The following is a 57,671-nucleotide window of genomic DNA, read 5'->3' on the forward strand; positions in this document are numbered from 1 at the left end:
GGAAGGAAAGCCCATCGGAAGCTACGCCAGCGGCCTTATGAGAATTTGGTTAAATTTTACAACCTATTTGATATAGAAAAGTATGCACGCTTGAAAACCCTTGCGAAAGCTCAATAAAGAAATCTATCGGTAAGCCCCCGACAAAAACGGGGCAGGCTGTGTGAGGGAAATATTCATGCACGGCGGTGCACTGAGCCTGTTGAAGTGTTTGATGAAGGGGGTGCTGATTGTTTTATTATATTCGCCATATGAATATAATAAAACAATCAGGTTCTACTCTACTAAGTATTTAAAATTATTGATATGTATTTAAACAAAGAGAGTAGTTTCGCAAAAAGCAATTATAATCGTTGGTTTGCTCCAATTGCTGCCTTGAGTATTCATTTATGTATCGGTCAAATTTATGCTTTTAGTGTTTTTAATAAACCACTCACCAAAATTATTGGAATCACAGAACAACTTCCAGAAGATTGGAAACTTTCTGAATTGGGTTGGATTTTTACCCTTGCTATTTTCTTCTTAGGAGCCTCTACGGCTGTTTTAGGGAAATGGGTAGAAAGGGTTGGCCCCAGACAAACGATGTTCTTTGCAGCGATTTTTTTTAGTAGCGGCTTTTTACTTTCTTCTTTAGGTATTTATTTACATGAACTTTGGATGCTTTATTTAGGTTCTGGCGTATTAGGTGGTATCGGTTTGGGATTAGGATATATCTCACCCGTAAGCACCTTGATCAAATGGTTTCCAGATCGACCTGGTATGGCTATCGGAATGGCTATTATGGGCTTTGGTGGTGGAGCTATGATTGCCTCTCCTTTAAGTGTGTATTTAATAGAGTTTTATGCAACCGAAACCTCAACGGGAGTATCGGAAACCTTTTTAACTATGGGTTTACTTTATTTGGTAATAATGCTGTTTGGTTCTTTTATTGTAAGAATACCACGTGAAAGCTGGAAGCCTAAAGGATACGACCCTACTACCACCAAGAAAAATAAATTAATTACCACACAGAATGTTTTGGTAGATAAAGCTGTTAAAACACCACAATTTTGGTTGCTTTTTATGGTATTGGGATTAAATGTAAGCGCAGGGATAGGTGTTTTAAGTCAAGCCAGTGTGATGATACAAGAAATGTTTAGCACAGAAAACATGGGAGCTACTGAAGCAGTAACTGTGACAGACGCTGCTGTTTTTGTTGGATTACTTAGTTTGTTTAATATGATAGGTCGATTTGTGTGGTCAACATTAAGCGATTATTTAGGACGTAAAACCACCTATTCCATCTTCTTTACCTTAGGGATCTTCCTTTATATATTTATTCCATTTACGGTTGAAATAGGGAGTGTGTTATTATTTACGATAGCCTTTTCTATTATTATTAGTATGTATGGTGGAGGTTTTGCTACGATACCGGCTTATTTAAGAGATATGTTTGGCCCTAAACAAATTGGAGCGATCCATGGTAAATTGTTATTATCTTGGAGTATGGCAGCCATCATAGGGCCTGTAACCATAAATTACTTAAGAGAATATCAAATGGAAGTTTTAAACATGCCAAATGCCGATGTATATAACTTAACCATGTACTTGATGGCTGGTTTATTATTTATAGGACTTTTATGTAATTTATTTATTAAACCTGTTGACTCTAAATACCATACCGATTAAAAACAACTCAAAACAAAGAACTGAGGTAAAAAACTACTCTTTTCTACTTTAATTTGAAGCACTAGTAGTCTAGGCTCATGCATTCATATAACTGATTCTTTGAGCTTTTTTATTCTTCTACTCAAGTTTCGCACCCATTATTCACAGGGTTTAATTGGAAAAAAATAGCATGAAAACCAAGGGAAACCCCTGGTTTTACTGTATCTTTAAGTAACTAAACACAAAGTACAAAACATGCTACAACACGAATATATTGCAAAAGTTCAAGAAATAAAAGGGAAGTTTAATAAGGTTTGGTTTAATTCAGACTATTTACGGGCACATCTAAATATTTTAGGCTTCAATAGAATAAAAAAACAATTCAGTTGGTGCAAAAAGGCGGGTTTTTCATTTGAGGATTTGATCGCTACACTCTTGATTTTGCCCCTTATTGGAATTAATTCTATTTATGGACTTACAACTGACAAAGATCCAGAACTTAATAAATGTGGAAAAGATTCATACTATCGAATCTTGGCAAATCAAAAAATTAATTGGAGAGCTTTTTTGGCCCAGTTTGTAAAGCAATATCTATTGAAAGATGAACTCTTCACCCCCTCAGCAGACCCTACAAGATGCTTGATCTTTGATGATACTGATCTTTCAAAAACAGGAAAGACTATTGAAGGAGTCTCAAAGATCTACAACCATGTGTCAAAGACCTACTATTTAGGTTTCAAGCTACTTGTGGCTGGGTATTGGAATGGAAGTGTTTTTATCCCCATTGATTTTAGTCTGCACCGTGAGAGCAAAACATCAAGATTAAAATATGGTCTAACCGCAAAGCAGCGTAAGGCCCAAAAGAAGACACCAAGATGTAGTAAAACAGTTGCGGCAAAGAGGTATAGGGAACTCAATAAAAAGAAAACAGACCTAGTAGTGCAAATGTTTTCCAGGGTTGTAAAGCGTAAAATTCCTGTAGACTATATTTTAATAGATACCTGGTTTACAAGTGTGGGATTACTTAAAAAGTTACGAAGTATTTGCAGTTCGACCCATATTATTGGGATGTATAAATACAATAGTAAAATTGAAGTCAGATCAAAGGTCAAAACTTTAGCACAACTTAAAAAACAGAAAGCAAAGCCCAAGCGCTGTCGTAAATTCAATTACTACTACCATCATTACATAGCTGAAATTGATGGGCTCAAGGTTGCTCTCTTTATTTCAAAGCGTGGGAAGAACGGCAAATGGCACACCTTAATAACCACTGATACATCACTCAAATTTGTAAAAGCAATTGAAGTATATAGTATTCGATGGTCAATTGAAGTCTTTTTTAAAGAAGCCAAGCAGCTCTTTGGTCTTGGAAAGTGTCAGTCTACCAATTTTGATGTCCAGATTGCACAAATAACAATTGCAATGACCCAATATCTGCTTACAAGTATTCGGTACAGAATGGAGGCTTATGAAACCATAGGCGGATTATTTAAAGATTTAAAACAGGATTATATTGAAAATAAGCTGAATATCAGAATATTGGCAGTTGTCAACTTAATTTTAACCAATTTGGAAAAACTAGTAGAATCAATTGATATTGAACTTATTACATCCAAAATAATAGAGGATATTGAGAGTTATGGGTTTCTAACAAATACCCATAGCTTTAATCATCAGGGTGTTAAGTGAAATTGATTAGGTGCGAAACTTGAGTTAAATAACAGATTAATCACAAAATTTAAATATCATAACCCAATTGAAACTCTAAAGAATAAAGGTTTCGCACTTATGGGTTTAACTAAAAAAGTATTAATATATTTACTAAAAAAACATGAAAAAAAGTTATGCACTTTTCTTTCTATTAATGTCGTTTATGGTTTTTGCCCAGTGTCCAACAGGGAACGTTAATTTATATGCGCAAGCAGACATTGATTCTTTTATAACTAATTATCCAAGTTGTACCGAAATTAGTGGATCCCTCACGATTGCTGATTACAATAATCTAATACTGAATTTAGATGGATTGAATAACATTACTTCGGTAGTAGGTAATCTTACAATAAGTCAGCTCCCCGAATCAATGGATTTAAGTGGTTTAAATAATCTTAGTTCTGTTGGTGGTAATTTCAATTTTCAGTACAATTTTAGTTCTGACCTCAGTGGTTTTTCTAATATAGAAAGTATTAATGGGGATATTAATTTTACAAGTAATAGCGTAACAACTTTAGGTGGGTTTACAAATTTAACTTCTGTTGGTGGAATTTATTTTAAACAAAATAACAGTGAGAACATTATCGGGTTTGAAAATCTATTATCTATTGGAGGCGAATTTTTGGTAGAAAGAAATGATCCTTTGTTAAGTATAAGTGGATTTAATAGTCTTTTATCAATAGATTCGAACTTTATATTAAATGATAACGAGGATTTAATTTCATTGAGTGGTTTCAACAGTTTAGAAAACATAGGTGAGGCCATTAGAATAATTGATAATCCTCTTTTAAGTTCATTTCCGGAATTTGACCAATTAACTTTTGTGGGATCGGATTTAATACTTGATAACACAGGACTAAATGAAATTGATAATTTTAATTCAGTTGAGAATTTTCAAGGTGATATTATTATTTTATCTAATCCTAGTTTAACATCAATTGATGGAATAAGTTTTGCTAGTCAACTGAATGGTGAATTACGAATAGTAAATAATGATTCATTGTTCAGTATATCTGGTTTTGATCAACTAAATTTTATTGGTTCTAAACTTTTTATTGGAGGGAATGATAATTTAAATGAAATTACAGGTTTAAGTTCGTTAGAATTAGTTGGGTCAGATGTTTATATAGGTTCAAATTCTATTAATAACTTTGAAGGTTTTAATAGTCTACAAGAAGTTCAAGGAGGTTTTCTAATGAGTTCGAACATAGGAACGGACGTTTTGGCAGGGTTTACTCAGCTCAACCAAATAAATGGTTATTTGTCTATTTCAAATTCTAATTTCAGCGATTTAACAGGTTTTGAAAATCTATTGGAGATAGGTGCAGAATTGTCTATAACATCAAATCAAACACAAACCTTATCAGGATTTAATAAATTAGAAAGTGTTGTAGGATCAGTATCGATCTATAACAATGAAAATATCACACACATAAGTGAATTTAACAGTTTAATTTCAATAGGAGAGTCTCTAGATATTCGAAATAATTTGCGATTAACAGAAATTAATGGATTAAATAATCTAGTATCAATAGGTAATGATCTAGATATTAGGTCAAATAATAACTTAGTATATGTTAGTGGTTTTCAAGGACTAGTGAGTGTAGATAAAAGTATGAATTTTTATAATAATAACGATCTATTCGAATTAAGTGGCTTTAACAGTTTGACTACCATAAACCAAACTGGAATGATTTTTTGGGACAATCCAAGACTGGAAATCATAAGTGGTTTTAATAATTTAATTGATCTTGGATCTTCTATTATTTTTGGTAATAGCAGAGGTTTAAACAATATTTCTGGGTTTAACAATTTAGAATCAGTAAGATCAATAACGTTTAATTCAACAGACCTAACAGATTTTTTGGAATTAAGTAGTTTACAAACAGTTGATAGTCGAGTATCTATCAATTACAATGAAAGCCTTGTTAATTTGAATGGTCTTGAAAATATTACTTCTTCAATAGATGATTTAGTAATTAGGGGTAATCCAATATTAAATGATATTAGTGCTGTTTCTAATATTGAATCTATTGGTGACGGTTTGATTATTTCGCGTAATGATCTTTTAAGTGATTGTAATATTGATTCTGTTTGTTTTCATTTGCAAAATAATGGTAACTCCATAATTCAAGATAATATTAACTTCGAATCAATAGTTCTTTATTTATAGTTAAATATTTCGTATATTTATAGATGGAAAAAATAGACTTAAGGAGTGTTTCTGATCAGGAAAGAGGTATAATTCGAAGGGATGCTGTAAAAATGATAAAACGTGGAGATAAAAAAAAAGACATAGCTCTGTTTTACGGTGTTCATGTAAATACTGTTAGAGATTGGTGGAAGCTTTACAATAAAGAAGGTCATAAATCTTTGTCATATCAAAAACGAGGAGTCAAATCAGAAGATCGAAAACTACTCAATAAAGATCAAGAAGCTGCAATCCAAAAAATGATTATTGATGTAATGCCCGATCAACTAAAGTTAGATTATGCTTTGTGGACTACAAGGGCAGTAAGGGATTTGATAGCAAGAGAGTTTAGTATTACAATCGGAAGAAGAGCTGTCGGTAATTATCTCAACGCTTGGGGATTCACGCCTCAAAAGCCAAAAAAGAGAGCTTATGAACAATGTTCCAAAAAAGTTCAAAAATGGTTAGACGAAGAATATCCAGCAATAAAAGAGAAGGCAAAACAAGAGAAGGCAACTATTCATTGGGGGGATGAAACGGGTGTAAAAAACAATAATCATCATGGACGTTCCTATGCTCCAAAAGGAAAAACTCCTGTTAAAAAACATATGTCGAAGCGGTTTTCAATCAACATGATTTCTACAGTTACAAATCAGGGTTTAATTCAGTTTATGATATATAAAGAAAATATGAACTCAGATGTATTTATTCAATTTTTAGAACAGCTCATCAAATCGCAAGAAACCAAAGTATTCTTAATCCTTGATAATTTACGAGTCCATCATAGTAAAGTTGTAAAGAAATGGGCGGAAGAAAATGGCGAAACCATAGAACTATTTTACCTGCCATCATACTCACCTGAGCGAAACCCAGATGAATATCTGAATTGCGATTTAAAGTATGGACTCTCGGATAAACCGGCACCAAAAACACAAGAAAAAATGAAAGAAAATTTAGAGAATCATATGAAAATGCTTCAAAATGATAGCGAAAGGGTAGCAAAATATTTTAAACATGAGAGCATCAAATATGCTGCATAAAATTAAAGATCTTTAAGTGCGAGGTTAATAACTCTGGATGTTATAGTATTGACCAAGTTTTGAATAACTGTGAAAGCTTGTCTATCAATAATGAAGAGGTTGAATTATTTACTGTTTATCCAAATCCAACAAAAGAAATTATTAATATTAATAGTGAATATTCACAACGCTATACTATAATAGTATATGACATCTTTGGAAAAGTTTTAATACAAGAAGAAAAAACGACTAACAAGACAAAACTTGATTTATCAAATTTAATCAACGGAGTTTATTTAGTTTCTTTTCAGGATGGTTTAAAGCGTTATTCAGTCAAAATTATAAAACAGTAATACCAAATATTGTTTTTTAATATTATAAAACTAAGGTTGAAACCTGAGATTAAACAGATCCTCTCAAAGGTCTTTTTTTTATAAACTGAGAATGGTTCACTGTGACTTTATATGTGGTTTGTCGATTGGATTAAATACCTAAATTAAGAGAAAATAGGCATAATACCAATTTGGCATTCAAATGTCGTATAAAATAAGTTTTTTTTTCACTTACTAAACGTATCCACCCCACCAACCACATATTGACCACCTGACTTTCTCTCGATAGCTTTGCTCTAAAATAATATTTATTATGAGCAAACACGAAGAAATGTACAAATTGGTAACGGAATATCAAAGTAGTGGCCTTTCGTCAAAAGCCTTTAGCAAAGAAAGAGGGATCAGCCCTTCTACTTTTAGTTACTGGATACGCAAAAAGAAAGAGGAAGATCACCCGGGCGGTTTTGTGGAAGTAGACACTGGATTGAAATCTTCAGCCAGTGCCATGGAATTTATTTACCCCAATGGGGTCAAGCTTCAAATGAGTTCACCGGATCTGGCATTAATTGCAAGGTTAGTAAAACTTTACTAATGTTCTCGCTAGGTTCTTCCCATTGTTATCACTTTTACCTCAAGCCCTGTGATATGCGTAAATCCTTCCATGGCCTAAGCGGACTGGTAAGAAATGAACTGAATAGGGAGCCCACAAGTGGCGATGTGTTCGTTTTTCTTAACCGGAATCGCACCCATCTGAAGCTCCTTCATTGGGAACGGGGCGGCTTTGTTTTATACTATAAACGCCTGGAGCGGGGAAGCTTCACTCCACCTGCAATAAGGGAAGGCCAGACTAGTTTCAGCTGGCCGCAACTGGTGCTGATGATCGAGGGTATTACGGTTAAAAAAAGTGTTCAGAAACTGCGCTATTCACACTAGGAAATAATCGTATTTTATCAGTAAAAACAGGGGTTAACGCTAGGTTCAAAGTATCGGTTTTTGTATATTTATCCTATGCAAAATGCCCTGGAAAACCTTACTAAAGACCAACTTTTGAGCCTACTTCAGAAGAAGGGAAAGGATGTTGAAAAGGCACACTATAAGATCTTGGATTTGGAGTTTCAACTGGCTCAGTACAAACGGATTGTTCACGGACAGAAAAGAGAACGCTTCGAGGGTGATAAGGATCAAATGAGCCTTCCCTTTGAGATGGAGCCAGAAATAGCACAAAGGCAGGAAGAAGAAGTAAAGGAAAAGCTTACCTATGAGCGCCGAAAAAGGAAATCTGCTCATAAAGGTCGAGTACCGCTTCCGCAGCATCTTCCCGTGGAAGAAATCAAGATCTACCCTGAGGGCGATTTAAGCGATATGGTCTGTATTGGAGAAGAAATCACCGAGGAATTAGAATATGAGCCTTCCAAATATTACATCAAACGCTACATCCGCTATAAATACGCTCCTCGGAATAAAGAAGGAGTTGTAATAGGAGCGCTTCCAGAGCGAGTTATTGAAAAAGGAATACCGGGAGCCGGGCTTTTAGCTTCCATTCTGGTCGATAAGTATGAAGACCATCTCCCTCTTTACCGCCAGCTTCAGCGTTTTAAAAGAGCTGATATTCCTATTGCCTCTTCCACTTTGGAAGGCTGGACCAGGCAAAGCCTTAAAATATTGGATATTCTTTATCAGCATTTGCTGGAAGATATTCGGTCAAAGGGGTATCTCCAGGCCGATGAGTCCCCCATCAAAGTCATCGATAAGAAAAAGAAAGGCACCACCCATCAGGGATACTACTGGGTGTACCATTGTCCTATAGATAAAACGGTGCTTTTTGATTATCAGTCGGGGCGCAGCGCCCAGGCTGCAGCGCATGTATTATCAGGATTTAAGGGCTACCTGCAAAGTGATGGGTATTCTGTTTATGATAAAATTGGAAAACGCGAAGGGGTTACTCACCTTAATTGCTGGGCTCATGCCCGAAGGGAATTTGATAAAGCCCGGGACAATGATAAACTAAAGGCAGAGATAGCGCTTACTTTTATCCAGAAGCTCTACAAAGTCGAGGCTAAGGCACGGGAGAATAATTTAAATCCAAAAGAGCGAAAAAAGCTTCGGCTGGACGAGTCCTTGGGGATCATTGATGAATTTGGAAAATGGATGGTAAACCAGCTAAAGGATCACCATATCCTGCCAAAAAGCACAATAGGTAAAGCTATGAGTTACAGCCTGAACCGGTGGGACCAGCTCAGTGCCTATTTATATGATGGGGTTCTCGAGATAGATAATAATCTCACTGAAAATGCTATAAGAAAATTAGCTTTGGGACGTAAGAACTATCTCTTTGCAGGCTCTCACGATGCGGCACAACGAGGGGCAATTATGTATTCCTTCTTTGCAATCTGTAAAAAACACGAGGTGAACCCTTATCAGTGGTTAAAGTACACTTTGGAAAATATTATGTCCATCAACCACAAGAATATTAAAGATTTGTATCCCCAGAATTACAAAAAACTACAGAATACATAAGAGAAGTTTTTTACCCGGAATTACCTGATAAACATAATCAGTTTGACTTGCTATATGTAGTTGGTGGGATGGATACTACTAATCGTCATAAAATAGAACCATAACTATTGCTATGCTTATATTTTTTTCCTCAATTAAGTAAAAAATAATTCAAATTTTTAATGCAACATTTAAAAACTAAATTGGTATAACTAAGTTCCAGAAACTTTCAAAAAGAAAATCGGACACAGCTTTAATTATTGCTGAGAAAAATTGTAAAAAACGAGTGTTGCGATGCTATTAAGTTTTTAGAAATTAAAGTAAACTAAGTTTTGCTTTTAAGATTGGCTCGCAACAAAAGTGTATTAAAGGCTTTGTATAATATAATTTCCAAGTAGGATTTATTAGTTGAATTCAAGGGACATTTAAAATCACTTTTACAAAACTATTTAGGAATATTCTTATTTTCCCTCTCTATACTTTGAACTGTTCTTCCAACTGATATTGAGAGTGCAGTATTTAATGATTGGTTTTTTTACGTCTAAAAGCTATCGACTTTGTAAGAAACGTCTTCTAAATTTTTCTCAATTTTTTCTATCTCCTTTGGAATGAGACCTCTAAGTATCAAAATCAATCCAAATATAATTAATAGAAAACTAATTCCCTTTTTAAATAACGTGATTCGCCTAGGAGTTAGCTTATTATTCAGTTTTTTAGCTAGCAGTATTTTTAAGACATCAACGAGTAAATACGTCACAATTATGCTTGTAAAGAAAATAACTAGTCTTGATGCTTCCATTTCTAAAGAGGGACCGAATATGATAAGTAGTCCTAGCCAAAATCCTAAAACCCCTATATTGATAAAATTGAGCAGAAACCCTTTAGCGACAATTCCAAGATAGTCTTTACGCTTCAGCTTTTGGACTTCAAAATCGGCATCGGTATAGGTGGCATTTTTAGCTTTTATGTAAGCAATAAGACCGTAAATAGTTAATACACCTCCTCCAAATATAAACAGGCCAGGGTCATCCTTAATGCTGCGAAGTAATTGATTTGTGCTAAAATAAGCTATAAATATAAAAACAATATCTGCAAGTATAACGCCTATATCAAAGGTGAAAGCGGCTTTAAAGCCCCTTATGGCAGCGGTCTCTAAAAGAATAAAAAAAGCAGGACCAACCATGAAGGCTAAAAAAACCCCCAAAGGGATTCCTGAAAGTATATCTTGCAACATTTAGTTAGGTCTATAAAGTTATTTCAAAGTTAGTAAATTGCTACTAACTTGGTTTTTTTATATCCTTTAGATTCAGTTGTAGCGTGATGTTTCCATCCCACTCATTCTCTTCTATAGTATATACAATATCAAATTTTTCATCTTTTTTCATCAGATTTTTTTTATCTCCCAATCCAAACCCTATCGCTGTAAAAACAGTTTCGCTTTGAGTTAAGTTGGTTTTTAGATGTAAGCCGTCTTCTCCCAAGGTCTTTACAAAACCTGTTGTTGATACATTTCTAGAGACAAAAGTAGGTGTCATATTTCTTGGTCCAAAAGGGGCAAACTGTTTGAGGATTCTTATAAGTTTAGGGGTGATATCTTTAAAAGTGATTTCAGAATCATATAAAATTTCTGGAATTAGAAGCTCAGGATCTATAGTTGATTTAACGACATCCTCAAATTTCCTTTTAAAATTTTCAAAATGTTTTTCTTCCAAAGTTAGGCCAGCAGCATACTTATGTCCGCCAAACTGCTCAATAAATTCAGATGAGCTTTCTAAAGCATCATAAACATCGAAACCTTTTACAGATCTAGCGGAGGCCGCTAGCTTTTCTCCACTTTTTGTGAATACTAATGTAGGCCTGTAATAAGTTTCAGTGAGCCTTGAAGCGACGATACCAATCACTCCTTTGTGCCAATGAGGTTGATAAACGACTGTGGTACTTCTTCCTTCTTCCTTTTGCTCCTTAATCATATCGAGAGCCTCTTTGGTAATTGACTTGTCTGTCTCTTTACGGCTAGAGTTGTATAACTCAATGTCTTTAGCCAAGACTTTCACTTTTTCGTAATTGGTTTCACACAGGAGTTCGGTGGCTAAAAGACCGTGCTTCATCCTTCCTGCAGCATTTATGCGAGGACCAATCATAAAAACAACATCAGTAATAGTCAGTTCTCTTTTCTTTGTGTTTTCTAAAATAGCCTTAAAAGCAGGTCGTCTTCTTGAGTTAATGAGTTTTAATCCAAAATGAGCGAGGACTCTATTCTCTCCAGTTATGGGGACAATATCAGAACCTATTGCCGTAGCCACAAGATCCAAATAAGTATAGATTTGTTGTTGTGGTCTATCGAGCTTCGCTTGTAGAGCTTGGACGAGTTTAAAGCCTACTCCACAACCGCATAATTCATCGAAAGGATAGTGACAATCAGTTTGTTTTGGATCCAATACAGCTATAGCATCTGGAATACTTGCTCCTGGTCTATGGTGGTCACAGATAATAAAATTTACGCCTATCGATTTCGCATAATCAATTTTATCAATAGCCTTTATACCGCAGTCTAAGGCAATGATTAGGTCGATTCCTTGTGCTTTGGCATAATCGATTCCTTGATATGAAATACCATAACCCTCATCGTATCTATCTGGAATATAGCTAACGACATCAAACCCTAACTTTTTGAGATAAGTAGTCATTAAAGCGACGCTAGTAGTCCCATCCACATCGTAGTCACCAAATACCATAACAGGTTTATTGCTTTCTAAGGTTTCTAGAATATGTGAAGTTGCTTTCTCCATGCCTTTCATTAGAAAGGGATCATGGAGATCGTCCAAGCTAGGTCTAAAAAAGGTTTTGGCTTTTTCAAAAGTTTCGACGCCTCTTTTAATGAGAAGTTCTGCTATAGGCAAACTTACACCAATAGCTTTCTGAAGGTGTTCGGCTTTTTGAATATCAGCTTCTTGAGTTACAGTCCAACGCATGATAGATTTCGATTAAACAAGTTTTTCTTTAAATGGGATTTCTGGATCTAAGATCTCCAAAATTAAAGATTTTAATTGAATTTTAAAATCTGGAAGAAGTGATTTCAAGGTTAAATTTGTTTTGGTTTGAGAACACGTCATAAATCCGGATTTTAAATTCCTTAACGAAATGATCCCTGCCATCCCGTTTTCTCCCAAGTCTTCTTCTTTCAGTAAAGAATAAAACAAGACTTGAAAGGCTTTAGAATATTTATAGTCCTCTATAAAATCAGTCCAATTTTCAGCAATTTTCAGATCTTTACTCTCAACTCTCCCCGTTTTATAATCGATAATTCTTAGTTGGTTGTTGCATAAATCTATTCTATCTACGGCCCCCTTCAATTTAATCGAAAAATCGATATCGTCAATGGTAATTGATTTTTCAGCTATATTCTCTAGTTCTAAAATTATTACTTGATTTGACTTTACAATCTCTTTTTCTTGAATTAAAAAACGTTTGATTTGTTGTTTAGCAATTTTAAAATCAATTAGATTTTTGCCATTTTGGAGAGCTTCTTTAGGAAACTTCTTTTCAAATAAAGTCTTGATAACGTTTGGGTATTCTTTAAGCATCGAGTCAATATCACTAGAGTCTAGGAGCTTACCCTTATAATTGCTATATAAAAAATCCAGACAATCATGAATAACAGTCCCATGCGTCCTGAAAGAAATGTCTTCTTCGATATGGTCTACTTCTTTAATGTCTAAAACATACCTGCGATAAAAGTCAATGGGATTTCTGATGTAAGCCGCAAGGGCAGAAGGAGAAATGCCATATTGAAAAAGTGACTCCAATTTTTCTATCATTTGAGGTGTTTTACGAACCTCTTTCAAAATGGTTTTCTTTTGCTGTGTGTTAGAAACTGCAGTATGGTTTTTCACCGAATGTTGAGGGGCTTTAAAAATCTCCAATTGGGTCAGAAATCGACTTTTTTCTGCTTTTTCAATTCCTGAGGTAGCATTATTATAAATAAAGTGACACTGACTAGAGCGTTGTATAAGCCTAAAGAAGTGGTATGCATAAATAGCATCTTTTTCTTTGTAAGTAGGGAGCTTGTAAGCCTTTTTTAGGTCAAACGGAATAAAGCTGTTTTGAGATTTTCCAGAAGGTAAAACACCTTCATTTAAAGAGGTAATAATAACGTTTTTGAAATCTAATACTCGACTTTCCAGCATTCCCATTATTTGCAGTCCTTCGTATGGCGACCCCTCAAAATCTAGGGTTTCAGAAGATAATATGTCTATATAAATGAGATGAAATACCTTGAAGTCTTTGATTAATTCTGAAGACTCCATCAAATTCTTTAATTTTGTAAATAGTTTTTTAAACCCAAACAGATATTCCAGTTGAAGGACATCAGAGGAGAAATTTGGTTTCAAAATCTCAATGATTTTTAGGCAATTTGCAAGAAATTCATCAACAGAGCAATCTTTTATAAAGATACTTAGCTTGAAAATCAGTATCAAATCAGAATCAAAAGACTGACAAGACTTTAAAAAGTCCTCTTTAGATTGAAAAATAATGTTGTTTTTATGTATTCGGGTCTCAATAGATTGGAGCTCCTTTTGATATGCTTTTCTAAGGACAGGATGTCCACTTAGCTCCAACAGCGTTTTAAAATGCAATCGATCTTCATTTTGGGACCTTATTTTGAATAAGACTTCAAAAAAGGATACCATATTGGTCTGGTGTAATGGCAAACCCATGGTGACGTTCACTTTTTTTATATTGTCTGGGAGTGAATTGAGGATAGGTTGTAACAATGTTTCATCTCCTAAAATCAAAGCGGTTTCATTAAGCTCACCCTCACTCATTTTGGACAGAAGGTCACCTACAAGTTTTGCTTGTCCTATTTTTTTAGGAACTCCATAGATATTTATTTCTTTTTTATTTAGGTAGGAATTAGTTGAGGGCACCAAGCTTTCACGAGAATAGTAGGGCCACGTTTTTGAATAGTGTCTTAGAAACATGCCAGCAATGTGGTTATCATAAAGATAATTATCAATATCCCAAAAAACCTTCCCCCTATTTTGGTCAATAATAGTTTGAAAAATGACTTCTTCGCAGGTATTTAGAGCGTTGAAGCCTAATAAATAAAAGTTCCTTGAAGAGTTTTTGGAATAAGCTTCGATGTTTTTGACCGCTTCAAGATAGGCCATACCTTGATAGGCCTTATTTTTTGATTTTAGGTTAGCCTTTAATTCATGGTAATACTTAGGTAATCTCTCCCAAAATTCAATATAATTTTCGACCAATTCTGTTTTCACATCAGACTTTGACCAATGTTCAATATCTTTTATAGCTTTAATATTACCAAAAAACTGATTCGCATCTATTTGATAGCGGTCTATTTCATTAAAATCTTGGATGATAGATTGCCCCCAATTGTAAACGTGATCTATGGGTTCTTGATGTTTTGGGTCTGTATGGTCTTTATAGATGTTATAAAATTCAAATAAAGTTTCTAAATTGTTAATCAGTTTTACTTCAGAAACATCTTCGATGAATTCTTCAATACTTTGAATTGGTGGAACAATAAAGCTTTCGCCTTGATTTCTCTGTAACAATTCTTTTGAAAAGGCCTGTGCAGCCCTTCGGCTGGGTAGGACAAACCGGCAATGATCTAAGTTGACATTCTGTAATTGAGAAACCACGTGAGCTATAAAACTTTCCATAGGTTAAAAATAAAAAAACACCCCATATTGGGGTGTTTTAAAAATTATATTTTAAAATAAATTACTTCTTCAAGTTAATTTCAACTCTTCTGTTTTCTGCTCTACCCGCTTTAGTATCATTACTCTCAACAGGTTTTTGTTCTCCAAAACCTGCAGATGATAATCTAAATTCATCTACACCATTTTTAACAAGGTAAGATTTCACAGAAAGAGCCCTAGCTTCAGAAAGGCTTTCGTTGTTTTTAGCACTACCTACACTATCAGTATGTCCTTCCACTGTAAATTTAGCATTAGGATATTCGTCAAGAATTGCTATAATAGCAGTTAAGGCTTCCTCAGAATTTTTTGAAATTGTTGTTTTACCAGTTTCAAAATTGATGGTTTTAGCATACTCATTCAATTCTTTTTGAATTTCTTCAGTAACTTCTGGACAACCATTATTTGCTTCAGTACCAGCAACATCTGGACACATATCATCTTTGTCTAATACACCGTCTCCGTCTGCATCAGGATAAGGACATCCGTTGTTTGCCTTTGGTCCAGCTTCATTTGGACAGTCATCATTTTTATTGGCTATTCCATCGTTATCTGCATCTGGACATCCATTTAAAGCTTCAGTACCAGCTTCGTTTGGACAATCATCATTTGGATCTGCAATACCGTCACTATCAGAATCTGCACAACCGTCAAATTCTTCTAATCCAGCAGTATCAGGACATTTATCGTCCTTATCAGTAATACCATCACCATCAGAATCTGGACAGCCGTTAAATTCAGCTAAACCTGGTACATCTGGGCACATGTCGTTTTTATCATAAACACCGTCTCCATCAGAATCAGTTCCACCAAATGCAATAGTTAAACCAGCAGAATGCTGGAAATAATCGAAATTATCATCTTCAAAAGCAGTTTTGAAAGATGATTTCACAGTGAATGCTATATTATCTGTAAACCAAAAATTGATACCTAAATCAGAATCAAACGTTGAGGCTCCACTACCCTCTACCCAATAATATCCAGCACCAACTCCTAAAAAAGGATCAATAAAAGAAGTGTTTAGAATGTTTTTAAAATTATATTGAACACCAGCACCTATATTATAAAAACTTAAGTCATCGGCAGGGAGATCACCTAATCGATCAATTTGATTAAGGGATCCACTTAATCTGGCTGAGAATCCATCACCAACATATCTTTGAATCTCGAGGTAAGATACCGATGGTAAGAAATTCCAATTATCGCTAGCATTAAAATATTCACTAAACAGGCTTCCACTTGACATTTCGCTTGGTATAAAGCCATTATCAGCAGCATAAAAATCCACTGCATTAGTTCCGATAACAACAGCCCAGGGGTTATTTTCATCTTGTGCTTGTGTACTAAACACGCCTAAAGAAAGTGCAAGTACCAAAAAAAGTTTGTTCAATTTTTTCATTTTTTTTTTAGTTTTAGTTTATTATAAAATATAACAATAATTAACAAATGTAAAATTAAAATTTCTAAAAGCATTAACTTTCAATAACTTTTAAATGCTTACCTACTCTTATAAAGGCCTCGATAGCTTTATTAAGTTGTTTTTGATTATGTGCAGCAGATAACTGGACACGTATTCTAGCTTTTCCTTTAGGGACAACTGGATAGAAAAATCCAATGACATAGATACCTTCCTCTAGTAGCATAGCAGCCATTTCTTGGGCTAATTTAGCATCATAAAGCATAACAGGAACGATAGCAGATTCTCCATCAATAATGTCAAATCCTGCATCTTTCATGTGGGTTTTGAAATAAGATGTGTTTTCTGTAAGTTTTTTTCTTAAAGTGTTGTCATTTTTGAGAATATCAAAAACTTTTATAGAAGCTCCTACTATTGATGGTGCCAAAGAATTTGAAAATAAATAAGGACGTGATCTCTGTCTCAATAGATCAATAACTTCTTTTTTGCCAGTCGTATAACCACCCATAGCACCCCCTAAAGCCTTGCCTAAGGTTCCTGTTATAATATCGACACGACCCAAAACACCTTTTTCTTCTAAGGTTCCAATTCCCTTATCGCCTATAAAACCAGTAGCATGGCATTCGTCGATCATAACCAATGATTCATATTTATCTGCTAAATCACAAATTTTATCTAATGGAGCAACTAAGCCATCCATAGAAAAAACACCGTCGGTTGCGATTAATATATGTCTAGCACCATCATTTTTGGCTTTTTGTAATTGTAGCTCTAGATCTTCCATATCTCCATTTTGATATCGATATCTAGCAGCCTTACATAACCTTACTCCATCAATGACTGAAGCATGATTCAGCGAATCGGAAATGATTGCATCTTCTTTGGTGAGTAAGGGCTCAAAAACACCTCCGTTTGCATCGAAACAGGCAGCGTAGAGGATGGTGTCCTCGGTTCCATAAAATCCAGCGATTTCATGTTCCAAAGTTTTGTGTATGTCTTGAGTTCCACAAATAAACCTTACACTAGACATTCCAAAACCATGGGTGTCTAATGTGTCTTTTGCCGCTTTAACCACGTCTGGGTGAGAAGATAAGCCTAAGTAGTTATTTGAACAAAAATTCAAAACGCTTTCACCAGAATCTAAAGTGATTTCTGCTCCTTGTGGAGAAGTGATAATACGTTCTTTTTTATAAAGTCCATCATCTTTTATATTTTGTATTTCTTCTGTAAGTTGATGTTTTAGTTTATTTGAATACATATATTTTCATTTTATTGCAAATTTAAACAAACTTTACTTCAATGGATTCATTTAGATAAACGAGCAGTTTATTCTTAACATTATATTTTAAAGCTATCAAAGATTCAGCATACGTATTGATCTGATTAATATGTTGATTTGATGTTTTTCCAGTTTTATAATCGATCAGAACAGCATTTCCACCCTTAATGTTCACCCTATCTGGTCTTAAAAGTTGATTTTTAAAAAAAACATCTTTCTCATTCCATATTTCATAGTCGTTGGAGAAGTAATCCTTAAGTTCTTTATGTGTGACTATATTATTAAGTAAATTTCTATAAATACCTAGTTTCTCCTCTTCAAAAAATCCATTGGTATAATGCCATTCTAATGATGCATTAATATCGCTTGGAATATGTATTCTGGATAAAAGGGAATGGATTAAATTTCCTTTTTGAAGGGCGTCTGTAAGATCTTCATTCCATAGTTTTCCAGCAGTTGTTACTAGATTTAAACTTAAACTTGGGGAAGGAGAATGAAATTTAAAGCTGATGTTCTCTACTTCAGAAACTTGCCCTTTTTTAGGCAGAGTACTTTTACCCCATTCATATTCAATCAAGACCTTAATGGTTTTACCTTCAGATTCTAGGTAACTCATAAGTAAGCCTGAGTAAGTATTAGGTTTTATCTTTCCACTCTTATCTCTATCATCTTCCGAAAGGATAAACAACTCTGACGCAGCTCGGGTCAAAGCCACATAAAGAATATTTATGTTTTCCATTTCTAATCCGTTTACTAAGTTAAGATAGCTTTCTGTATAATCAGGGTTATCTATATCTCTTCCAGGCTTAGTGATAAGAGCGAAGGGGATTTGGAATTTTTCTGGTAGTTTTACCCAAAGATGACTTGTCCCCGTATAATCGATCTGTTGTTTAGCATAAGGGAAAATTACAACTGGAAATTGAAGTCCTTTACTTTTATGAATGGTCATGATTTGTACAGCATTTTCACTTTCTGTGCTCACGATGCTTTTATTGTTACCTTGATTTGACCAATAGTCTAGAAAAGCATTTAGATTTCCATTTTGCTTTTGCGTGAATTCAAAAACTTCATCAAGAAAAAACTGGAGATATGCACTTGCAAATTTTTCAATTTGAAACCTGTGGATAAGGTATTCTACAGCATCATAAAAAGGTAGGGTATGGAAGTGTTTGGAGTTAAAGGTGAAGCCGAGCTGTTTTAAACTTTCCCAGAAGACATCTTCTCCTTTATGGAGTGTGTTTCTTAAAATAGTAAAATGCTCCTCTTCTGAAAATGATAACCTTGTCAAGATTTTCTCTAGAACCTCTGCTTTAGACAGCTCGTCTTTATCGTCATTTAAAACATGTAGAAGAGCTAAAACAAACTGAACTTGATCGTCTGATTTAATCAGTAAAGTTTCAGAAGAAATTATTGGAATATTCTGCTGATTTAAATATTCTGCAATCGCAATACCTTCAGATTTTTGTCGAATTAAAATACAAATGTCACCTAGTGGAAAACCTTGTTCTTTCTTTTGAAGTATTATTTTTAGAATTTCTTCTGGATATACTTCAGCTCTTTCTTCATTGCTTGAGGCTTCTAAAAATCTAAGATTAACATATCCTTCTTCCGTTTTATGCATCTTTTGCTTTAAGTGTTCTCCGCTAAACAAAGTCTTTAGCTTTTCATCATTAAGCTGATGGCCAACAAATTCAAAAAAATCATTATTGAAAGAAACAATAGCCTTACTACTCCTAAAGTTACTGCTTAAGGTTTCCACACTTTGTTTTGTGGAGAATGGGGAATCACCCTGAGAAAGATCTATAAATTGATGAGCATCTCCACCTCGCCAAGCGTAGATGGATTGCTTGGCATCCCCAACAAGGGTTAAGGTGCCAGGTTTTTCGTCATCAAATAAAGCAGAAAGAGCATTTGCTGTTAACGGAATCAAATTATTCCACTGCAGCCTTGAGGTATCTTGAAACTCATCTATAAAAAAATGCTGAAATTTCTCTCCTAAGCGTTCAAAAATAAAAGGGGCGGGTTGCTTCTTTATTTCCTCACTTATCTTTTTGTTAAAATCTGAAATCAACATGATGTTTTGCTCCTTTTTGAGGAGTTCCATTTCCCCCTTTACTGCACCTAGTAAAGATAATTGGGTGATGTTTCGGTGTACTTTCTCGTATAGTTTCTTATTGGAATAAAGAGATTTAACCGCTTCAAATTTCTCTACGATAATGCTTTTCATAGAAAACACTCTACTTTTTACTTCATCGTTAAGCTTTTTGGTGACATAGGTCTCTTCATCTTCTAGTGTGTTTTGCCATTGTGCAGAAAAAGTAAGCGTAACGTTATCTTCGGAAAGCTTTTTAAAAAATTTCGGAATATAACCCCCTTTGAAATCTTTTGCCTCTAGTCCATTATCCTGCATTCCATTTAGAAAAGCGTTTCCAATAGAAAGCAGATGTTCATCGATCGACAAAACTTCTTTTTTAAGCTTAGTTTTAAGCTGTTTAAAGTCCTTCAGATTGTAATCTTTTAAAATAGCAATATAGGCTTCGTCCTTTTCACTTAGGAGAAGACTTGAAGCATTGATGATATCTAAAGTTATATTTCCGCTTTTATCATCTTCCACTTTTTCTGCAGCAAAATCAATGAGAACATCGGTTAGCTCTTCCTCTTTCCCTGCTTTTTCAACAACTCGTTCTACAGCCAGTTCCAAGACTTGCTTGGTATCCATTTCTATATCAAAATTCATAGATAGGCCCAAGTCTTTCGCGAAAGTTCTTATAATTCTATGCGTAAAAGCATCTATAGTAGAAACTTCAAAAGCGGCATAATTATTTAGAATTGCCTCAAGGACTCTTTTAGATTTCTTCTGAATTTGCTCTTTGGTTAAGCCCGTGCTTTTATGAATTAATAGGAGCATAGGATCATCTTCCAAAGAGGTCTTACCTTCAGAAAAACTCACGAGATACTCCAAAATTCTAGATTTCATTTCCCCAACGGCTTTATTGGTGAAAGTGATGGCCAAAATATTTTGAAAGCTACTATTTTGAGGAGAAGAAAGAAGCAAGTTTAGGTAGCGCTCTGCTAATTTAAAGGTTTTACCAGATCCTGCAGAAGCATTATAAATCCTAAAATTGGACGTTGTCAACATCATTTAAATTTTAAGGGAAAGGTATTAAATTTGATTTAAATGTCTTTTAAAAATCTAAAACCCTTTTTAATATTTCATTGAGAGTTTAATTTTTCTGAGGCTTGATCCGAGATTCTTAATTTAGGGTGTATAATCTGTTTTAAGTAAATAATAACACCAAAAAAAGTAAAAACAAAGTCTTAATACTTACTTTTGGTTGCAATATATTAACAAAAAAATAAGATTATGGCTTTTGAATTACAAAAATTAGATTACGCTCATGACGCACTTGAGCCACATATTGATGCAAAAACGATGGAAATTCATCATGGTAAGCACCATGCTGGATACACCCAAAAATTAAATACTGCTTTAGAAGGTTCAGATTTGGAAGGCAGAACTATTGAAAACATACTTATAAATTTAGACCTATCCAATAATGCAGTGAGAAATAATGCAGGAGGTTTTTATAATCACAGTTTGTTTTGGAAAGTAATGTCTCCAAAAGGTGGTGGAAAACCATCTGGAGAATTAGCAAAAGCTATCGATGAATCTTTTGGATCTTTCGATTCTTTTAAAGATGCTTTCTCTACAGCTGCTGCAGGACAATTTGGTTCTGGATGGGCTTGGTTAACTGTCCATAGCGGTGGTAAGGTAGAGGTTTGCTCTACAGCAAATCAAGACAACCCATTGATGCCTAATGTAGGCCAAGGGGGAACACCTATTTTAGGATTGGATGTTTGGGAACATGCTTACTATTTAAACTATCAAAATAGAAGACCAGACTACATTAATGCATTTTTTAATGTTATCAACTGGGAAGAAGTTTCAAAACGCTATTCAGAAAATAAATAAGTCTTATAATTATTTATTAAAAAAGCTGCTTACATCTGTAAGCAGCTTTTTGGTTTTAATAGCCTAGTCTAAATAAGGTTTTAATGTTTGAAAGACCTCATTAGGAGTGATGTCGTGCATAACCTTCTTATAAGCGTTTACTTTTTTATTCCCATAAACTGAAGTTGGTAACAAAGGATATTTTTTTAAATCGGGTAATAATTGTTGATCTTCGGTTTGTCCATAGGGGGCAAACCCTGTATAAGGATGAGTTGCCCCCCACAAAGTGATAACATCTACTCCAAACATAGCTGCCAAATGTCCATTTCCACTATCCATAGACAGCATAACTTCTAAATTTGAAATGAGCTGTAATTCTTCAGGAAAACTAAACTTCCCTGCGATAGAATAACATTTCTTAAAATCTTTAGCAAGAGACTCCAAGCGTTTTCTTTCTTTTGACCCACCACCAAATAATAAAACTTGCACCCCTTTTTCATTCAATTTTGTAATGACCTGCTTCATAAGCTTTAAAGGGTATTGTTTTGGAGAATGTGCTGCAAACGGCGCTATACCAATCCATTTCTGAGAGGTGTCTAGTTCCTTAGAGGAAGACATAGCTTTAGAGAGAACGAGTCTTTGCTTCTTTATTTGAAAAGTTTTATCTAAAGGCAAATTCAGGTTCTTGAATACCTCTGCATAACGCCTGTGTGTAGATTTCAGAGGTCTGAAAATTTTATTATTTGCGCGTGTTAAAGCTTTTTTCTCTGCTCGACCTTTGTATATCCTGTAATAGTCATGCCCCTTAACTTTTAAAAACCCACATAAAATGCGAGACCTTAAAACATTGTGCAAATCTGCAATAGAATCAAATTCTAAACGATGAAGGCTTTTCGCCAATACCCAAAGTCCAGAAATTCCTTTATGTTTAGTTTTTACTTCTGCTTTTACTACTTGCACCCTATCTAAATGCTCGAAAATAGAGGCGAAAAATGGTTTTGTAAGAACAGTGATTTTTAATTTTGGATACGTTTCTAGGAGCTGTTTTAAGACTGGTACAGTCATAGCTACATCTCCCATAGCAGATAAGCGTATAACTAGGATGTGTCTTGGGTGTTTCATGTTAGCGCTTACTTCTCAAGACAGGATTCATTTCATCGTCATTGTACATCTTCATTTGCTTGTAGACCTTCATATACTTATCGCCTACTTTTATGTCCTCCAAAAGTTGATCTATAGAAAGCGACAGATTTTTTCTCTGCTCCAATAAAACATCAAGTTTCGCTTTACATGCCATTTGATGTTTCACAGAAGCATCAGTTCTGTTAGCCTCTTCATTCATATGGTAAATCTTTAAGGCTAAAATAGAAAGCCTGTCAATTCCCCAGGCTGGACTTTCAGTATTGATTTTGGCATCGGGTTTAGGTACTAGATCATCAAATAAATCCAAAAAATAACTGTCCACATATTCTACGGTGTCTGTTCTATCTTGGTTGGAAGCATCAATTTTTCTTTTAAGAATTAAAGCCTTTTCAGGAGAAATATTAGGGTCTCTTATTAAATCTTCATAATGCCATTGGACTGTGTCTATCCAGCATTTTCTATATAGCAAGTGTTCTATAAGAGAGTCTTTTCTGTCGAATGGGTTAGCGAATTCTTGATGGACTTCATCTTTAACGTGATAAGTTTCAATAACCTGATTGAATATTCTATTTGCTTTTTCTGAAAACATAAGATGAATTTTTATTAATTCAGGCTAATATACCAAGTGTTTTTAAAACAAGCTTACTTAAACGTTTTAGACTCCATTAAATTATGGAAGAAAAAACTATACCGCCAAGCATAAGAGCGTAAAAAACTTCTTTGATCCACTTTTTGGTAGAGTTTAGTTGGAAGTAATTCCCTATTAAAATAGATAAAGGAAAAATAAGATAAATAATATCCACAGAAATTGAAGTCTCGTTAAGTATAAGTACTGCAAGAGATACAACCAAGAAAACTAATACGAGGCTTATACTTTCCCTTACATGGAGTTTTGAACGATTGTAAATCTTCGGAAATTGAATAATAATCCATAACAAGAACAACAGAGACAAGCTTAATAAAAAACTGTATTTAAAATTGGTGAAAGGGTTTTCTATACTACTAAAACGAGGTAGATAAATGGAGTAGTTTAAGAAGCTATTTTCTATTATTAAAATAAAAGAGGTATACATAACAAAAGCTACAATAATACCGAACAAAGGTATGATGAAGTGTCTATAATTTTGTGAAGCATACATGATGACTCCTAAATAGATGAAAATTAAAAATAAGAGATGAAAAGGGTCAAAGAGAATTGAAATCATCAATAAAAATCCAGAGTCAAAAATCTTCTGCTTTACATCTTTATTTGTTTTTAAACTTAAAATTTTTCTCATCGAGAGGAGTAAAAATAAATAGCTTAAAATAAACTCAGAAGATCTCAACAATTCAGGGAAGGCAATGCTTAAAAAGACAAAGATCGACACTGCATAGGTGTTTGATTTATGAATCTTATTGCGTTTTACCATAAAATTGAGCAGGAAAATGATGAACAAAAAAACGGCTAATAAGCCTATTTTATTAACGATGAAGCTCGTGCTCACTTCTACAGATTTCGATAGAAAATTTTCAATAAAAAAAGCCACAGTAAACAAGATGCTAATGATAGTAAAAGCAATGGGTTTTGAATGACTAAAAAACCTTGTTAGCATAGTCTAATTTGTTACTTTTGTAAAGTAAATATAATATACCACAGACATGAAGGATTTTTTTGAAAGTATTGCAAGTTTATTTCAAGATGTGTTGTTTTTACCTTACGACGCTCTTAGAGAATTACAGGAAGATTCTTGGTGGGCCGCTAATGGATTGAACTTTTTCTTCATATTCATCGTTTTTGTTGCTTTTCTTTATTGGATGAAGCAACTAAAAAATGCTGATGATAATCATAAAGAAGACAAAAGCGTTAAGGCTCATTCATTTTTAGGAAAGGATGCGGAATTAGACTAAGTCTTGTCCCAGATCTCTTCTAAAATATTTTTTATCGAAGTTGATGTTTTCTACATTTTTATAGGCTGTTTGTAAAGCGTCATGAAAATTATCATCAAAAGCAGTAACTGCCAATACACGACCACCGTTAGTTATAACTTGGTCGTTTTTGTTTTTGGTACCAGCATGACAAATAAATAGATCGTCTGTATTTTTAATATTTTCTAGACCAGTTATAACTTTCCCTTTCTCATAGGACTCTGGGTACCCTCCGGACACCAACATCACTGTTGAAGCATATTTAGGATCTATTTCTAACTCTATTTCAGAAATAGACCCTTCGCAGGTTTTTGAAAGTAGGTCAAGTAAGTCGTTTTTAATTCTTGGGATGACAACTTCGGTCTCTGGATCACCTAATCTTACATTGTATTCTACAACAAAGGGTTTATCTCCAACTTTCATTAATCCTATAAATAAGAAGCCTATATAGTTTATATTTTCCTTATATAAGCCATCTATACTAGGTTTCACGACTTCTTCATCCACTTTTTTCATAAAAGCTTCATCAGCAAATGGGACAGGAGAAATGGCACCCATACCACCCGTGTTTAGTCCAGTGTCTCCTTCTCCTATGCGTTTATAATCTTTAGCATTGGGAAGTGTGAGGTAATGTTTACCATCTGTTAATACAAAAACACTCAGTTCTATTCCTTTTAAAAATTCTTCTATGACTACCTTTTCCGAAGCTTTACCAAACTTATTGTTGGTCAACATGTTTTCAAGTTCATCTTGAGCCTCTTTAAGGCTATTTAATATAAGGACTCCTTTTCCTCCAGCAAGTCCATCTGCTTTTAGCACATAAGGAGGTTGCATGGTTGTTAAAAATACTTTACCAGCTTCCAAACTGTCTTTATCAAAACTTTGGTAGGCCGCCGTGGGTACATTATGGGCTTTCATAAACTCCTTTGCGCGTTTTTTACTTCCCTCAAGTAAAGCTCCATATTTAGAAGGGCCAACAATTTTCAAATTGGAAAACTCACTTCTATCGTCAAAATAATCTTTAATCCCTTCAACTAAGGGAGCTTCAGGGCCAACAATCAACATATCGATTTGGTGCTTTTTCACGGCTAGAGCTATCTCCTGAAAATTGAGAATATCCAATTCGAGATTTATAGAACATTGTGCGGTTCCAGCATTACCAGGAGCAACATATAAACTTTTACAAGAAGGACTTTGTGCTATTTTATAAGCTAAGGTGTGTTCGCGGCCACCGCTACCAAGGATTAAAACATTCATGAGTTTATAAACTAAAATTATGCTCCAAAAGTAAATGTTTGTAAATTGCTTGACTAATTAAAAGCATCGAAATTTCTGTGAATAGATTCAAAAAATTATTAAGTTTAAAAGGCCTTCTCATCCAGAAAGCTGAAAAGGAACAGGAGTCAATTTTAAATAGTTATCTAGACTATATCCATAGTAAACGCATGGAAACTTTCAATTATCACTTGGAACATATTATAACCGACCCTTTTTCTATAAAAAAATATCAAGTCAGTTTTTGGGATTGAATTTATGTGATGATTAAAGCTGATTTACAGAAACTTTTATCAGACCGACTAGGTAAAACCTAAAGAACTATTCATTATAATTATAAATACGACACAGTGAAGCTTACTTACGGCAATTCTCAGTTTATTATGCATTCCAGTGGAAGCTTGTATTGGCCTTCCAAGAAAGTCCTTCTTATTGCAGATGTTCATTTTGGAAAGATCGACCATTTTCGCAAAAATGGAAGTGCCCTACCAAATGAAGTCAGCTTAGAAAATTTTAAAAAATTAGATCGGGTGATTGAGGAATTTCAACCGAAAGGCGTCATTTTTTTAGGAGATTTATTCCATTCTACTCAGAACAGAGATTGGGATAGATTTACTGCTTGGGTAAAGGAGCAAAGCGTAAAGATGACATTGATAGTGGGTAACCACGATATTATCCCTTTATACTATTTTGAAGATTTAGGTATTAAGGTTGCTTTGTCTTTAAACATAGACACCTTATTTCTGTCTCATCATCCAGAGGAAAAGCTAGGGTTTTGGAATATATGTGGACATATACATCCTGGTTACAGATTAAGAGGTGAAGGAAAGCAACAGCTAAAATTATCTTGTTTTTATAAAAAAGAATACCAATTGATTTTACCAGCTTTCGGGGCTTTTACAGGTCATTTTTTGATTGAGCCAGAAGAAAATGAAGATGTTTTTGTCCTTGCAGAAAATGAGGTGTTATCGCTTAGATAACTTTAGAGTTCACCATGCCATTCTTTATAAAACTGATCTAGATAGCTAACCATATAATTATGCCGCTTTTCAGCAATTGATTTTGCGGAATTGGTATTCATCTTGTCTTTAAGCAATAATAATTTCTCATAAAAATGATTGATGGTTGGTGAATTAGACTTCTTATAGTCTTCCTTGCTTTGCTGGGGATGAGCAGGAACGCTGGGATCGTAAATGGGATTGTTTTTGAATCCACCAAAATTAAAAGTTCTTGCAATGCCTATTGCTCCAAGAGCATCCAATCGATCTGCATCCTGGACAATTTCAAGTTCCTTAGAATGGAAGTCACTATGCGAATGTCCTCCTTTATAAGAGACATTTTCTATAATCTTAATAACATGCTCTAGATCTTTTTGCTCTATAGGTTGAGTCTCTAAGAAAGCCCGAGCCTTTTGGGGTCCTATTTCTTCATTTCCTCCATGAAATTTTGAATCTGCAATGTCATGGAGTAAGCTGGCGACTTCTACAATAAATGAGTTCGTAGTTTCAGATTTTAAAATGTGTTTGGCATTGGTATAAACTCGTAAAATATGAAACCAATCATGACCACCTTCAGCCTCTTTAAGACTGTCTTGGACAAAGTTTTTGGTATTGGAAATAACGAGTACTTCTGACATAAATTGAGATCTAATTTTTTTGGACTTGACCGGATATTTGTTCTTCTAAAAGTTCAATTAACTCTGGAATTTTAAAATTCTTGGCCTCATGAGGTTTTAGGACTTCAAGTTTTAAAAAGACACCAACACCTAAAGGGAACATACCGTGATGCTGAAGTTTCCATGAGTTGTTTACACAAACAGGAACGACTACAGCTTCTGGACAAGTCTCTAATAAAGCGATAAGACCTTTGCTTGCAAACTTTTTGATTTGCCCTGTTTTGCTTCGGGTACCTTCAGGAAATATGACAGCGGATCGCTTGGTTTCTGATATATATATTCCTAGTTTTTTGATTTCTCCTAAAGCTTGCGTAGCATTTTTTCTATCTATTAGGACAGAACCTCCATGTCTTAAATTATAAGAAATAGAGGGAACACCTTTAGCCAATTCTTTTTTACTGATGAACTTGGGATGTAGTTTCCTCATGTACCAAATAAGTGGAGGAAGATCAAACATGCTTTGGTGATTACAAACAATAATATGTGGACGGTCTGTTTCAAAAGTAAAGCTATTAGTATACTGAAAGCGCGTACCCACAATATTTAAACAACGCAAAAGGAAAAAGTTTAAAATATCTACACTTTTTTTGTGGGCTTGATAACCAAAGGCATTAAACGCAATCCATTGGTAAGCGTGAAAAACTAAAAGTGTTAAACCGAAAAATAAATAGAATATAACTGAAAGACTATATGAGAAGACTTTTTTCATCAATTGAATGCTGTAATGAATAGAGTTTAAAATTACGATTTACCTATAAATATCTGGCTAAACTAGATTTAAAATTCAGCTATAAAAAAAGCCATTTTCAATGAAAATGGCTTTTTAAAAATTTGATTGTTCTTAACAATGCTTGTTATAAGCATCCATAAGGTTATCTGCAATCAATTCTGCAGGTCTACCTTCGATATGATGTCTTTCTAGCATGTGAACGAGCTCTCCGTTTTTGAAAAGTGCCATAGATGGTGAACTTGGAGGGAACGGTACCATTTTAGATCTTGCTTCATCTGTAGCTTCTTTATCTACTCCAGCGAAAACAGTAACAAGATGATCTGGGAATTTAGAATTTTTTAAAGATTTTATAGCTCCAGGTCTAGCATTTGCCGCTGCACATCCGCAAACTGAATTGACCACAACCAAGGTTGTTCCTTCTTTGGCTATAGCTATATCAACATCAGCTTTGCTTCTTAATTCATTAAAACCTACAGAGATAAGTTCCTGCTCCATTGGTTTCACTAATTCTGGTGGATACATATGATTAATTTTTTAATTTATATTCATTATAAACACAAATGTATAAAAAAGTCTTCTATCTCTCTTGGTCTTAACATAATGATTTCAATTCTATTAGTGACCGTTTAATCTATCTTAAAAACACTAACTTTTTAGAGATAAATTCAATGATGATTTTATATTTGTATTCTAAATTCTATAGTTTGAAGTGGATAGGTGCCATTCTTGGCTTTTTTTACATGCGTTTTGGAGGTGCTATCTTGGGCTTCATCATCGGTTCTATTTTAGATAGAATTTTTTCTAGCTCTTCAACAGGCAGAGGAGGGGCCTTTGGAAAAGTATTTCAAGATCAAAAGGGAGAAGTCTCCTCTGGAGATTTTGAACTTAATTTGCTCTCTTTGGCCTCTTTAGTCATAAGAGCAGATGGTAAAGTTACTCAAAAGGAAATGGATTATGTAAGGTTGTATTTTGTTCAATCTTATGGAAAGGAAAGAGCCAATGCAACCTTCAGAACTTTTAATGATGTCATTAAAGACAGGGAGATTTCCGTCCCTAGAATTTGTGAATACCTTAGACCAAGAGTTCGTTATGAGGTTAGGCTTCAAATTCTTCACTTTCTTTTTAATATCTCCAATGCAGATGGACATGTCTCTGAGTCCGAACTACAAGTACTGCTTTCTATCTCTCAAAATCTTCGGGTAGCTAATTCAGATTTTGAAAGCATAAAAGCCATGTTCTTCAAATCTGCGGACAATGCTTATAAAATATTGGAAATTGAAAAATCTGCTTCAGATTCTGAGCTTAAGAAAGCTTATAGAACTATGGCTAAGAAATACCATCCAGATAAGTTACAACACATGGACCAAGCCTATCAAAAGGGTGCTCAAGAAAAATTCAATAAGGTTCAAGAAGCTTACGAACAAATTCAGAAAGAAAGAGGCTTATAGTTTTAAAAGAGTTGTTGTAAAATTTCCAGAGATTTAGGCTTTCTAAACCCTTGCAACTGTAATTCATAATAGAGCATCATAAAGTCTAGAAAACTCTTTCTTCTCTCTTGGTTTAGTTTTAAATTTTCAGCTTCTCCATAGTTTTCGAGTTTCATCAATTCTTTTAATAAAACTGAATTTGTATTATTGAAAGAGTACATATTATATTCTTTAAGCTGAAAAACACCATTTAACATATCAAAATAGGGAAAGGCTTCACTGCTTTGATCTGGAGAAAATCCTAAAAAACTAGTTAGTTTCACTATAAAATGTAGGTGGAAATTTTTAATTGAATCTACTTGATCTAGATAGATAAGACTCTCCTTTAGAAACTGGAATAGGCTTTCATTTTTTTCCTCTTCTTGGATACTGCTTTTTAAAACTTCAGCCAGAAACATCACAACGGTAGATTTGAAGATATCAGTATGTAAAGTTTGTAAAGGATAATCTACTTTTACTTCTTTTAAATATTGTAAATTTTTGTTTTCTTTATAGGTAGCTTCAATTTCTAAGAGAGTCAATGGCTGAAACAAAGAGACTCTCATCCTTCCTTTTTTCGATTTCCGAATCCCTTTCAGCATAAAGGAAACTACTCCTTTTTCAAGCGTAAAACATTTTACAATTAAATCTGCCTCCCCAAATTTTACATTTGAAATGACAATGGCTTTTGTTTTAAGTTGCATTTTTAGGCTATCGTATAATCATTATTTTCCCAACCTTCGTTTTAATTTGATCTTCACCTGTCACTACAATAAAGTATACGCCCGATGCGACTTTATGCTTTCCAAAAGCTCTAGTATCCCATTGAAGAGATCCACCATCAACAAACTCTTCAAACACTAGATTACCACTAACATCTGTAATTTTAACATTAGCTCCATTAGTGAGTCCGTCTATAGTGACAAGTCCAGTGTAGTTTGGTCTTACAGGATTAGGATATGCTCTTAAGTTTTCTAGAGTTTCATTTCCTGAGGTAACTCGGCTAGAATAAGATAATAACCCACTCGGAGTACCAAAGAAAACTTCACCTGTAGCTTGATTAATCTCTACCGTTCTAATGCTATTGGTAGGAAGCGGAGAATTTTCAACATTAAAAATATTTAAAATGTCTTGACCGTTTGCAGAAACTTGAAAGACTCCTGAATCTGCCGTAGAAATCCATTTGTTGTTAGCGCCATCTGTAGTAATATCTGTAATAAACTGCTCAAAAAGTAACTCTTGTGGTAGACCATCTACATCTTCTATGATAATTGGGGAGACGCTTACATTTTGACTTTCGTTAAAAATAGCAGTCGGATTCGACATCACCCTTAGACCTGCTTGAGTACCAATCCATAAACGAGAATTTTCGTCTATTTCTAAAGCTGTAATATTAGGATTGGCATTGAAGGTGTCAGGAAATTCCACACCTTGTATATTACTAGAAATTAAAGCCGAGGTTCCTGTACTTGCGCTGTAAGCGACTACTCCATCTCCAAGGGTTCCTATAAAAATATTGTTATTGTTATCGATGACCATTTTTGAAGATGAGGTCTCTGTTGGATTTAAGTAACCGTTCGACATGTCGATATTTACAAATTCCCCATTAGCATTTAAGCGTTTCAGTTGGTTTTCTGCAATTGAATTGGTGAAGTACAAATTACCTTGGGTGTCAAATACACTAGCGCCTATCCTATTGTCGTTGAGGTTGCTAGGAACTCCTTCAATAATACTGTTGGAAGAATCATATTGTTGGACGAGTTCATTATTTTCAATCTCTAAAAGCCCATCGAAGTAACTGCTTACAAAAACACGATTGGGATTTGACGGGTCAATTGAGACATTAGAAAGCTCTCTTGCATTATTTAAATCCTCCACATCAATATTTATCCATTCCCCATCTTTAAGGTGGCTAAGGCCTCTAGAATTTAAAGGGAAAGGGTTTAAAAACTGATCAAATTCCCCAAATGTGATCCAAAGATCATTAGACGTTGATTCCAGACTGAAAATTCTATTTAATAAAGGTCCAGCTGGACTCAATTCTGAAAATGTAGCTGTAGTGGAGTTCTGAAGATTTAGAAGACCTAGACTACTATGTCCCAAAAAATAGTGTCCATTACTAGATACCGATGTGTTTATGGAAAACTCTGTATTTTGAAGTTGGTCTATAAAAGCTTCTATATTAAGTTCAGAATTAAAAGCTAATACTTGATTAGCAGCGGTGATAACAAGTTGGCCTCCACTTACGTTGAAGCCAATAACGTTTGAACCTGCATCCCCAAAAACAGAAGTATTTCCATTTTCTAATGTAGAAATTGTGTTGTTATTTCTCAGTCCAAAAATAGTATTAGAAAAATTTAAAATACCTTTCCAATTCCCTGTATATTCAGTTTTCCAAGCCTCAAAATCTATCAAATTGGGATTTGTAATATCCGCAGATTTAATGCCCTCTAGACTTGTGGCTGCGTAGATTTTCTCCTCTAAAATGGTAATCTGATTGATTTGAATTTGGCTTCCATTCTCTCCTATAAAAAAAGAGTCTTCAAATTCTAGATTTTGAAGACTGTATTCAGCAATCCCAAAATCGGTAGAAATATATAACTTGCCTTCAAATTCAAAAAAATGGTTGATGCGTTTATTGTTTGGCGATATTGAAATTTTATCTCTAATATCAACCACCGAAAATATGTTTTGGTTGTTATCCATCACAATTTGAATAAGACCATCCTCGTAACCAATACAGGTTAAGCCATAGTTTTTTGAATGGTAAATTTTAGAGATTTTATTACCCGATAAGCCTTCTATTGAGGTCACTGTTTGGATGCTTTGAGTAGGAATGTCGTAAATGAAATAGGCGTTCTCTGCAGCAGCATAAACCTTGTTATCGCTTTCATCTAAATCTGTAATATTGTAATAAGAGAAGTAACCTTTCCACCGATCGGAAAAGTCTTGGCTTAAAACAATAGAGGGAAAAATAAGAAAGATTAAAACAAAATTCTTCATTGGTATAAAGTCTGGGGCTTTAAAACTTATAAAAAGGTGAATTTATTGTAAAAAAATCAGTTCTGAATAAAAAAGCCAGTTGAAGTTATCTCGAACTGGCTTAATAGTATAAAAAATTTTAGATTATACAGCTCCTTGTGCAATCATAGCATCAGCTACTTTTACAAAACCAGCGATATTTGCACCTTTTACATAGTTAATTTGAGCACCGTCGCTTTCGCCATATTTTACGCAAGCCTCATGAATATCACTCATGATTTGCTTGAGCTTAGCATCTACTTCTTCCGCACTCCAATTGTAACGCATTGAATTTTGAGACATTTCCAAACCAGAAACGGAAACACCTCCAGCGTTGGATGCTTTACCTGGAGCAAAAATGACACCTTCCTTATGGAAATGCTCTACAGCTTCGGGCGTACATGGCATATTCGCCCCTTCAGTAACTGCTTTTATTTTTTTGTTAACAAGCTTGAAAGCATCGTCTTCATTCAATTCATTTTGGGTTGCACATGGTAAGGCGACATCAATTTCAGCAGCGACATCCCATGGTTTTTTACCTTCAAAAAATTGAACATGATCAAACTCATCAGCCATTTCATCAATGCGACCACGTCTCTCATTCTTGAGATCTTGGAGGTAATCAAATTCCTTGGAGTGGAAACCATTTTCACTATAAACATAGCCAGTTGAGTCTGATAATGTCACAACAATAGCACCTAATTGAATGGCCTTTTGAAAAGCATACTGAGCTACATTACCTGAACCAGAAATAGCTATTTTTTTACCTTTTAAATCATCATTTTTACGATTTAGCATTTCTTGGGTAAAGTAAACAACACCATAGCCAGTGGCTTCTGGACGTATAAGAGATCCTCCAAAAGAGGGGCCTTTACCAGTTAAAATGCCAGTAAATTCATTTTGAATGCGTTTGTACTGGCCAAAAAGATAGCCAATTTCTCTGCCTCCAACACCCATATCTCCTGCAGGCACATCTGTATTGTTACCGATATGTCTGTATAATTCTGTCATAAAGCTTTGGCAGAAACGCATAACTTCATTGTCTGATTTTCCTTTAGGGTCAAAATCAGATCCACCTTTACCGCCTCCCATAGGTAGAGTAGTAAGGCTGTTTTTAAAGACTTGTTCAAAAGCTAGAAACTTTAAAATACTTAAATTTACAGAAGGGTGAAATCTAAGCCCTCCTTTATAAGGTCCTATTGCAGAGTTCATTTGGACTCTAAAGCCTCTATTAACTTGAATGTCTCCTTGGTCATCTATCCAAGTTACTCTAAACATAATTACCCGTTCCGGCTCGACCATTCGCTCTAGAAGCTTATGGTTTTTATATTTAGGATTATTTTCCATAAAAGGAATAATAGTTTCTGCAACTTCGTGGACTGCTTGTAAAAATTCAGGCTGGTTTGAATTCCTTTGAGATACAGTATTTAAAAATTCTTTGAGTTCTTTATTCATTTTGTTATTCTTATTATAAAGATGATTTTTTAATGGTTTCGCAAAGATATAATTTCGATTTTAGAGATAACATAAAAATCGATTAATATTTGTTTGATTTCTAAGAGCTTACATCTCTTGTTTTAAACTTTTTTATCATCTTGGTTTTGTTTTTCTATAACTGTTTGTAATAGACCTTTATAAATCAATATCAAACTTTATCCTATCACTGTCTTTTCATTATTTCCAATCTCAGGAACCTCCAAATTTCATACTCAAGTCTATCATGAAGTTGTCATTATGGTTGGCCTGGTTTCTTTCAGTGCTCACTATAGTTTAATGCCAAATTAAACTTATAATGTCGCAATAAATCGTTTCTTTTTGCCTTGAGTTTTATCAAAAATAATTTCCGTAACTAATGCTATGCTAATTATTTTAACCTCAATCAATCAAAAAACCTGTGCTACGTCATTAAAAATTTAATTTGGTATTAGTTATTTAGCAAAACTATGTATGACGATATCTACACCAAAATCTAAGGGCTCTGTAAGTAGGCGGTTGCAAAAGTACATTATGTTTTTTAGCGAAGGCTTTAATATCTGTAACATTCATTATAGGGTTTGTAGGGATTTCTGCCCAAATCAATTTAGTATTGTTTGTTTTATAATAGTCAATAGTTTCCATCCTTTGTATCTCTATTAAGTGATATGTTTTGCCTAAATTTTCATATTAATATTGAACAATCTACAAGTTCTACTAGATAAGTCATTGGTAGAAATGATATCATCACTAGGTTTTTAAAGTTTTTATAATAGCTGCTATAGCTGAAAGTCTTTGAGCAAAAGACCAACCTTTGCTTAGCGTTTTCATTAGAGGAGATATATTTTTCTAAGACAGAATAGATTGAATTCTCACTTCTAGAATATTCGAAACTCTCTTGGCTTCAAGGTATCCTTTGACTACAGGTAAACGTTTGATAAATTGGAATCATAACAGATACATAAGTTGGATCGATACCCTGTTGACTTCCATGTGTAGGTTTGGTATTAAATTTTACATGAAAATAGTTCACGATAAATGTAAAGGTCGTTGTCTTAAATTGCCACTGCGGATTTTAGTTTTCCTATTCTTAACAAACATCAGTGATTTAGGTTTTAAAATCTTTATTTTGCAATTACTTTAAAGATATAAAATGAAAGATAAATTCTATAATTATATACAAAACCTTCAGGATACAATCACTTCCAAGCTTGAGTCTGTGGACGGCACTGCAACTTTTTTTGAAGATATCTGGGAACGGAAAGAAGGAGGAGGAGGGCGGACACGTGTGATTGAAAATGGCTCTGTTTTTGAAAAAGGAGGGGTGAATATTTCTGCAGTTCACGGAGACTTACCAGAAGCTATGCAAAATTACTTTAATGTTCAGGATTGTGATTTTTTTGCCTGTGGAATTAGTATAGTTCTTCATCCAAAAAACCCAATGGTCCCTACAGTTCATGCCAACTTCAGATATTTTGAGATGTATAATAAGCACGGAAAAGTTGTGGATCAGTGGTTTGGAGGAGGGCAAGATTTAACACCTTACTATCTTTTTGAAGAGGATGTCATACATTTTCATAGAGTTTCAAAATTGGCCTGCGATCCTTTTGGTGCAGATCTTTATCCGGATTATAAAGACAATTGTGATCGGTATTTTTGGAATGCTCATAGAAATGAAGCTCGAGGTGTAGGAGGCTTGTTTTTTGATTATTTAAAACCAACGTCAAAGCGAAGCCTAGAGGAGATTTATAATTTTATCACAGCTTGTGGTGATCGCTTTTTGGAGGCATATGTCCCAATAGTCGAAGCTAGAAAAACACTAGATTACACAAAAGAGCAAAGAAATTGGCAAGAGATAAGAAGAGGCCGTTATGTAGAGTTTAATCTTGTGCACGATAAAGGCACTTTGTTTGGTCTTAAAACAAATGGTAGAATCGAAAGCATTTTGATGAGTCTTCCACCACATGTCCAGTGGCAATACAATCACCACCCAGCATCTGGTTCTGAAGAGGAAATTTTACTTAAAGTTTTACAGAGTCCAAAAAGTTGGATATAAAAAAAAAGGCTGCTTTTAGAAAAGCAGCCTTTTTTGGTTTAAATTAGTCTTCATCTTCATCGACAAGATCCTCAAGGACAAAATCTTCCATAAATTTTGTGGTATAATTCCCTTCAATATAATCTGGATGATTCATTAATTGAGCATGAAAAGGGATAGTCGTTTTCACACCTTCTACCACAAATTCACTTAATGCACGCCTCATTTTACTAATAGCTTCTGGTCTGGTTTGAGCAGTTGCTATGAGTTTAGCAATCATAGAATCGTAGTTTGGTGGTATAACATATCCGCTATATACATGAGTATCTACTCTTATACCGTGACCTCCAGGTAAATGAAGAGTTTCAATTTTCCCAGGGGAAGGTCTGAAATCATTAAAGGGATCTTCCGCATTTATTCTACACTCTATAGAATGTAATTTGGGGTAATAATTTTTACCTGAAATAGGAACTCCAGAAGCGACTAGAATTTGCTCTCTTACTAGGTCATGATCTACCACTTCATCTGTAATAGGGTGCTCTACTTGAATACGCGTATTCATTTCCATAAAATAGAAATTTCTATGCTTATCCACTAGGAACTCTATAGTTCCAGCACCTTCATACTTGATATATTCAGCAGCTTTTACAGCAGCAGTACCCATTTTTTCACGGAGCTCATCTGTCATAAATGGAGAAGGGACTTCTTCCGTTAATTTTTGATGCCTTCTCTGTATAGAGCAATCACGTTCAGACAAATGGCAAGCTCTTCCTGTTTGGTCACCTACTATTTGTATTTCGATATGGCGTGGCTCTTCGATAAGCTTTTCCATATACATATCGTCATTTCCGAATCCTGCTTTTGCTTCTTGCCTTGCAGACTCCCAAGCACCTTCAAGCTTATCTTCAGTCTTTACAGCACGCATACCTTTACCTCCGCCACCAGCTGTAGCTTTTAGCATAACTGGATAGCCAATTTTTTTTGCAGTCTTTTTGCAGTCTTCAAAATCTTTAAGAATGCCTTCAGATCCAGGAACACAGGGGACACCAGCAGCTTTCATGGTAGATTTAGCGCTAGCTTTATCTCCCATTTTATCGATCATATCTGGCGTAGCACCGATAAACTTTATATCGTGTTCTTCGCAAATTCTTGAAAAGGCAGCATTCTCAGACAGAAATCCATAACCTGGATGGATAGCATCTGCATTTGTGATTTCTGCTGCAGAAATGATGTTTGGGATTTTTAGATAAGACTCGCTACTTTGTGGCGGCCCTATACACACAGCCTCATCTGCAAATCTTACATGAAGACTTTCTTTGTCTGCAGTGGAATAAACTGCCACCGTCTTAATACCCATTTCTTTACAAGTACGGATGATACGTAAAGCGATCTCTCCACGATTGGCTATGAGAATCTTTTTGAACATGAACGTTTGTTTTAGTTAAAGATAAAATCCAAAGCGTAAAATATTTACGATGGATCTACTAAGAAAAGAGGCTGATCGAACTCTACAGGAGAAGAGTCATCAACAAGCACTTTTACAATCTTACCAGACACTTCGCTTTCAATTTCATTGAAAAGTTTCATAGCTTCTATTGTACATAGAACATCTCCTTCTTTTATTTCACTGCCTACTTCTACAAATACTTTTTTGTCGACAGAAGGCTTTCTGTAAAACGTTCCTATGATTGGTGATTTGATGGTTATGTATTTATCATCATCATTGGCTTTTGCAGGTGCTGCTTCTTCAGTAGAGGGCGCAGGAGACTGTGGGTTGTAAGCAGGTGCTTGCGGTTGCATTTGTTGCTGAGGCATACCCATCGGCATCTGTTGGACATAAGTTTTTCCATCATCCTCGCTTCCGGTTTTGATGGTGATTTTAATATCGTCCATTTCGAGTTTGACTTCACTTGCTCCAGACTTTGCAACAAATTTAATTAAGTTTTGAATTTCCTTTAAATCCATAGTTCTAAGTTTTTTAGGGTTACGAATTATATGCCCACTTCAGGTAGATAGAGCCCCATGAAAAGCCTCCACCAAATGCAGCAAATATAATATTATCTCCCTTTTTAAGTTGTTTTTCGTAATCGCTTAATAATAATGGTAATGTTGCGGAAGTAGTATTTCCGTAACGTTGTATATTCATCAGTACTTTTTGAGAATCTAAATCCATTCGTTTGTATATAGCATCAATAATCCTTTTATTAGCTTGATGTGGTACTAGCCAATCTACATCTTCTGCACTAAGATTATTCTTCAACATAATTTCTTTACTTACATCGGCCATTTTCGATACTGCAAACTTAAACACAGTTTTACCATCTTGAAACACAAAATGTTGTTTATTTTTAACGGTATCTTCAGATGAAGGGAGTAGAGAGCCTCCAGCGTCTATTTTTAAAAATGGACGACCATCACCATCAGTTTTTAATATCTCATCTTGAAGACCTAAACCTTCTTCATTGGCAGAAAACAAAACAGCACCACCACCATCTCCGAAGATGATACTCGTACTCCTGTCTGTATAATCTATGATGGAAGACATCTTATCTGCGCCTACTAGAAGAATGTGTTTATATTTTTTTGATTCAATATAGGAAGAAGCTACTGACATACCATACAGAAAACCTGAACAAGCCGATTGCAAGTCGAAGGAAAATGCATTAACGGCGCCAATTTCAGTCGCCAAAAACGCAGCTGAAGAGGCTATTTGCATATCTGGTGTAGCCGTTGCAAAAATAACGAGATCTATTTCTTCAGGTCGAGTTGTTGCCTTACTTAACAAATCTTCACAAGCCTTTATGCCTAAAAAAGAGGACCCTTGATGCGGCGGTTTCAATATTCGCCTTTCCTTAATGCCAGTTCTGGAAGTAATCCAGTCATCGTTTGTTTCAATTATACTCTCCAATATCTTATTGGTAAGAACATAGTCTGGAACATATCCGCCTACGGCAGTGATGGCAGCTTTTACATCACCCATAAATATAAATTTCTTTTTTATTGTGAAATAATTGAATCAAAATAGCAAGTATAATTATGCAAATTAAGTTGTTTTTTAGTTGCCAACAAAAAATCCTTCACAACATTTAATTAACAATTTATGAAGGACAATTTTGAAAGACTACTAAAAGTAAAAATATATATTTTTTATAAAAATTTCAGGCCTTTCATCATGATGAAAAGCCTGAAATAGAATACCTTAGTTTACAGATCAAATTTTATACCTTGAGCTAAAGGCAGGTCTTTTGTGTAGTTGATGGTATTGGTTTGCCTTCTCATATATACTTTCCAAGCATCAGAGCCAGATTCTCTTCCGCCCCCTGTTTCTTTCTCTCCTCCAAAAGCGCCTCCAATTTCTGCTCCAGAGGTGCCAATATTTACATTTGCGATACCACAATCAGAGCCTTCAACGGATAAGAACATTTCAGCTTCTCGGAGACTATTCGTCATAATTGCAGAAGATAATCCTTGCACAACTCCGTTCTGAAGTTCTAATGCATTATCAACTTCTCCAGAGTATTTCATGATGTAAAGCACAGGAGCAAAAGTTTCATGTTGAACAATATCAAAATGATTTTCAGCTTCCGCAATAGCGGGTTTTACATAACAACCACTTTCGTAACCTTCACCTTCCAAAACTCCACCTTCTACCAGTATTTTTCCTCCTTCTCTTTTGACTTCTTCTAAGGCATGAAGATAATTTTTGACGGCATCCTTGTCTATTAAGGGTCCAACGTGATTATTTTCATCCAAAGGATTACCAATTCGGATTTGCTTATAAGCATCAACAATGGCATTTTTTACTTTATCATAAATCGATTCGTGAATAATGATACGTCGAGTTGAGGTACATCTTTGTCCGCAAGTTCCTACAGCTCCAAAAACAGCACCGATCACAGTATTCTTAATATCCGCATCTGGAGTAACAATAATAGCATTATTTCCTCCAAGCTCTAGTAAAGACTTCCCTAAGCGCTTAGCGACCTCTTGTGCAACAATTTTACCCATTTTAATGGATCCTGTGGCAGAAACTAGTGAGGTGCGTTTGTCTTGGGTCATATATTCCCCGACTTTATGATCTCCTGTAATAAGTGAAGAAATACCCTCTGGGACTCCATTAGCTTCAAATACTCTTGCTGCTATTTTTTGGCAAGCTACAGAAGTTAAAGGTGTTTTTTCTGACCCTTTCCAAATACAGGCATCTCCGCAAACCCAAGCCAAAGCTGTGTTCCAAGACCAAACAGCTACAGGAAAGTTGAAGGCAGAAATAATACCAACAACTCCAAGAGGATGCCACTGTTCATACATTCTATGTCCAGGGCGTTCACTATGCATAGTAAAGCCATGTAATTGTCTAGAAAGTCCAACAGCAAAGTCACAGATGTCGATCATTTCTTGAACTTCTCCTAGACCTTCTTGATAGGATTTACCCATTTCGTAAGATACCAGTTTGCCTAATGGAGCTTTCAATCTTCTAAATTCGTCATTTAATTGGCGAACGACCTCACCTCTTGCTGGTGCTGGCCAAGTCCTCCATTCTTTAAAACTTTTGTGAGCGTTACTTGCCACCTTTTCATAATCTTGTTGCGAAGTAGCTTGCACTTTTCCAATGGAAGCTCCGTCGACAGGAGAGAACGATTCTATCATTTCTCCACTGGCGAAAAAATCTTTTCCTATAGAGGTTCCTTTATTTTCCTTTTGGATGTCGAGTTGCTTTAAAGCTTCATCGATGCCAAATTCTTTTGAAATATGACTCATAACTATTTTGATATTTTTAAGATTTGTCGCAAATTTAGTAAATTTAATTTAGCTTTATAGTCTAGACTGTAAATCGCTCATCTACAGGCATTACTTCTCCACAATTATTGCAGGTTCTTAGCGAGGGATTGGAATAAAAATCTTTGAAGTGTCTCAGAAAATCCTTTTCAATATCTTCCAGAGGAAAATAAACATTGTGCAATTTGTGGTTACACTGGTCGCAATACCATAATAAGCCATCCTTTACATCCAAGTTTATTCTTTTGCGCTCTATCACCAAACCTATAGAGCCTTTGTGTCTTACAGGAGAATGTGGAACTTTAGCGGGATGTAAATACATATCGCCAGGCCCTAAAGTCATGGTTTTCTTTTCCCCATCTTCTTGAATATGAACTTCAATATGTCCTTCCAACTGATAAAACAATTCTTCGGTTTTATTATAATGGTAATCCTTGCGGGCATTTGGTCCACCAACGATCATAACAATATAATCTCCAGAGTCTTTGTAAAGGTTTTTATTACCAACGGGTGGCTTTAATAAGTCTCGATTGTCTTTTATCCATTTCGTTAAATTAAAGGGTTTGCTTATGCTCATCTTAATTTTTATTTTAAAAGTAATAAAACCAAATCTTCTAAGGATGTGGCTTAAGTTTAGATTAGTATTATTTACTCCAACTTGCTTTTCCTCCTTTTGCAGAGTCTACATTTATTTTATAGTTACGGCCGCCCGAAATGATCCATCTTACTTTTACAGTTTCCATTCCTGGAATATTTGGAACTTTTATAGTTTCAGGGGAATGGACTTGCTCTTTAACTTTATTAAAATCGTCGTCTTCTACAATCATTCCCGCTACGACATCAGCATTGGTGATACTAACCAGGTCTGGTCTTTCAATTTTGAATTTCAAATCTTGACCACTATGCGTAGGCATTAATCTTTCATTATATAAAGTAGCGGTCACTTCTTTAAGACCATTACCTAGATTATTTTCTTCAACATTTGTAATACTCAGCTTTGGGGTTTGATAGGCATGATAAATAGTGAACGCCATATTTCTATGGGCATCTTGTTCTAGAAGGAAACCTGGATGAGCCCTGCTAAAATTCTTTTTAAAACCACCTACTTCTATGGCGCCATATTGAGGGTGACTGTATTCTTTCCAATCTATAAAGGCATCTCCAAAGGTAAGATACTTGTCTACTTTTAACTCTTCTTCTTGGTTGGCTCTTCCTTCATTTTTATGGAAATAAAGATAAGAAACCATGAGTTCATTCGTGTAAGTGTAAATTCCTCTGCCGCCATAAAACCAATCCAATTCACCACCAAACACGGAATATAAATCTTTATAAACGGTCAGATATCGATAGCCTGGAATCATTTCCTCTCCTTTTTTTGCTATCGCATCATAGATTCTTACATCTTCTTTATTGTAAGTATCAACATCTTCTTCAGCTCCTGGACCTCTCAAAATCATACCCCCGTAATTATGGTAACTCTGAGCTCCTGCAATATTGGGGTGTTTCATCACAAAATCTGCAACAGCTCTACTTTCTGGTAAACTAAAAGGGTACTTATAAGCGCCGCGTTGTACATGATCTGGTTGCCATTTCCATCCCCAATCTCTATTAGGGTCATAATAACCTATCCCATCTTCATTAACCTCACCATCGCCATCTTTATCTATTCCTTCAAAACCAAGCATCTCATACTCTCCTTGTTCTTCTGCAGCAACTCTTATTAATCTTCTTTGATCTTGAGGGTCTTTAATAAATCGACCTGTAGGCGATTTCCGAATCATATAGGTAATATGATTATCTCCGTTGAGATCATCAAAACCATCCTCTCCAGCCTCACCATCGCCATCGTTGTCTAAAACAAGCATTCCAGACCTTGGAGAGTGAGGGGTGTTAGGTTCTTTCATATAATTGTCTCTAGCATCAGGATTGATGGTGGGGACGATATAAAAGGTTTTATCTTTTAATAATTGATTTATAAATTCTAAATCACCAAACATTTCAGTGAGATACCAAGCGGTATATAGTGAAAATTCTGTTCCCTGTATTTCATTAGAATGGATGTTTCCATCTATGTACATAGCAGGCTTTTCATCTGGATTTCCAGTATTGAAATCAGAAATAGTTAACATATAAATAGACCTGTCTTCATAGGATTTACCGATGCTTTCTAATCGGGCCAATTTTGGATAAGCCTCAGCGATCTTTTCCATAATATCTACAACCCCATCGTAGGTATTGTAACGGTTCCAGCTAACTTCTACTTTAGGCTCATGAGGGGTGCCAATAGCTCTAAAAAACTTTTCCTGTGCCTTACTCACAGAGCCCACTGTCATTGCTATAATGAGACATAATACGGAGGTGTAATCAATCGTTTTCATAGCTTACAAGTTTAGGTTCAATTCGGTAAAGCCAGTGTGAGGAGCTCCAGCCTTTATAGTCACTTTTCCATTGGCTTTCACAATCCAAGACAAGGATATACTTTCTAATGATTTCATTTTTTTTACTAATTCAATTTTATTTCCAGCAAGGATATCGTCTTTGGGGGTGTCAATTTCGATCCTGATTTTTTTGATCCACCTCGATCGTTCTCCAAGATCGGAGTGTGTAGGAAGGTTTGCATTGTTTAGCAAATCTACAGTAACTCGTTTAAGCCCTCCTTTTAGGTTTTCAACCTTAAGGTTATGGAATTCTAGTTGAGGTTGTTGCTTTGCTAATTTCAAAATGAAATCAGTGTGTTCAATGGCTATACTGTCCACCTTATTAAAAGTAGGATTATCCATAACAAAAGGCCTTACACCGCCAACTTCAACCGTTTGATTTTTGAAATCTGGAAGATCAATTTTTTCCCAGTTTACAAACACGTTATCTACATTCTCTTGTTCTGCCCATTTTAAAAAATTAGAAACCTTTGTTTCTTTAATTTTTGTTTCTGAAGTTGCTGTGGAATCTTTTTTTGCTTCTGGAACCCACCATCCAGGCGTACTAAAGCTTAATCTCCCAAAATGGAAATAGGCCCACTGAAATAAATCACCATCAGTTCCCCTATTTTCTTGCAGATAAGGCTTTTGCGAAATAGTTGAGTTGTAAAGTTCTGAAACCATTTTGTTGATAGCAACATCTCCTTCTAGAGGTGAAGACACTAGTCTGTTTTTAGCTTCTTTGGCATTATACTTAATAGGTGATGACAGATTATTAGCTGGACCAAAAGTTATAAACGCATAAATATTCCATTGTTTAAAAAGATAATCGAGCAGGGCTCTACTTTCTTTTTGAGAAACAGCAAAATCGCCTGCAAGCGGCTCAAAAGCAGGAAAGTTATAAGTCAAACTTTTATTGAAAGCTACGCCTTCTTCTAGGTCTTCATTGAATTTTCCGTCCTTATCATTATCGATTCCTTCTGAATACAATAGATAACGTTTTGTGGATTGAGAACTTGTATCCACTCGTATCATGACTCTAGAATCATGAGGGTGGGAGGTGTATTTTCCTAAAGGACTCTCGACACGCATTTGAGTAATAACGCCATCTTTATTAAGATCTTCGTAAGGGTCCTCATTTGAGGTTCCATCCCGATCGTGATCCAAACTTGCCGTATTACCTCTTCTCTCGTACTTGAGTTGGTTATGGTATTGCGAATAGGCTTCTGGTGATAGGTTAGGAAATATATAAAAAGTAGTTTTTTCTAGGGCCGAAGACTCATCTTTTACGAGACGTTCAGCAAATTGAAGTGCCAATTCCACACTAAGAAGATGATAACCTTCAACTCCCCCAAGAACAGCAAAGGCAGGTTTGTTGTCAAGATTTCCTGTTCCTATTTTAAGAACATAGATATCATGTCCTCCCTCAGTTTTGGTGATCGATGAAAGGTTTACTTTGGAATCTTTATCCAAAGCTTCCAGCCTTTTGGTGTATTGTTCCGTATCTGGATAATCATTTTGGGAAAAAGCCAAACTTTGAATCGTCAACACTATTAGAACTGTAATGATTTTCTTCATTATATAAAATTTTCATAAAAATAATTTTATTTTTCCCTTATAAAGTAAAATTTTGAATTTAATTTCAACCCCTGTAACAATCTATAAGTCTTTAAGACCTATAGTGTAAACTTCTTCTTATGAGTATAAAGCAGTTCCTAAGTTTAGAATGGAAGCAATTTCGACGATCTTCTTTTTTTGAAAAAGGATTAGTTATAAAAATTTTGATGTTACTCGCGGCTTTATATTTTGCCGGCATAGCAATTTTTGCTGGTGTACTAATCTTCTTTATTTTAAAAAAAACGTTACCAGAAGAGGATCCTTTCAAAATCATCAACAACTTTTTAATCTACTGGGTTATTGGAGACTTGGTGTTGAGGTATTTTCTTCAACAATTACCAGTGCTGAATATCAAACCCATGTTGATTTTACCCATACAAAGGAATGTAGTGATCCGCTTTTTATTATTAAAAACCTCCTTTTCGTTTTTTAATATTCTACCTCTCCTTTTTTTTATTCCCTTAGCCATTGTGCTCATCGTTCAAGGTTACTCTCCATTCATGGTTGTGCTTTGGTTCTTGAGCATTATCTCTATAAGCTTCAGTATAAATTTTCTAAACTTTATTCTAAATAAAAACAATCCTATTTTTTATGGAGTTCTTGTTTTTCTGGCTTTAATTTCAGGAATGCAATACTTTGGAATTTTCGATATAACACAGTATTTGGGTGTTGTGTTTTATTCTTTTTATAGTTTGGGGTACACACTTATTATCCCAGTATTCTTGGTGATTCTTCTATTTAAGACTAATTACAGAATGCTCAAAAAGAATTTTTATGTGGATGGCGCAGTTCAGGCTAAAAAGCAAAGTTTTAGTAACTACAACTTAGAATTTTTAAATAAATTTGGAAAGTTGTCCATCTTTTTGAAAAACGATATAAAGATGATTACTAGAAATGCAAGGCCGAAACAAGTCTTACTCATGTCCTTTTTCTTCTTGTTTTATGGATTGATTTTTTATACCCAAGACACGTATAGAGATCTCCCCATTGTTTTGGCTTTTGCCTCTATTTTTGTGACGGGAGGATTCCTCATTTCTTTTGGCCAATTGGTCCCTTCTTGGGACAGTGAATACTATAAATTGATGATGAGCCAAAATATTCCCTATAAAAAATACTTGGAGTCCAAGTGGTATCTGATGGCGCTTGCCTGTGCAGCTTCATTTGTCTTGAGCACGCCTTATATTTATTTTGGTTGGGATATTTTTGCTATGATCGCTGCGGGGGCTTCTTTTAATATTGGCCTTAATTCTTTTATCACCCTTTATGGAGGAGCGTTGAACAGAGTGCCAATCGAGCTCAACCAAAAAGCCAAAGCCTTTAGTAATACGCAAGGCTTTAATCCCACACAGCTTCTTATTAGCTTGCCTAAGCTTCTTGGCCCTATGCTTATTTTCTATATCCCCTATAAACTTATCAACTTCAATGCTGGCATTATTGCTTTAGCACTAAGTGGAGTTTTAGGCTTAGTTTTCAAATCTTACTTTCTTAACCTTATTGAAAAGGTATACCAAAAGACCAAATACAAGACTATTTCAGCTTATTCAGAAAAAAAATAAAATTTATATATGGAAACAATTATCCACGTTCAAGACTTATCCAAAAGTTATAATGCAGACAAAATATTAGACATAGAGTCCTTAGAGATTCCCAAAGGTCAAAGTTTTGGTTTGGTAGGAAACAACGGTGCTGGAAAAACAACCTTCTTTAGTTTGTTTTTGGACCTAATCCCGCCGACTACTGGTCAGATAGAAAGTAAAGGTATCATCGTGAACCAAAGCGAAGAGTGGAAGCCTTTTACCTCCTCATTTATAGATGAGAGTTTTTTGATAGGCTATCTTACCGCTGAAGAATATTTTTACTTTATTGGAGATTTAAGGAATACCTCTAAAGCAGAGGTGGACGAACTTTTAAGTGAATTTGAAGATTTTTTCCATGGTGAAATACTAAACCAAAAGAAATATTTACGAGACCTTTCTAAGGGAAACCAGAAGAAAGCCGGAATAGTAGCGGCGCTTATAGGTCAACCAGAGATTGTGATTTTGGATGAGCCTTTTGCTAATTTAGACCCCACAACACAGATTAGGCTTAAAAGGATTATCAAAGACCTCTCTGCTCAAAATCAAGTTACAGTACTTATTTCTAGTCACGACTTGACTCATATTACCGACGTTTGTGAACGTATAGTTGTTCTGGATAAGGGGCAAGTCGTAAATGACATCAAAACCAGTGAGGCAACTTTGAAGGAGCTTGAGCTTTATTTTGAGAGATAATCTCTTTATTTTCAATTTCTGAGATAATATGCATTTATATTTATCAAAATATACGATTTTCATGCAAATCAAGTTATTAATGTCATAGAATTGTATATGCGATTAAAACTACCTTTATATCTTTTAGTAGGAATATTTATTCTTGCTTCATGTTCAAGAAAGAAAGACAAATTCTTAAATAAGAATTTCCATGCCGTCACGACTTACTACAATATAGTCTACAACGGTAATCTGGCCTTGACACAAGGTCAGATGGAAGTTGAAGCGGCCTATATCGAAGACTATTGGATGGTGTTGCCAGTGGAACGTATGACCATAAAGCAAGATCCTAAAGAGAAAAATAGTACCTCAGAAAATTCTTCTTTTGAAAATGCTGAAGAAAAAGCGACTAAATCTATTCAAAAGCATTCCATGTATATGGGAGGTAAAGAATATAACCCACAAACAGATGAGGCTTTCTTGCTTTTGGGTAAAGCGCGGTATTACGACCAGCGTTTTGTCCCTGCTAAAGATGCTTTTAGTTTTATTTTGAATCACTATCCAGAAAGTTCTACCATCAACGAAGCCAAAATTTGGGTAGAAAAGGTAAACTTAAGATTAGAGTATTTTGAAATGGCTATTGATAATCTTACCGAATTGATTAATACCACTCAACTTACGCCTTTAGAAAGCTACGAAGCAACCTCTACACTAGCCCAAGCTTATATTGCTGATAACAAACAACGTCAAGCACTATCTCCTTTAAAAATTGCTATACAGAATGCTCCAGATGACGAAAAGAGGGCGAGGCTACTTTATATTAGAGGTCAATTATTTACCTCGTTTGGTCAAAAAGACAGTGCTAGAGTAAGTTTTGATGAAGTTATAGCTTTAAATAGAAATTCACCTAGGAGTTATATGATTCACTCTGAGTTAGAAAAGCTTAAGCTGAAAGATTTTAAAAATGCCTTATGGTATGAGACCGAATTAGCGTTTCAAGAGTTAGCAGAAGTCAGAGAAAATAGACCTTTTTTAGACTTTATTTATTATGATACGGCGATGTTTAATTTAGCAAAGGACTCGATCAGTTTTGCAATTGAACGCTTCAATAAATCTTTAAAAGAACAGCCTAAAGATAAGTATCTAAAAAGTCAAAATTATGTCAATTTGGGAGAGATTTATTTTGATAAATCTTCTTACGAAACTTCTGGGAAATATTACGATAGCACCTTAACCAATCTCGTAAAGGGTAGCCGAGAACACAGGCAAGTGAAACGAAAGAGAGAAAACTTAGAAGACGTTATTACTTTTGAAAGAATTGCAACCGAAACCGATAGTGTCCTCAACTTAGTAAAAGCATCCGAGGAAGAACGCGTCAAGATTTTCAAAACCTATATTGAAAAACTTAAAGAAGAAGAAGAAAGTGTATTTGCCAATAAAAGTTCCTCTCGAATTATTAATTCTAGGTTTGGTAGACAAAAGAGTCAGATAGGCGGAGGACAAGTTAACTCGACTACTTTTTATTTTTACGATATTACCCAAAAACAAAGAGGGGAAGAGTCCTTTAGAAAAATTTGGGGAGATATAGAATTAGCAGACGACTGGAGAAGGAACTCTACTCAGAAAAAACTTTTAGACACTAAGGAAGAAATAGTTCAAGAAGATCGCTTACGACCAGAATACGATCCCCAGACTTATATTGCCATGATCCCTACAGATCAAAAACTGATTGACAGTATTTCAGACGAAAGAAACTTCGCTTATTACCAACTGGGAATCATCTACAAAGAAAAGTTTAAGAAATATGATTTGGCGATTTCAAAACTCAAGTCTTTACTTGAAAGCAATCCTCAAGAGCGTTTAATCCTACCCTCCAAATACTATCTTTTCAAAATATATGATGATCTAGGAAATACTAAACAAGCAAATTCTTGGAAAAATGACATTTTAAACAAGCATTCAGATTCTAGATACGCCAGTATTTTAAGAAATCCAGAAGCTTATCGAAACGATGTGAATAACCCTCAGAACATTTACTCTAGGCTTTACAAAGAGTATAAATCTGGTCAATATCAGCAGACGCTGGATGAGATAGAGACCTATACAAAGGTGTTTGTGGGAAACTCCATCTTGCCAAAACTAGAATTGCTGAAAGCTAGAATTCTTGCAAAACTTGAAGGAGCTTTAGTATACCAAAAGGCGCTCAACTATGTGGCCTTAACCTATCCACAGTCCAAAGAAGGGAAATACGCTCAAAAACAATATACAGAATTAGAGAAAAAACCTTTTTCGACTGATTTTGACTTTAGCCAAGATCCTGAAGATGAATATATTTTAGTTTATAATTTTTTTAATGATAAGATTGAAGAATCAAAATATGAAGAGTTCAAGTCAGATTTGGCCTTAGCTGTTGAGGATGAAAGTGGTTTGGATTTGACTTTAACTGAGGAACTTTATAATCAAAATCAAATTTTAGTGACTATAAAGGGTCTTAAAAGTAAACTTGGAGCGCAGGGATTAGCAGAAAAGTTCATTAATAATGATAAAGTCAACAAAAATTACCCTTATTTTGTGATGTCACAAAAAAATTATAAAATCGCTCAGATCAATAAAAACCTAGATGATTTTTTAAATAAAACTAATTAATATGTTTTCAGATAAAAATAAAACCGTGAACAACTCAGACTTGACAAAAGAACAGAACAAAATTGCTCAAGGAACCGTTTTTAAAGGAAGCATAGAGTCCCAAGGCAGTTTTCGGATAGAGGGTAAAGTCATAGGAAATATAACAACCCCAGGGAAAATTGTCGTAGGTAAAACAGGTTATATCGAAGGAGAAATAGACTGTGATAATGCTGATTTTGAAGGTGAATTTAAAGGACAGTTAAAGGTTAAGTCTCTATTGACTCTTAGAGCTACTGCTAAGATTGAAGGAGATGTGTTCACAGACAAGCTTTCTATTGAGCCTGGAGCTAAGTTTAATGCAACCTGTAGTATGAAAGGAGCCGTGAAATCTATCTCTGGAAATGCCAAAAAAGAAAAATCAGCCTAAACCGTGGCTTTATTTTACTGGACTAGGTTTACAAATGGCAATTATCATTATTGGTTCTGTTTTTTTGGGAATTTGGTTAGATGAAACCTTTATGAAGTCTTTAAAATTGTTTACGATTATTATCTCTCTTTTGGGCATATTTATTTCTATGGCTCATGTTATCGCCTCTTTAAAACACTTTAAGGATTAGACTTTTATGAAAAAAAAATTACAAAACCCTTACGTTTTTATCCTTCTGATTTCAGCGGTTATTTTTATGATCCATTATTCGATAGATTTAGTTTTTAACGTTGTCACTTATTACTCTTTATTCTTCATTTATATATTCCATACTATTTCTGCACTTTCAGTAGCAGGGGTCGTTCAATTGGTATATAAAAATTCCAAAGATCATGCAGGTTTTGCTTTTATGGGGACTAGCCTTTTAAAAATGCTGGCAGCCATTTTATTTCTATTACCAGGATTTCTATCTGACGATAAGCCAAGTTTCACCAATATTTTAAATTTCTTTATTCCTTATTTTGTGTTCTTAATATTTGAAGCCATCCAAGTCATTAAGCTTATCAATAAGGAGGAAACCCCAGTAAATTGATTTTTTTAATTTTCTTATTAAGTGTTTAATCTTTTTACTTGCTGCTTAGAACGCCGAGATCTGCTAGAGAATAGTAATTTTTTCTAAATTTTCACCTTCAGAGCTCGCTCAAATAGTCATGATTTTACTAAAAAGTTCGCTTTTCGTAAGAGAGGAAATATTTTTTTAAAGCTTTCATTTAAAATTAAAAAGTAAAAACATACATTTGCACGAAATTTCGAATTGATACTAAGTCAACTATTTATGGCAACACACAAATCTTCAAAGATTACAGTGGCTTTAATGCTAATGCTCATTTTGAATTCCTTTGCTTCATTCGCCCAGCTAGACACTGAGGGGGCTGTTGATGAGAGCTTCAACCCAACAGAAATGATAATGCATCATATTGGCGATTCTCATGGGTGGCACTTTTTTGGTGAAGGTGAAGATTCCTTTACATTACCATTACCAGTTATTTTATGGACAGATAAAGGTATTGCAACTTTTATGTCGAGTTCATTTCATCATGATGTCGAAGGGGAGCATGTCGTTGAATCTAATGGCCAAAAATTTGTAAATTATCACGAAAAAATTCATGTCTTAAATGAGGGTGAAGTCATGTTGAAATACGATGAAGAAGCTCATGCCGCACTTAATGCTAATGTTGCTTTTGATCTTTCAATTACCAAAAACGTAGCTTCAATGCTTCTTACAGTGATAGTGATGTTAATCCTTTTCATAGGATTAGCAGGCCATTATAAAAAATCTAAATCGGCTCCTAAGGGCTTTAAAAATATCCTTGAAACTTTAGTCATCTTTGTACGTGATGAAATCGCGAGACCACAAATTGGTGACAAGAAATTCATGAAATTCATGCCTTTCCTACTTACGGTATTTTTCTTTATCTGGATTACAAATCTATTGGGCTTACTTCCAGGAGCAGCAAACGTAACTGGTAACATATCTGTAACTGTTGCATTAGGGCTCTTTACTCTAGCGCTTACTATTGTTAATGGAAACAAAGATTATTGGAAGCACGTTTTTTGGATGCCTGGTATTCCAACTGCAGTAAAACCAATTTTGGCCATTGTCGAAATTCTAGGAGTCTTTATAAAGCCAATTGCGCTTATGATTCGTTTGTTTGCTAATATAACGGCGGGCCACATTATCACTTTAAGTTTAATAGGGTTGATATTCATATTAGAAAATGCGGGAGTTGCCGCGATTTCTGTCCCGTTCGCTGTATTTATTACAGTTTTAGAATTATTAGTTGCATTTTTACAAGCATTTATATTTACATTATTGTCAGCGCTCTTCATAGGGATGGCAGTGCAAGAACATGAACATCATTAATCTTTAATTTTTTAATATTTATTTACTATGGAATTATTACACGTAGGTATTGCAGCTTTAGGAGCTGGTTTAGCAGTTTTAGGAGCAGGAATTGGTGTTGGTAAAATCGGTGGGTCCGCAATGGAGGCTATCGCTCGCCAACCAGAAGCTTCTGGAAAAATTCAAACCGCAATGATTATTGCTGCTGCACTTGTAGAGGGTGTTGCTCTTTTTGGAGTAGTTACAGCTCTATTAGGTGTGTTAACCACTTAAAATGATTACAAACCCTCATACCCAACGGTTGGTTGGATGAGGGTTTTATTTTTTTAGAATTTAAAACACTTATCATATATGGATTTAATTACTCCTGAATACGGACTATTTGTTTGGCAAGTTGTTGTCTTGTTTGTCCTTATTTTCTTATTAACTAAATTTGCTTGGAAGCCTGTAATGAAGGCCGTTGGAGAAAGAGAAGCTTCAATCAATGATGCCTTAGCTTCAGCAGAAAGAGCGAAAGAGGAAATGGCCAATCTGAAAGCAGATAACGAGAAATTGCTTCAGCAAGCAAGAGCCGAAAGAGATGAAATGTTGAAAGAGGCTCAAGACATGAAAAAATCTATCATTTCTGAAGCTACAGAAGATGCAAATGAAAAGTCTGAGAGAATTCTTGAAAAAGCTCAAATCACTATTCAAAGTGAGAAAAAGCAAGCTTTACTAGAAATCAAATCTCAGGTTGCAGAATTATCCGTTCAAATTGCAGAAACAGTTGTGAAAAAGCAATTGGACGATAAGAAAGAGCAAATGACTTTGGTTAACAAAATGCTAGACGACGTTAAACTTAACTAACAATATCCTATGGGAAGTAGAGCGGCAGGAAGAAGATATGCCAAGGCCATTATAGAATTAGCACAAGAGGAGAATTTAGAAGATAAAGTTCTTGACGACTTTAAGCTTATCCATTCTACAATTGATGAGAATAAAGACTTGAAGTTGATGTTATCTAGTCCACTTATAGAAGTAACTAAGAAGCAATCTGTTCTTTTAGAGGTATTCAAATCAGTTCAACCTCTAGTTCAAAAGCTCATAAAAACCCTTGCGATCAACAATCGTATCGCAATTTTAGAAGAGATATCTGAAGAATACATTTCGCTCTATAATACACAGCGTCATATTCAATATGCATCTGTCATTACAGCTGCCAAGATGACTAAGGAAATCGAAGAAAAAGTTCAAAATAAAATTAAAGAAATAACCGGATATACAGCAAATCTAACCAACCAAGTAGATGAATCTATACTTGGTGGATTTGTACTCAGGTTGAAAGACCTTCAATTTGATGCAAGTGTATCTACTAGTCTTAACCGATTTAAAAGACAATTATTATAATATTAAACGGTATGGATTTACCATTTAACACACAATAAATTATGGCTGAAGTAAACTCTGCTGAAGTTTCAGCAATCTTAAAAAAACAAATCTCTGGATTCGAATCTGAATCTTCTCTAGACGAAGTAGGAACAGTTCTTCGTGTTGGAGATGGTATTGCCAATGTGTACGGGTTAACCAACGCACAGTTAGGTGAGCTTGTTGAATTTGAGGGAGGACTTAACGGTATGGTACTGAACTTAGAGGAAGACACTGTTGGTGTGGTTCTTTTAGGAAAGTCTAATACTATTAATGAAGGAGACTCCGTTAAGCGAACTAAGAAAACGTCTTCTATCCAAGTGGGTGAAGGTATTGTAGGTCGTGTTGTTAATACATTAGGTCAAACTATTGATGGTAAGGGAGAGATTGAAGGAGAAACTTTCTTAATGCCTATCGAAAGAAAAGCGCCTGGAGTAATTTATAGAGAGCCTGTTACCGAGCCAATGCAAACAGGAATAAAATCTATAGATGCTATGGTGCCTGTGGGTCGTGGACAAAGAGAATTGGTGATTGGAGATAGACAGACTGGTAAAACTTCTGTATGTATCGATACCATTCTTAATCAAAAGGAATTTTACGATAAAGGAGAACCTGTATATTGTATCTACGTAGCGATTGGACAGAAAGCGTCTACAGTGGCTGGTATTGCAAATCTTCTAGAAGAAAAAGGAGCATTAGCCTATACTACTATTGTTGCTGCAAATGCGTCAGATCCCGCTGCAATGCAGGTGTATGCCCCACTTGCTGGAGCTGCAATTGGTGAATATTTTAGAGATACGGGTCGTCCAGCTTTGATTATATATGATGATTTATCCAAGCAAGCTGTTGCTTACCGTGAGGTGTCTTTACTATTGAGAAGACCTCCAGGTCGTGAAGCCTATCCTGGTGATGTTTTCTATCTTCACTCCAGATTATTGGAACGTGCTGCAAAAATTATCAATGATGATGATATTGCAAAACAAATGAACGATTTACCCGAAGCTTTAAAAGGTAAAGTAAAAGGAGGAGGTTCTTTAACTGCACTTCCTATTATTGAGACTCAAGCTGGTGATGTTTCTGCTTATATTCCTACCAACGTGATTTCTATTACAGATGGTCAGATTTTCTTAACCTCAGATTTATTTAACTCTGGAGTAAGACCTGCTATTGATGTAGGAATCTCTGTTTCTCGTGTGGGGGGTTCTGCTCAAATTAAATCTATGAAAAAAGTAGCTGGTACTTTAAAATTAGACCAAGCTCAATATAGAGAATTAGAAGCTTTTGCTAAGTTTGGATCAGACTTAGATGCTTCGACTCAGAATACGATTGAAAAGGGAAAACGCAACGTTGAAATTCTTAAGCAGTCGGAGGCAAGTCCTTTCGCTGTTGAAGATCAAATAGCTATTGTTTTTGCAGGAACTAAAAACTTGATGAGAGATGTTCCCGTCAACAAGATTAAAGAATTCGAAAAAGATTATCTGTCTTTCCTAAACGCTAAGTACCGTAACGTCTTAGATCAATTGAAAGCGGGTAAACTAACAGATGAAATTACAGATGCACTCACAAGTGCTGCTAAAGAAATTTCCTCAAAATATAAAGCATAAAGCTTAATTTATGGCTAATTTAAAGGATTTAAGGAGTAGGATAACTTCGGTATCATCAACGATGCAGATCACAAGTGCCATGAAAATGGTTTCTGCTGCTAAGTTGAGCCGTGCACAAAATGCAATTGAGAACATGCGTCCCTATGCAGAGAAGCTCAACGAGCTTTTGCAAAGCTTAAGCGCATCCTTAGACAGCGATACAAATAGTCCTTACTCCAATCAAAGAGAAGTCAATAATGTATTAATTATTGCTATTTCTTCAAATAGAGGTTTGGCAGGAGCGTTTAATACAAATATTATCAAACGCGTAAGAAGTCTGTCCTCCGAAGGGTATTCAGGAAAGTCGATTAAGATTCTTCCTATCGGTAAAAAAGCGGGAGATATCCTTCGCAAATCATTCGATATGGAGAAATCTTACAATACTGTGTATGAAGATCTTTCCTATGATGCTGTTACAGAAATTGCTGAATACCTAATGGATCTATTTAAAACTCATAAGTTTGATAAAATAGAATTGGTGTACAACAGCTTCAAGAATGCAGCCACCCAAATTATTACGACAGAACAATTTTTACCTATAAAACCTGCAAGTGAAAGGGTTGGAGAAGCCAAGTCTAAGGACTATATATTCGAACCTAATAAGGCTGAAATTGTAGAAGATTTAATTCCTAAGTCTTTAAAGATTCAATTGTTTAAAGCAATTAGAGATTCTGTAGCCTCAGAACATGGGGCTAGAATGACAGCGATGCATAAAGCTACAGATAATGCTACTGAGTTGAGAAATGATCTTAAGTTGTCTTATAACAAAGCTAGGCAAGCTTCTATTACTAATGAGATTTTAGAAATTGTAGCTGGAGCTGAAGCGCTTTCAGATAGCTAATATTTTTAAAAATATATACAACAAAACCTCTGTAAAGGGGTTTTGTTGTATATAAAAGTCTGTGAAGTAGTTTCCTTCTTGTTGACCTAATAATAATACCAATTTAGTTATTAAATGCCGTATTAAAAGCTTTTAGAAAATGGTGATTTCCTGTTATAGATTTAATGGTTTCAGGTTTCATTTCGCAGACCATTTCGCTTAGCCATTGTTTTAAACTTTTCATCGATTCGAATCTTTGATTCTTAAATCGATTTTTAATGTATTGCCATACTTGTTCGCATGGGTTTAGTTCAGGATTGTATGGGGGTATTCTTAAAAGAACTATATTTTGTGGCACCTCTATATTTTTTGTAGAATGAAATCCTGCATTATCAATCACTACAATTTTATATTCCTTTGGATTATGTGTTGAAAATTCTCGCAGATAGGCTTGAAATATGTTAGTACTTACACCATTTATTTCCCAAACAAAAGAGTCTCCGTTTATTGGGGAGTAACTACCGTATAGATAGGTCGTTTTATAAATATGTTGATAGGTCACTATTGGCTTTACACCGCTAGCGGTTATGTATTTTCCAAGATGATTCATCATTCCAAATCGAGCTTCATCTTGAAAGTATAAATTAACAGAGTCGTAACTATCTTTATTAAGACTAATTCTAATGTTATCTAGCGTATTAGGGAGTTTTTAAAAAAGCTTTTTCAGCCTCTACATCTTTTTTGTAGTGAGATTTCCTAGGAGTCTTGGGTTTTGTTTTAAAATGTTGAATCAAATACTCACGGATCCGTTGGTACTTAACAACTACGCCATACTCTTGTTCTACCCAATTTTGAGCATCCCAGTATCCCAAAAAAGGATTATTTGGGTCATGTACTCTTTGGGATAAACCCTTATGTATTTGTGGTGTAATAATTTTAGACGTTTTATTTTTAGGCTTATCAGTTAACATCATCTCAACCCCACCAGCATTGTAGTTCACAATCCACCTTTCTAGGGTTCTGATATGAATCCCTAAAAAATCAGCTAATTCTTGTCGGGTTTCAAATTTGCCAGACTTAATGGCTAGCAAACTCTTTAAACGTTTTTCTGCTTTTAAGGTTTTCTGTTTTAACAAGAGTTTCTTTAGCTCCGAATCTGATTCCTTGATCTCTAAAATTGCTTTTCTTCCCATTCATAAATATACGAAAAATATACGGCAATACAAAACTTATTTGGTATAAAATGTATTTTTGACGTTTACTTTTAAATTTTGATATTGAGAACACCCTTCGCTTACTTTGTT

53 protein-coding genes (1 of these 53 only partly in view) are annotated in these 57,671 nt (G+C 35.0%); 27 read left to right on the plus strand and 26 right to left on the minus strand.

Annotation, left to right across the window (positions count from 1 at the left end):
- Window positions 1–303: 303 nt before the first annotated feature.
- The 8 genes from P700755_RS08895 (at window position 304) to P700755_RS08925 (ending at window position 9,413) form a co-directional block, all read left to right on the plus strand.
- A complete protein-coding gene (locus tag P700755_RS08895) occupies window positions 304–1,665 on the plus strand; it encodes an L-lactate MFS transporter (RefSeq protein WP_015024341.1) in 1,362 nt (453 codons plus the stop codon).
- A gap of 234 nt (window positions 1,666–1,899) precedes the next feature.
- Window positions 1,900–3,333, plus strand: coding sequence for an IS4-like element ISPto3 family transposase (locus P700755_RS08900; RefSeq protein WP_015022725.1), 1,434 nt, complete (start codon window positions 1,900–1,902; stop codon window positions 3,331–3,333).
- Window positions 3,334–3,475: 142 nt separating this feature from the next.
- Window positions 3,476–5,527, plus strand: a complete 2,052-nt coding sequence (locus P700755_RS08905) for a cell surface protein (RefSeq protein ID WP_015024342.1) — start codon at window positions 3,476–3,478, stop codon at window positions 5,525–5,527.
- Window positions 5,528–5,550: 23 nt separating this feature from the next.
- On the plus strand, window positions 5,551–6,585 hold the full coding sequence (locus P700755_RS08910) for an IS630 family transposase (RefSeq protein WP_015023751.1): 1,035 nt from the start codon (window positions 5,551–5,553) through the stop codon (window positions 6,583–6,585).
- A 77-nt stretch (window positions 6,586–6,662) separates the two neighbouring features.
- Window positions 6,663–6,917 (plus strand): T9SS type A sorting domain-containing protein, encoded by a 255-nt coding sequence (locus P700755_RS08915; protein WP_041758281.1) that lies wholly within the window; start codon window positions 6,663–6,665, stop codon window positions 6,915–6,917.
- A gap of 292 nt (window positions 6,918–7,209) precedes the next feature.
- A complete protein-coding gene (gene tnpA / locus P700755_RS08920) occupies window positions 7,210–7,488 on the plus strand; it encodes an IS66 family insertion sequence element accessory protein TnpA (protein ID WP_015024194.1) in 279 nt (92 codons plus the stop codon).
- The gene (gene tnpB, locus P700755_RS21295; protein ID WP_015024193.1) at window positions 7,488–7,829 is read left to right on the plus strand and encodes an IS66 family insertion sequence element accessory protein TnpB; all 342 of its coding nucleotides are present in this window, start codon (window positions 7,488–7,490) and stop codon (window positions 7,827–7,829) included. Before tnpA ends, tnpB begins: the two co-directional genes overlap by 1 nt.
- 75 nt (window positions 7,830–7,904) lie before the next feature.
- The gene (locus P700755_RS08925; RefSeq protein ID WP_015024343.1) at window positions 7,905–9,413 is read left to right on the plus strand and encodes an IS66-like element ISPto8 family transposase; all 1,509 of its coding nucleotides are present in this window, start codon (window positions 7,905–7,907) and stop codon (window positions 9,411–9,413) included.
- A gap of 520 nt (window positions 9,414–9,933) precedes the next feature.
- Here the strand turns inward: P700755_RS08925 and P700755_RS08930 are convergent.
- From P700755_RS08930 to P700755_RS08955, 6 genes are all read right to left on the minus strand, one after another.
- A complete protein-coding gene (locus tag P700755_RS08930; protein ID WP_015024344.1) occupies window positions 9,934–10,626 on the minus strand; it encodes a LysE family translocator in 693 nt (230 codons plus the stop codon).
- A gap of 43 nt (window positions 10,627–10,669) precedes the next feature.
- Window positions 10,670–12,364, minus strand: coding sequence for a single-stranded-DNA-specific exonuclease RecJ (gene recJ / locus P700755_RS08935; protein WP_015024345.1), 1,695 nt, complete (start codon window positions 12,362–12,364; stop codon window positions 10,670–10,672).
- Between the two features lie 12 nt (window positions 12,365–12,376).
- Window positions 12,377–15,079, minus strand: a complete 2,703-nt coding sequence (locus P700755_RS08940; protein ID WP_015024346.1) for a PD-(D/E)XK nuclease family protein — start codon at window positions 15,077–15,079, stop codon at window positions 12,377–12,379.
- 61 nt (window positions 15,080–15,140) lie between these two features.
- Window positions 15,141–16,514: an OmpA family protein gene (locus P700755_RS08945; protein WP_015024347.1), complete on the minus strand. Its 1,374-nt coding sequence runs from the start codon at window positions 16,512–16,514 to the stop codon at window positions 15,141–15,143.
- 73 nt (window positions 16,515–16,587) lie between these two features.
- The gene (kbl, locus tag P700755_RS08950; RefSeq protein WP_015024348.1) at window positions 16,588–17,790 is read right to left on the minus strand and encodes a glycine C-acetyltransferase; all 1,203 of its coding nucleotides are present in this window, start codon (window positions 17,788–17,790) and stop codon (window positions 16,588–16,590) included.
- A 22-nt stretch (window positions 17,791–17,812) separates the two neighbouring features.
- Window positions 17,813–20,953: a UvrD-helicase domain-containing protein gene (locus P700755_RS08955; protein ID WP_015024349.1), complete on the minus strand. Its 3,141-nt coding sequence runs from the start codon at window positions 20,951–20,953 to the stop codon at window positions 17,813–17,815.
- 222 nt (window positions 20,954–21,175) lie between these two features.
- Here P700755_RS08955 and P700755_RS08960 point away from each other — a divergent pair, with 222 nt between their 5' ends.
- The gene (locus P700755_RS08960) at window positions 21,176–21,784 is read left to right on the plus strand and encodes a superoxide dismutase (protein WP_015024350.1); all 609 of its coding nucleotides are present in this window, start codon (window positions 21,176–21,178) and stop codon (window positions 21,782–21,784) included.
- A gap of 63 nt (window positions 21,785–21,847) precedes the next feature.
- On the opposite strand, the gene P700755_RS08965 is transcribed toward P700755_RS08960, so the two are convergent.
- From P700755_RS08965 to P700755_RS08975, 3 genes are all read right to left on the minus strand, one after another.
- On the minus strand, window positions 21,848–22,885 hold the full coding sequence (locus P700755_RS08965; protein ID WP_015024351.1) for a glycosyltransferase family 9 protein: 1,038 nt from the start codon (window positions 22,883–22,885) through the stop codon (window positions 21,848–21,850).
- Between the two features lies 1 nt (window position 22,886).
- A complete protein-coding gene (locus P700755_RS08970; RefSeq protein ID WP_015024352.1) occupies window positions 22,887–23,495 on the minus strand; it encodes a DUF4254 domain-containing protein in 609 nt (202 codons plus the stop codon).
- Between the two features lie 76 nt (window positions 23,496–23,571).
- A complete protein-coding gene (locus tag P700755_RS08975) occupies window positions 23,572–24,498 on the minus strand; it encodes a DUF6427 family protein (protein WP_015024353.1) in 927 nt (308 codons plus the stop codon).
- 46 nt (window positions 24,499–24,544) lie between these two features.
- Between P700755_RS08975 and P700755_RS08980 the strand changes: the two genes are divergently transcribed.
- The gene (locus tag P700755_RS08980) at window positions 24,545–24,793 is read left to right on the plus strand and encodes a DUF6341 family protein (RefSeq protein ID WP_015024354.1); all 249 of its coding nucleotides are present in this window, start codon (window positions 24,545–24,547) and stop codon (window positions 24,791–24,793) included.
- Here P700755_RS08980 and purD read toward each other — a convergent pair.
- Window positions 24,785–26,068: a phosphoribosylamine--glycine ligase gene (gene purD, locus P700755_RS08985; protein ID WP_015024355.1), complete on the minus strand. Its 1,284-nt coding sequence runs from the start codon at window positions 26,066–26,068 to the stop codon at window positions 24,785–24,787. The two genes, P700755_RS08980 and purD, sit on opposite strands and share 9 nt — an antisense overlap.
- 77 nt (window positions 26,069–26,145) lie before the next feature.
- Here purD and P700755_RS08990 point away from each other — a divergent pair, with 77 nt between their 5' ends.
- Complete coding sequence (locus P700755_RS08990; RefSeq protein ID WP_015024356.1) at window positions 26,146–26,340, plus strand: hypothetical protein; 195 nt, start codon at window positions 26,146–26,148, stop codon at window positions 26,338–26,340.
- Between the two features lie 96 nt (window positions 26,341–26,436).
- The gene (pdeM, locus tag P700755_RS08995; RefSeq protein ID WP_015024357.1) at window positions 26,437–27,066 is read left to right on the plus strand and encodes a ligase-associated DNA damage response endonuclease PdeM; all 630 of its coding nucleotides are present in this window, start codon (window positions 26,437–26,439) and stop codon (window positions 27,064–27,066) included.
- 2 nt (window positions 27,067–27,068) lie between these two features.
- Here pdeM and P700755_RS09000 read toward each other — a convergent pair whose 3' ends face one another.
- From P700755_RS09000 to P700755_RS09010, 3 genes are all read right to left on the minus strand, one after another.
- Window positions 27,069–27,722 (minus strand): HD domain-containing protein, encoded by a 654-nt coding sequence (locus P700755_RS09000; RefSeq protein ID WP_015024358.1) that lies wholly within the window; start codon window positions 27,720–27,722, stop codon window positions 27,069–27,071.
- 10 nt (window positions 27,723–27,732) lie between these two features.
- On the minus strand, window positions 27,733–28,470 hold the full coding sequence (locus P700755_RS09005; RefSeq protein ID WP_015024359.1) for a lysophospholipid acyltransferase family protein: 738 nt from the start codon (window positions 28,468–28,470) through the stop codon (window positions 27,733–27,735).
- Window positions 28,471–28,602: 132 nt separating this feature from the next.
- Window positions 28,603–29,013: a BrxA/BrxB family bacilliredoxin gene (locus P700755_RS09010; protein ID WP_015024360.1), complete on the minus strand. Its 411-nt coding sequence runs from the start codon at window positions 29,011–29,013 to the stop codon at window positions 28,603–28,605.
- 149 nt (window positions 29,014–29,162) lie between these two features.
- Here P700755_RS09010 and P700755_RS09015 point away from each other — a divergent pair, with 149 nt between their 5' ends.
- Window positions 29,163–29,939: a TerB family tellurite resistance protein gene (locus P700755_RS09015; RefSeq protein WP_015024361.1), complete on the plus strand. Its 777-nt coding sequence runs from the start codon at window positions 29,163–29,165 to the stop codon at window positions 29,937–29,939.
- 2 nt (window positions 29,940–29,941) lie between these two features.
- Here P700755_RS09015 and recO read toward each other — a convergent pair whose 3' ends face one another.
- The 4 genes from recO to P700755_RS21300 form a co-directional block, all read right to left on the minus strand.
- Window positions 29,942–30,661, minus strand: coding sequence for a DNA repair protein RecO (recO, locus tag P700755_RS09020; protein ID WP_015024362.1), 720 nt, complete (start codon window positions 30,659–30,661; stop codon window positions 29,942–29,944).
- A gap of 7 nt (window positions 30,662–30,668) precedes the next feature.
- Window positions 30,669–32,960 carry a type IX secretion system anionic LPS delivery protein PorZ gene (porZ, locus tag P700755_RS09025; RefSeq protein WP_015024363.1) on the minus strand — a complete coding sequence of 764 codons (2,292 nt, stop codon included), beginning with the start codon at window positions 32,958–32,960 and terminating at the stop codon, window positions 30,669–30,671.
- 123 nt (window positions 32,961–33,083) lie between these two features.
- Window positions 33,084–34,433, minus strand: a complete 1,350-nt coding sequence (gene gdhA / locus P700755_RS09030) for an NADP-specific glutamate dehydrogenase (RefSeq protein ID WP_015024364.1) — start codon at window positions 34,431–34,433, stop codon at window positions 33,084–33,086.
- Window positions 34,434–34,919: 486 nt separating this feature from the next.
- Complete coding sequence (locus P700755_RS21300) at window positions 34,920–35,096, minus strand: PLP-dependent transferase (protein ID WP_157609273.1); 177 nt, start codon at window positions 35,094–35,096, stop codon at window positions 34,920–34,922.
- A gap of 508 nt (window positions 35,097–35,604) precedes the next feature.
- On the opposite strand from P700755_RS21300, the gene hemF reads away from it, so the two are divergent.
- Window positions 35,605–36,507, plus strand: coding sequence for an oxygen-dependent coproporphyrinogen oxidase (hemF, locus tag P700755_RS09040; protein ID WP_015024365.1), 903 nt, complete (start codon window positions 35,605–35,607; stop codon window positions 36,505–36,507).
- 43 nt (window positions 36,508–36,550) lie between these two features.
- Here the strand turns inward: hemF and accC are convergent, their stop codons facing one another.
- The 7 genes from accC to P700755_RS09075 all read right to left on the minus strand — a co-directional run bounded on the left by accC (window position 36,551) and on the right by P700755_RS09075 (window position 45,257).
- Window positions 36,551–37,912, minus strand: a complete 1,362-nt coding sequence (gene accC / locus P700755_RS09045) for an acetyl-CoA carboxylase biotin carboxylase subunit (RefSeq protein WP_015024366.1) — start codon at window positions 37,910–37,912, stop codon at window positions 36,551–36,553.
- A gap of 44 nt (window positions 37,913–37,956) precedes the next feature.
- A complete protein-coding gene (accB, locus tag P700755_RS09050) occupies window positions 37,957–38,451 on the minus strand; it encodes an acetyl-CoA carboxylase biotin carboxyl carrier protein (RefSeq protein WP_015024367.1) in 495 nt (164 codons plus the stop codon).
- Between the two features lie 19 nt (window positions 38,452–38,470).
- Window positions 38,471–39,466 (minus strand): beta-ketoacyl-ACP synthase III, encoded by a 996-nt coding sequence (locus tag P700755_RS09055; RefSeq protein ID WP_015024368.1) that lies wholly within the window; start codon window positions 39,464–39,466, stop codon window positions 38,471–38,473.
- Between the two features lie 224 nt (window positions 39,467–39,690).
- A complete protein-coding gene (gene amaB / locus P700755_RS09060; protein WP_015024369.1) occupies window positions 39,691–41,244 on the minus strand; it encodes an L-piperidine-6-carboxylate dehydrogenase in 1,554 nt (517 codons plus the stop codon).
- A gap of 61 nt (window positions 41,245–41,305) precedes the next feature.
- Window positions 41,306–41,839: a 3-hydroxyanthranilate 3,4-dioxygenase gene (locus P700755_RS09065; protein ID WP_015024370.1), complete on the minus strand. Its 534-nt coding sequence runs from the start codon at window positions 41,837–41,839 to the stop codon at window positions 41,306–41,308.
- 67 nt (window positions 41,840–41,906) lie between these two features.
- Window positions 41,907–43,640, minus strand: a complete 1,734-nt coding sequence (locus P700755_RS09070) for a M14 family metallopeptidase (RefSeq protein WP_015024371.1) — start codon at window positions 43,638–43,640, stop codon at window positions 41,907–41,909.
- Between the two features lie 3 nt (window positions 43,641–43,643).
- A complete protein-coding gene (locus tag P700755_RS09075) occupies window positions 43,644–45,257 on the minus strand; it encodes a M14 family metallopeptidase (RefSeq protein ID WP_015024372.1) in 1,614 nt (537 codons plus the stop codon).
- Window positions 45,258–45,376: 119 nt separating this feature from the next.
- On the opposite strand from P700755_RS09075, the gene P700755_RS09080 reads away from it, so the two are divergent.
- From P700755_RS09080 to atpG, 12 genes are all read left to right on the plus strand, one after another.
- The gene (locus tag P700755_RS09080; RefSeq protein ID WP_015024373.1) at window positions 45,377–46,852 is read left to right on the plus strand and encodes a DUF5687 family protein; all 1,476 of its coding nucleotides are present in this window, start codon (window positions 45,377–45,379) and stop codon (window positions 46,850–46,852) included.
- Between the two features lie 9 nt (window positions 46,853–46,861).
- Window positions 46,862–47,566 (plus strand): ABC transporter ATP-binding protein, encoded by a 705-nt coding sequence (locus P700755_RS09085; RefSeq protein ID WP_015024374.1) that lies wholly within the window; start codon window positions 46,862–46,864, stop codon window positions 47,564–47,566.
- Between the two features lie 96 nt (window positions 47,567–47,662).
- Window positions 47,663–50,191 carry a type IX secretion system periplasmic lipoprotein PorW/SprE gene (gene porW, locus P700755_RS09090; protein WP_015024375.1) on the plus strand — a complete coding sequence of 843 codons (2,529 nt, stop codon included), beginning with the start codon at window positions 47,663–47,665 and terminating at the stop codon, window positions 50,189–50,191.
- 1 nt (window position 50,192) lies between these two features.
- A complete protein-coding gene (locus P700755_RS09095) occupies window positions 50,193–50,597 on the plus strand; it encodes a bactofilin family protein (RefSeq protein WP_015024376.1) in 405 nt (134 codons plus the stop codon).
- A complete protein-coding gene (locus P700755_RS09100; protein WP_015024377.1) occupies window positions 50,572–50,787 on the plus strand; it encodes an AtpZ/AtpI family protein in 216 nt (71 codons plus the stop codon). The genes P700755_RS09095 and P700755_RS09100 overlap by 26 nt, the downstream gene beginning before the upstream one ends.
- Window positions 50,788–50,793: 6 nt before the next feature.
- On the plus strand, window positions 50,794–51,189 hold the full coding sequence (locus P700755_RS09105) for a DUF6168 family protein (protein ID WP_015024378.1): 396 nt from the start codon (window positions 50,794–50,796) through the stop codon (window positions 51,187–51,189).
- 243 nt (window positions 51,190–51,432) lie between these two features.
- Window positions 51,433–52,521: a F0F1 ATP synthase subunit A gene (gene atpB, locus P700755_RS09110; RefSeq protein WP_015024379.1), complete on the plus strand. Its 1,089-nt coding sequence runs from the start codon at window positions 51,433–51,435 to the stop codon at window positions 52,519–52,521.
- Between the two features lie 27 nt (window positions 52,522–52,548).
- Complete coding sequence (gene atpE / locus P700755_RS09115) at window positions 52,549–52,773, plus strand: ATP synthase F0 subunit C (protein ID WP_015024380.1); 225 nt, start codon at window positions 52,549–52,551, stop codon at window positions 52,771–52,773.
- 78 nt (window positions 52,774–52,851) lie between these two features.
- Window positions 52,852–53,346, plus strand: a complete 495-nt coding sequence (locus P700755_RS09120; RefSeq protein ID WP_015024381.1) for a F0F1 ATP synthase subunit B — start codon at window positions 52,852–52,854, stop codon at window positions 53,344–53,346.
- Between the two features lie 9 nt (window positions 53,347–53,355).
- Window positions 53,356–53,886, plus strand: a complete 531-nt coding sequence (gene atpH / locus P700755_RS09125; protein WP_015024382.1) for an ATP synthase F1 subunit delta — start codon at window positions 53,356–53,358, stop codon at window positions 53,884–53,886.
- 41 nt (window positions 53,887–53,927) lie between these two features.
- Window positions 53,928–55,508 carry a F0F1 ATP synthase subunit alpha gene (gene atpA / locus P700755_RS09130; RefSeq protein WP_015024383.1) on the plus strand — a complete coding sequence of 527 codons (1,581 nt, stop codon included), beginning with the start codon at window positions 53,928–53,930 and terminating at the stop codon, window positions 55,506–55,508.
- 10 nt (window positions 55,509–55,518) lie between these two features.
- Window positions 55,519–56,388 carry an ATP synthase F1 subunit gamma gene (atpG, locus tag P700755_RS09135; protein WP_015024384.1) on the plus strand — a complete coding sequence of 290 codons (870 nt, stop codon included), beginning with the start codon at window positions 55,519–55,521 and terminating at the stop codon, window positions 56,386–56,388.
- Window positions 56,389–56,491: 103 nt separating this feature from the next.
- Here atpG and P700755_RS09140 read toward each other — a convergent pair whose 3' ends face one another.
- Both P700755_RS09140 and P700755_RS09145 read right to left on the minus strand, forming a co-directional pair.
- Window positions 56,492–57,052: an IS630 family transposase gene (locus P700755_RS09140; RefSeq protein ID WP_083858480.1), complete on the minus strand. Its 561-nt coding sequence runs from the start codon at window positions 57,050–57,052 to the stop codon at window positions 56,492–56,494.
- A 13-nt stretch (window positions 57,053–57,065) separates the two neighbouring features.
- Complete coding sequence (locus P700755_RS09145; protein ID WP_015023841.1) at window positions 57,066–57,560, minus strand: helix-turn-helix domain-containing protein; 495 nt, start codon at window positions 57,558–57,560, stop codon at window positions 57,066–57,068.
- 84 nt (window positions 57,561–57,644) lie between these two features.
- On the opposite strand from P700755_RS09145, the gene P700755_RS09150 reads away from it, so the two are divergent.
- Window positions 57,645–57,671: the beginning of a peptidoglycan DD-metalloendopeptidase family protein gene (locus P700755_RS09150; RefSeq protein ID WP_015024385.1), read on the plus strand. Its footprint extends 1,227 nt past the window's final position; the window shows 27 of its 1,254 coding nt (coding positions 1–27); the start codon lies at window positions 57,645–57,647; its stop codon lies beyond the right edge, outside the window.

The organism is Psychroflexus torquis ATCC 700755 (genome assembly GCF_000153485.2).
In the GTDB taxonomy this organism is placed as follows: domain Bacteria; phylum Bacteroidota; class Bacteroidia; order Flavobacteriales; family Flavobacteriaceae; genus Psychroflexus; species Psychroflexus torquis.

Bases quoted from the DNA above. Each gene is read 5' to 3' on its own strand.
- amaB (WP_015024369.1), bottom strand. From the start codon at position 41,244: ATGAGTCATATTTCAAAAGAATTTGGCATCGATGAAGCTTTAAAGCAA.
- P700755_RS09010 (WP_015024360.1), bottom strand. From the start codon at position 29,013: ATGTATCCACCAGAATTAGTGAAACCAATGGAGCAGGAACTTATCTCT.
- P700755_RS09095 (WP_015024376.1), top strand. From the start codon at position 50,193: ATGTTTTCAGATAAAAATAAAACCGTGAACAACTCAGACTTGACAAAA.
- P700755_RS09015 (WP_015024361.1), top strand. From the start codon at position 29,163: ATGATTTTATATTTGTATTCTAAATTCTATAGTTTGAAGTGGATAGGT.
- P700755_RS08910 (WP_015023751.1), top strand. From the start codon at position 5,551: ATGGAAAAAATAGACTTAAGGAGTGTTTCTGATCAGGAAAGAGGTATA.
- recO (WP_015024362.1), bottom strand. From the start codon at position 30,661: ATGCAACTTAAAACAAAAGCCATTGTCATTTCAAATGTAAAATTTGGG.
- P700755_RS08975 (WP_015024353.1), bottom strand. From the start codon at position 24,498: ATGCTAACAAGGTTTTTTAGTCATTCAAAACCCATTGCTTTTACTATC.
- P700755_RS08970 (WP_015024352.1), bottom strand. From the start codon at position 23,495: ATGTTTTCAGAAAAAGCAAATAGAATATTCAATCAGGTTATTGAAACT.
- tnpB (WP_015024193.1), top strand. From the start codon at position 7,488: ATGTTCTCGCTAGGTTCTTCCCATTGTTATCACTTTTACCTCAAGCCC.
- accC (WP_015024366.1), bottom strand. From the start codon at position 37,912: ATGTTCAAAAAGATTCTCATAGCCAATCGTGGAGAGATCGCTTTACGT.
- P700755_RS09105 (WP_015024378.1), top strand. From the start codon at position 50,794: ATGAAAAAAAAATTACAAAACCCTTACGTTTTTATCCTTCTGATTTCA.
- P700755_RS08955 (WP_015024349.1), bottom strand. From the start codon at position 20,953: ATGATGTTGACAACGTCCAATTTTAGGATTTATAATGCTTCTGCAGGA.
- P700755_RS09100 (WP_015024377.1), top strand. From the start codon at position 50,572: ATGCCAAAAAAGAAAAATCAGCCTAAACCGTGGCTTTATTTTACTGGA.
- P700755_RS08945 (WP_015024347.1), bottom strand. From the start codon at position 16,514: ATGAAAAAATTGAACAAACTTTTTTTGGTACTTGCACTTTCTTTAGGC.
- P700755_RS09085 (WP_015024374.1), top strand. From the start codon at position 46,862: ATGGAAACAATTATCCACGTTCAAGACTTATCCAAAAGTTATAATGCA.
- P700755_RS09145 (WP_015023841.1), bottom strand. From the start codon at position 57,560: ATGGGAAGAAAAGCAATTTTAGAGATCAAGGAATCAGATTCGGAGCTA.
- P700755_RS09055 (WP_015024368.1), bottom strand. From the start codon at position 39,466: ATGGGTGATGTAAAAGCTGCCATCACTGCCGTAGGCGGATATGTTCCA.
- P700755_RS09000 (WP_015024358.1), bottom strand. From the start codon at position 27,722: ATGTCAGAAGTACTCGTTATTTCCAATACCAAAAACTTTGTCCAAGAC.
- P700755_RS09005 (WP_015024359.1), bottom strand. From the start codon at position 28,470: ATGAAAAAAGTCTTCTCATATAGTCTTTCAGTTATATTCTATTTATTT.
- P700755_RS08965 (WP_015024351.1), bottom strand. From the start codon at position 22,885: ATGAAACACCCAAGACACATCCTAGTTATACGCTTATCTGCTATGGGA.
- P700755_RS09120 (WP_015024381.1), top strand. From the start codon at position 52,852: ATGGATTTAATTACTCCTGAATACGGACTATTTGTTTGGCAAGTTGTT.
- P700755_RS09065 (WP_015024370.1), bottom strand. From the start codon at position 41,839: ATGAGCATAAGCAAACCCTTTAATTTAACGAAATGGATAAAAGACAAT.
- P700755_RS09080 (WP_015024373.1), top strand. From the start codon at position 45,377: ATGAGTATAAAGCAGTTCCTAAGTTTAGAATGGAAGCAATTTCGACGA.
- kbl (WP_015024348.1), bottom strand. From the start codon at position 17,790: ATGTATTCAAATAAACTAAAACATCAACTTACAGAAGAAATACAAAAT.
- purD (WP_015024355.1), bottom strand. From the start codon at position 26,068: ATGAATGTTTTAATCCTTGGTAGCGGTGGCCGCGAACACACCTTAGCT.
- P700755_RS09075 (WP_015024372.1), bottom strand. From the start codon at position 45,257: ATGAAGAAAATCATTACAGTTCTAATAGTGTTGACGATTCAAAGTTTG.
- tnpA (WP_015024194.1), top strand. From the start codon at position 7,210: ATGAGCAAACACGAAGAAATGTACAAATTGGTAACGGAATATCAAAGT.
- P700755_RS08940 (WP_015024346.1), bottom strand. From the start codon at position 15,079: ATGGAAAGTTTTATAGCTCACGTGGTTTCTCAATTACAGAATGTCAAC.
- atpA (WP_015024383.1), top strand. From the start codon at position 53,928: ATGGCTGAAGTAAACTCTGCTGAAGTTTCAGCAATCTTAAAAAAACAA.
- porW (WP_015024375.1), top strand. From the start codon at position 47,663: ATGCGATTAAAACTACCTTTATATCTTTTAGTAGGAATATTTATTCTT.
- recJ (WP_015024345.1), bottom strand. From the start codon at position 12,364: ATGCGTTGGACTGTAACTCAAGAAGCTGATATTCAAAAAGCCGAACAC.
- gdhA (WP_015024364.1), bottom strand. From the start codon at position 34,433: ATGAATAAAGAACTCAAAGAATTTTTAAATACTGTATCTCAAAGGAAT.
- P700755_RS08980 (WP_015024354.1), top strand. From the start codon at position 24,545: ATGAAGGATTTTTTTGAAAGTATTGCAAGTTTATTTCAAGATGTGTTG.
- P700755_RS08905 (WP_015024342.1), top strand. From the start codon at position 3,476: ATGAAAAAAAGTTATGCACTTTTCTTTCTATTAATGTCGTTTATGGTT.
- P700755_RS08895 (WP_015024341.1), top strand. From the start codon at position 304: ATGTATTTAAACAAAGAGAGTAGTTTCGCAAAAAGCAATTATAATCGT.
- P700755_RS08925 (WP_015024343.1), top strand. From the start codon at position 7,905: ATGCAAAATGCCCTGGAAAACCTTACTAAAGACCAACTTTTGAGCCTA.
- atpB (WP_015024379.1), top strand. From the start codon at position 51,433: ATGGCAACACACAAATCTTCAAAGATTACAGTGGCTTTAATGCTAATG.
- accB (WP_015024367.1), bottom strand. From the start codon at position 38,451: ATGGATTTAAAGGAAATTCAAAACTTAATTAAATTTGTTGCAAAGTCT.
- P700755_RS09070 (WP_015024371.1), bottom strand. From the start codon at position 43,640: ATGAAAACGATTGATTACACCTCCGTATTATGTCTCATTATAGCAATG.
- atpE (WP_015024380.1), top strand. From the start codon at position 52,549: ATGGAATTATTACACGTAGGTATTGCAGCTTTAGGAGCTGGTTTAGCA.
- porZ (WP_015024363.1), bottom strand. From the start codon at position 32,960: ATGAAGAATTTTGTTTTAATCTTTCTTATTTTTCCCTCTATTGTTTTA.
- P700755_RS08930 (WP_015024344.1), bottom strand. From the start codon at position 10,626: ATGTTGCAAGATATACTTTCAGGAATCCCTTTGGGGGTTTTTTTAGCC.
- hemF (WP_015024365.1), top strand. From the start codon at position 35,605: ATGAAAGATAAATTCTATAATTATATACAAAACCTTCAGGATACAATC.
- P700755_RS08960 (WP_015024350.1), top strand. From the start codon at position 21,176: ATGGCTTTTGAATTACAAAAATTAGATTACGCTCATGACGCACTTGAG.
- atpG (WP_015024384.1), top strand. From the start codon at position 55,519: ATGGCTAATTTAAAGGATTTAAGGAGTAGGATAACTTCGGTATCATCA.
- atpH (WP_015024382.1), top strand. From the start codon at position 53,356: ATGGGAAGTAGAGCGGCAGGAAGAAGATATGCCAAGGCCATTATAGAA.
- P700755_RS08900 (WP_015022725.1), top strand. From the start codon at position 1,900: ATGCTACAACACGAATATATTGCAAAAGTTCAAGAAATAAAAGGGAAG.
- P700755_RS21300 (WP_157609273.1), bottom strand. From the start codon at position 35,096: ATGGAAACTATTGACTATTATAAAACAAACAATACTAAATTGATTTGG.